At 69.1% G+C, this 56,078-nt stretch carries 57 protein-coding genes, 1 tRNA gene and 1 pseudogene (1 of these 59 running past the window's edge); 31 read left to right on the top strand and 28 right to left on the bottom strand.

The window, feature by feature from the left end:
- From CEP50_RS10745 to CEP50_RS10760, 5 genes and pseudogenes are all read right to left on the bottom strand, one after another.
- A pseudogene (locus tag CEP50_RS10745) lies at positions 1-325 on the bottom strand (DddA-like double-stranded DNA deaminase toxin); the annotation flags it as partial.
- 12 nt (positions 326-337) lie between these two features.
- The gene (locus CEP50_RS10750; protein ID WP_106113812.1) at positions 338-586 is read right to left on the bottom strand and encodes a hypothetical protein; all 249 of its coding nucleotides are present in this window, start codon (positions 584-586) and stop codon (positions 338-340) included.
- Positions 587-814: 228 nt separating this feature from the next.
- The gene (locus tag CEP50_RS19875; protein WP_146134792.1) at positions 815-1,036 is read right to left on the bottom strand and encodes a hypothetical protein; all 222 of its coding nucleotides are present in this window, start codon (positions 1,034-1,036) and stop codon (positions 815-817) included.
- Entirely contained in the window at positions 1,029-1,250 is a 222-nt protein-coding gene (locus CEP50_RS10755) for a hypothetical protein (protein WP_106113813.1), read from the bottom strand. The genes CEP50_RS19875 and CEP50_RS10755 overlap by 8 nt, the downstream gene beginning before the upstream one ends.
- A complete protein-coding gene (locus tag CEP50_RS10760) occupies positions 1,247-1,489 on the bottom strand; it encodes a zinc finger protein (protein ID WP_106113814.1) in 243 nt (80 codons plus the stop codon). The genes CEP50_RS10755 and CEP50_RS10760 overlap by 4 nt, the downstream gene beginning before the upstream one ends.
- Before the next feature lie 99 nt (positions 1,490-1,588).
- On the opposite strand from CEP50_RS10760, the gene CEP50_RS10765 reads away from it, so the two are divergent.
- The 6 genes from CEP50_RS10765 (at position 1,589) to CEP50_RS10790 (ending at position 10,152) form a co-directional block, all read left to right on the top strand.
- Positions 1,589-2,461: a helix-turn-helix domain-containing protein gene (locus tag CEP50_RS10765; RefSeq protein ID WP_258175152.1), complete on the top strand. Its 873-nt coding sequence runs from the start codon at positions 1,589-1,591 to the stop codon at positions 2,459-2,461.
- Positions 2,458-2,652 (top strand): DUF397 domain-containing protein, encoded by a 195-nt coding sequence (locus CEP50_RS10770; RefSeq protein WP_106113815.1) that lies wholly within the window; start codon positions 2,458-2,460, stop codon positions 2,650-2,652. Before CEP50_RS10765 ends, CEP50_RS10770 begins: the two co-directional genes overlap by 4 nt.
- A gap of 405 nt (positions 2,653-3,057) precedes the next feature.
- Entirely contained in the window at positions 3,058-4,857 is a 1,800-nt protein-coding gene (locus CEP50_RS10775; protein WP_106113816.1) for a gamma-glutamyltransferase family protein, read from the top strand.
- A gap of 282 nt (positions 4,858-5,139) precedes the next feature.
- On the top strand, positions 5,140-6,288 hold the full coding sequence (locus tag CEP50_RS10780; protein ID WP_181188336.1) for an RtcB family protein: 1,149 nt from the start codon (positions 5,140-5,142) through the stop codon (positions 6,286-6,288).
- A gap of 166 nt (positions 6,289-6,454) precedes the next feature.
- The gene (locus tag CEP50_RS10785; protein WP_106113818.1) at positions 6,455-6,751 is read left to right on the top strand and encodes a hypothetical protein; all 297 of its coding nucleotides are present in this window, start codon (positions 6,455-6,457) and stop codon (positions 6,749-6,751) included.
- A 182-nt stretch (positions 6,752-6,933) separates the two neighbouring features.
- Entirely contained in the window at positions 6,934-10,152 is a 3,219-nt protein-coding gene (locus tag CEP50_RS10790) for a glycosyltransferase (RefSeq protein ID WP_106113819.1), read from the top strand.
- A 58-nt stretch (positions 10,153-10,210) separates the two neighbouring features.
- Here CEP50_RS10790 and CEP50_RS10795 read toward each other — a convergent pair whose 3' ends face one another.
- The gene (locus CEP50_RS10795) at positions 10,211-11,458 is read right to left on the bottom strand and encodes a DUF1707 domain-containing protein (RefSeq protein ID WP_106113820.1); all 1,248 of its coding nucleotides are present in this window, start codon (positions 11,456-11,458) and stop codon (positions 10,211-10,213) included.
- A 188-nt stretch (positions 11,459-11,646) separates the two neighbouring features.
- Between CEP50_RS10795 and CEP50_RS10800 the strand changes: the two genes are divergently transcribed.
- Positions 11,647-13,017: an acyltransferase family protein gene (locus CEP50_RS10800; protein WP_106113821.1), complete on the top strand. Its 1,371-nt coding sequence runs from the start codon at positions 11,647-11,649 to the stop codon at positions 13,015-13,017.
- Positions 13,018-13,071: 54 nt separating this feature from the next.
- Positions 13,072-13,737, top strand: a complete 666-nt coding sequence (gene msrA, locus CEP50_RS10805) for a peptide-methionine (S)-S-oxide reductase MsrA (protein WP_106113822.1) — start codon at positions 13,072-13,074, stop codon at positions 13,735-13,737.
- A gap of 525 nt (positions 13,738-14,262) precedes the next feature.
- Here msrA and CEP50_RS10815 read toward each other — a convergent pair.
- From CEP50_RS10815 to CEP50_RS10830, 4 genes are all read right to left on the bottom strand, one after another.
- On the bottom strand, positions 14,263-14,907 hold the full coding sequence (locus tag CEP50_RS10815) for a hypothetical protein (protein WP_258175153.1): 645 nt from the start codon (positions 14,905-14,907) through the stop codon (positions 14,263-14,265).
- A 201-nt stretch (positions 14,908-15,108) separates the two neighbouring features.
- Positions 15,109-15,717, bottom strand: coding sequence for a lytic polysaccharide monooxygenase auxiliary activity family 9 protein (locus CEP50_RS10820; protein ID WP_106113825.1), 609 nt, complete (start codon positions 15,715-15,717; stop codon positions 15,109-15,111).
- 356 nt (positions 15,718-16,073) lie between these two features.
- Positions 16,074-16,145: transfer RNA gene (locus CEP50_RS10825), tRNA-Gly, on the bottom strand.
- Positions 16,146-16,242: 97 nt separating this feature from the next.
- Positions 16,243-16,644: a PPOX class F420-dependent oxidoreductase gene (locus CEP50_RS10830; RefSeq protein WP_106113826.1), complete on the bottom strand. Its 402-nt coding sequence runs from the start codon at positions 16,642-16,644 to the stop codon at positions 16,243-16,245.
- 168 nt (positions 16,645-16,812) lie between these two features.
- On the opposite strand from CEP50_RS10830, the gene CEP50_RS10835 reads away from it, so the two are divergent.
- The 10 genes from CEP50_RS10835 to CEP50_RS10880 all read left to right on the top strand — a co-directional run bounded on the left by CEP50_RS10835 (position 16,813) and on the right by CEP50_RS10880 (position 27,868).
- Positions 16,813-17,250, top strand: coding sequence for a DUF983 domain-containing protein (locus tag CEP50_RS10835; protein WP_106113827.1), 438 nt, complete (start codon positions 16,813-16,815; stop codon positions 17,248-17,250).
- Positions 17,251-17,486: 236 nt separating this feature from the next.
- Positions 17,487-18,872 (top strand): sensor histidine kinase, encoded by a 1,386-nt coding sequence (locus CEP50_RS10840; RefSeq protein ID WP_258175154.1) that lies wholly within the window; start codon positions 17,487-17,489, stop codon positions 18,870-18,872.
- Between the two features lie 77 nt (positions 18,873-18,949).
- Positions 18,950-19,858: a S49 family peptidase gene (locus CEP50_RS10845; protein WP_106113828.1), complete on the top strand. Its 909-nt coding sequence runs from the start codon at positions 18,950-18,952 to the stop codon at positions 19,856-19,858.
- A gap of 273 nt (positions 19,859-20,131) precedes the next feature.
- Positions 20,132-21,028 carry a LytR/AlgR family response regulator transcription factor gene (locus tag CEP50_RS10850; protein ID WP_106113829.1) on the top strand — a complete coding sequence of 299 codons (897 nt, stop codon included), beginning with the start codon at positions 20,132-20,134 and terminating at the stop codon, positions 21,026-21,028.
- Between the two features lie 60 nt (positions 21,029-21,088).
- Positions 21,089-21,484 carry a hypothetical protein gene (locus CEP50_RS10855; protein ID WP_258175155.1) on the top strand — a complete coding sequence of 132 codons (396 nt, stop codon included), beginning with the start codon at positions 21,089-21,091 and terminating at the stop codon, positions 21,482-21,484.
- Between the two features lie 38 nt (positions 21,485-21,522).
- Entirely contained in the window at positions 21,523-23,313 is a 1,791-nt protein-coding gene (locus CEP50_RS10860; RefSeq protein ID WP_374957092.1) for a sodium/solute symporter, read from the top strand.
- A 105-nt stretch (positions 23,314-23,418) separates the two neighbouring features.
- On the top strand, positions 23,419-23,760 hold the full coding sequence (locus CEP50_RS10865; RefSeq protein ID WP_019856048.1) for a rhodanese-like domain-containing protein: 342 nt from the start codon (positions 23,419-23,421) through the stop codon (positions 23,758-23,760).
- Positions 23,757-24,677 (top strand): DUF4328 domain-containing protein, encoded by a 921-nt coding sequence (locus CEP50_RS10870; protein WP_258175156.1) that lies wholly within the window; start codon positions 23,757-23,759, stop codon positions 24,675-24,677. Before CEP50_RS10865 ends, CEP50_RS10870 begins: the two co-directional genes overlap by 4 nt.
- A 162-nt stretch (positions 24,678-24,839) precedes the next feature.
- Complete coding sequence (locus CEP50_RS10875; RefSeq protein WP_106113832.1) at positions 24,840-25,802, top strand: DUF5926 family protein; 963 nt, start codon at positions 24,840-24,842, stop codon at positions 25,800-25,802.
- A gap of 209 nt (positions 25,803-26,011) precedes the next feature.
- Positions 26,012-27,868, top strand: coding sequence for a glycoside hydrolase family 3 protein (locus CEP50_RS10880; protein WP_181188331.1), 1,857 nt, complete (start codon positions 26,012-26,014; stop codon positions 27,866-27,868).
- Between the two features lie 110 nt (positions 27,869-27,978).
- Here the strand turns inward: CEP50_RS10880 and CEP50_RS10885 are convergent, their stop codons facing one another.
- The 6 genes from CEP50_RS10885 to CEP50_RS10910 all read right to left on the bottom strand — a co-directional run bounded on the left by CEP50_RS10885 (position 27,979) and on the right by CEP50_RS10910 (position 33,785).
- Positions 27,979-28,527 carry a ferritin gene (locus tag CEP50_RS10885; protein ID WP_106113834.1) on the bottom strand — a complete coding sequence of 183 codons (549 nt, stop codon included), beginning with the start codon at positions 28,525-28,527 and terminating at the stop codon, positions 27,979-27,981.
- A 218-nt stretch (positions 28,528-28,745) separates the two neighbouring features.
- The gene (locus tag CEP50_RS10890; protein WP_106113835.1) at positions 28,746-29,198 is read right to left on the bottom strand and encodes a hypothetical protein; all 453 of its coding nucleotides are present in this window, start codon (positions 29,196-29,198) and stop codon (positions 28,746-28,748) included.
- A 123-nt stretch (positions 29,199-29,321) separates the two neighbouring features.
- Positions 29,322-30,800, bottom strand: a complete 1,479-nt coding sequence (locus CEP50_RS10895; protein WP_106113836.1) for an FGGY-family carbohydrate kinase — start codon at positions 30,798-30,800, stop codon at positions 29,322-29,324.
- On the bottom strand, positions 30,797-31,498 hold the full coding sequence (locus tag CEP50_RS10900) for an HAD family hydrolase (RefSeq protein ID WP_106113837.1): 702 nt from the start codon (positions 31,496-31,498) through the stop codon (positions 30,797-30,799). Before CEP50_RS10900 ends, CEP50_RS10895 begins: the two co-directional genes overlap by 4 nt.
- Positions 31,499-31,597: 99 nt before the next feature.
- The gene (locus CEP50_RS10905) at positions 31,598-32,356 is read right to left on the bottom strand and encodes an SDR family NAD(P)-dependent oxidoreductase (protein ID WP_106113838.1); all 759 of its coding nucleotides are present in this window, start codon (positions 32,354-32,356) and stop codon (positions 31,598-31,600) included.
- 61 nt (positions 32,357-32,417) lie between these two features.
- A complete protein-coding gene (locus CEP50_RS10910) occupies positions 32,418-33,785 on the bottom strand; it encodes an RbtT/DalT/CsbX family MFS transporter (RefSeq protein ID WP_106113839.1) in 1,368 nt (455 codons plus the stop codon).
- 314 nt (positions 33,786-34,099) lie between these two features.
- Here CEP50_RS10910 and CEP50_RS10915 point away from each other — a divergent pair, with 314 nt between their 5' ends.
- From CEP50_RS10915 to CEP50_RS10935, 5 genes are all read left to right on the top strand, one after another.
- A complete protein-coding gene (locus tag CEP50_RS10915; RefSeq protein ID WP_106113840.1) occupies positions 34,100-34,819 on the top strand; it encodes an HAD family hydrolase in 720 nt (239 codons plus the stop codon).
- Complete coding sequence (locus tag CEP50_RS10920) at positions 34,819-36,558, top strand: dihydroxyacetone kinase family protein (protein WP_106113841.1); 1,740 nt, start codon at positions 34,819-34,821, stop codon at positions 36,556-36,558. Before CEP50_RS10915 ends, CEP50_RS10920 begins: the two co-directional genes overlap by 1 nt.
- Positions 36,559-36,563: 5 nt before the next feature.
- Positions 36,564-37,019, top strand: a complete 456-nt coding sequence (locus CEP50_RS10925) for a ribose-5-phosphate isomerase (RefSeq protein ID WP_106113878.1) — start codon at positions 36,564-36,566, stop codon at positions 37,017-37,019.
- A 107-nt stretch (positions 37,020-37,126) separates the two neighbouring features.
- A complete protein-coding gene (locus CEP50_RS10930) occupies positions 37,127-38,164 on the top strand; it encodes a 2-hydroxyacid dehydrogenase (protein WP_106113842.1) in 1,038 nt (345 codons plus the stop codon).
- Positions 38,161-39,618: an FGGY-family carbohydrate kinase gene (locus tag CEP50_RS10935; RefSeq protein ID WP_106113843.1), complete on the top strand. Its 1,458-nt coding sequence runs from the start codon at positions 38,161-38,163 to the stop codon at positions 39,616-39,618. The genes CEP50_RS10930 and CEP50_RS10935 overlap by 4 nt, the downstream gene beginning before the upstream one ends.
- Positions 39,619-39,796: 178 nt before the next feature.
- Here the strand turns inward: CEP50_RS10935 and CEP50_RS10940 are convergent, their stop codons facing one another.
- The gene (locus CEP50_RS10940; protein WP_106113844.1) at positions 39,797-40,231 is read right to left on the bottom strand and encodes a DoxX family protein; all 435 of its coding nucleotides are present in this window, start codon (positions 40,229-40,231) and stop codon (positions 39,797-39,799) included.
- A 172-nt stretch (positions 40,232-40,403) separates the two neighbouring features.
- Here CEP50_RS10940 and CEP50_RS10945 point away from each other — a divergent pair, with 172 nt between their 5' ends.
- Positions 40,404-40,865: a MarR family winged helix-turn-helix transcriptional regulator gene (locus tag CEP50_RS10945; RefSeq protein ID WP_106113845.1), complete on the top strand. Its 462-nt coding sequence runs from the start codon at positions 40,404-40,406 to the stop codon at positions 40,863-40,865.
- A 128-nt stretch (positions 40,866-40,993) separates the two neighbouring features.
- Positions 40,994-42,586, top strand: a complete 1,593-nt coding sequence (locus CEP50_RS10950; RefSeq protein WP_106113846.1) for an N-acyl-D-amino-acid deacylase family protein — start codon at positions 40,994-40,996, stop codon at positions 42,584-42,586.
- Positions 42,587-42,696: 110 nt separating this feature from the next.
- On the opposite strand, the gene CEP50_RS10955 is transcribed toward CEP50_RS10950, so the two are convergent.
- The 5 genes from CEP50_RS10955 to CEP50_RS10975 form a co-directional block, all read right to left on the bottom strand.
- Complete coding sequence (locus tag CEP50_RS10955) at positions 42,697-43,326, bottom strand: hypothetical protein (protein ID WP_106113847.1); 630 nt, start codon at positions 43,324-43,326, stop codon at positions 42,697-42,699.
- 79 nt (positions 43,327-43,405) lie between these two features.
- Positions 43,406-43,933 (bottom strand): DUF3558 family protein, encoded by a 528-nt coding sequence (locus CEP50_RS10960; protein ID WP_106113848.1) that lies wholly within the window; start codon positions 43,931-43,933, stop codon positions 43,406-43,408.
- Between the two features lie 5 nt (positions 43,934-43,938).
- Positions 43,939-44,334: a hypothetical protein gene (locus CEP50_RS10965; protein ID WP_106113849.1), complete on the bottom strand. Its 396-nt coding sequence runs from the start codon at positions 44,332-44,334 to the stop codon at positions 43,939-43,941.
- Positions 44,335-44,519: 185 nt separating this feature from the next.
- Entirely contained in the window at positions 44,520-44,723 is a 204-nt protein-coding gene (locus CEP50_RS10970) for a DUF397 domain-containing protein (protein WP_106113850.1), read from the bottom strand.
- 14 nt (positions 44,724-44,737) lie between these two features.
- Positions 44,738-45,604: a helix-turn-helix domain-containing protein gene (locus CEP50_RS10975; RefSeq protein ID WP_106113851.1), complete on the bottom strand. Its 867-nt coding sequence runs from the start codon at positions 45,602-45,604 to the stop codon at positions 44,738-44,740.
- Positions 45,605-45,723: 119 nt separating this feature from the next.
- On the opposite strand from CEP50_RS10975, the gene CEP50_RS10980 reads away from it, so the two are divergent.
- Both CEP50_RS10980 and CEP50_RS10985 read left to right on the top strand, forming a co-directional pair.
- Positions 45,724-46,023 carry a zinc finger protein gene (locus CEP50_RS10980; RefSeq protein ID WP_106113852.1) on the top strand — a complete coding sequence of 100 codons (300 nt, stop codon included), beginning with the start codon at positions 45,724-45,726 and terminating at the stop codon, positions 46,021-46,023.
- On the top strand, positions 46,023-46,664 hold the full coding sequence (locus CEP50_RS10985; RefSeq protein ID WP_106113853.1) for a hypothetical protein: 642 nt from the start codon (positions 46,023-46,025) through the stop codon (positions 46,662-46,664). The genes CEP50_RS10980 and CEP50_RS10985 overlap by 1 nt, the downstream gene beginning before the upstream one ends.
- A gap of 111 nt (positions 46,665-46,775) precedes the next feature.
- Here the strand turns inward: CEP50_RS10985 and CEP50_RS10990 are convergent, their stop codons facing one another.
- The gene (locus CEP50_RS10990; protein ID WP_146134793.1) at positions 46,776-48,425 is read right to left on the bottom strand and encodes an integrase; all 1,650 of its coding nucleotides are present in this window, start codon (positions 48,423-48,425) and stop codon (positions 46,776-46,778) included.
- A 354-nt stretch (positions 48,426-48,779) separates the two neighbouring features.
- On the opposite strand from CEP50_RS10990, the gene CEP50_RS20110 reads away from it, so the two are divergent.
- The 4 genes from CEP50_RS20110 to CEP50_RS11005 all read left to right on the top strand — a co-directional run bounded on the left by CEP50_RS20110 (position 48,780) and on the right by CEP50_RS11005 (position 51,742).
- Positions 48,780-48,947 carry a hypothetical protein gene (locus CEP50_RS20110; protein WP_181188333.1) on the top strand — a complete coding sequence of 56 codons (168 nt, stop codon included), beginning with the start codon at positions 48,780-48,782 and terminating at the stop codon, positions 48,945-48,947.
- Between the two features lie 143 nt (positions 48,948-49,090).
- Positions 49,091-49,525 (top strand): hypothetical protein, encoded by a 435-nt coding sequence (locus CEP50_RS10995; protein WP_106113855.1) that lies wholly within the window; start codon positions 49,091-49,093, stop codon positions 49,523-49,525.
- A gap of 522 nt (positions 49,526-50,047) precedes the next feature.
- Entirely contained in the window at positions 50,048-50,623 is a 576-nt protein-coding gene (locus CEP50_RS11000; RefSeq protein ID WP_258175157.1) for an RICIN domain-containing protein, read from the top strand.
- Between the two features lie 327 nt (positions 50,624-50,950).
- A complete protein-coding gene (locus tag CEP50_RS11005; protein ID WP_106113857.1) occupies positions 50,951-51,742 on the top strand; it encodes an SDR family NAD(P)-dependent oxidoreductase in 792 nt (263 codons plus the stop codon).
- 232 nt (positions 51,743-51,974) lie between these two features.
- Here CEP50_RS11005 and CEP50_RS11010 read toward each other — a convergent pair whose 3' ends face one another.
- From CEP50_RS11010 to CEP50_RS11030, 5 genes are all read right to left on the bottom strand, one after another.
- The gene (locus tag CEP50_RS11010; protein ID WP_106113858.1) at positions 51,975-52,850 is read right to left on the bottom strand and encodes an arylamine N-acetyltransferase family protein; all 876 of its coding nucleotides are present in this window, start codon (positions 52,848-52,850) and stop codon (positions 51,975-51,977) included.
- Positions 52,851-52,917: 67 nt separating this feature from the next.
- Entirely contained in the window at positions 52,918-53,484 is a 567-nt protein-coding gene (locus CEP50_RS11015) for an NAD(P)H-dependent oxidoreductase (RefSeq protein ID WP_106113859.1), read from the bottom strand.
- A gap of 82 nt (positions 53,485-53,566) precedes the next feature.
- Entirely contained in the window at positions 53,567-54,307 is a 741-nt protein-coding gene (locus CEP50_RS11020) for a maleate cis-trans isomerase family protein (RefSeq protein WP_106113860.1), read from the bottom strand.
- A gap of 73 nt (positions 54,308-54,380) precedes the next feature.
- Positions 54,381-54,614: a tautomerase family protein gene (locus CEP50_RS11025; RefSeq protein ID WP_106113861.1), complete on the bottom strand. Its 234-nt coding sequence runs from the start codon at positions 54,612-54,614 to the stop codon at positions 54,381-54,383.
- A 62-nt stretch (positions 54,615-54,676) separates the two neighbouring features.
- Positions 54,677-56,078, bottom strand: the end of a protein-coding gene (locus CEP50_RS11030) for an amino acid adenylation domain-containing protein (RefSeq protein WP_106113862.1). Its footprint extends 2,456 nt past the window's final position; 1,402 of the gene's 3,858 nt are visible here — the last part of the coding sequence; its start codon lies off the right edge, out of view; it ends in the stop codon at positions 54,677-54,679.

Raw genomic sequence — 56,078 nt, forward strand, 5'->3', positions numbered from 1 at the left:
TGTCGCGGATCGGAGGCTGGTGGGTGGACGGGTGGGGAATGCTGGGCGGGGGCTGGTCGTTGTTCAGGCCGAGGGTGGTGAGGTAGTTCACCAGGTGCTGGTGGGTGGTGGCGGACAGGGCGAGGACCTCGTCGATGAGCTCGCGGGTGTGCTGAAGCAGGGCCACCGCCTCGGCCAGGTCGGGAGAGCTGCTGCCCTGGCCGATTTCGGCCAGGGTGGGCAGGGCGTACTCCTCGACCCAGGCGCGTACCTGGTGCAGCTGCTCGGGCGGTATCTGCCCCAGGAGGGCGGCGATGCCGTTGGCCAGCTCTTCCACGTGGGACATGCCAGGCCCCCTTCACAGCACGGTGGAGAACGAACGCACGTGCTCGGTGGCCAGCATGACCGCCTGCACCGCCTCACCGACCGTGTCGGGGGCGATACCGAACAACCGCAACGCCTGCTGCACGTCGTCGTTCGCGCTGGTCCCGGCGACCTGGTGCAGCTGCCCACGCAGCTCGTCCAACGTGGTCCGCACCGCCTGGAGCTCACCGGCGGGAGCAGTGTCGATAATCTGCTGCAACCGGGCACGAATGTCCTCAAGCATGGTCGGACTCCTAACACCAAGGGCTGACACATCCCCCGCCCGTGGCAGGGGACGACGTGATCGGAGGCGCCTTCCGGGGACGGGGTCAGCGCTGCTCGGGCTGCTCACCCGAGCCTGTCCTTTCCGGGTGGAACCCCGCCCGGCCGGGGCGAGAGTGGGGAGGAATCTCCGGCCGGGCGGGGTGACGGCCCGGGTGCCGGGTGGAGGTCACGGCACCCGAGCCGGGACTCACAGGGCGCGCAGGCCGCGCAGGACACGCTCAAGCAGGGCCTGATCCGGATCCGGGTACAGCCCCGGGATAGGATCGGGCTGCCGACCAGGTAGGTGATGGTTACCTGGTCGGCGCTTGGCCACGGCCGCCAGCGGCAGGGTGCCCGACCAGGACAGCCGACGAGGCCACCACAGCCCGGCTAGGCCCAGCGCGGCGGGTCCGGGAAGGGGCCTAGTCATCGGTGCCGCCCGGATGCGTCCCGCCGGGGGATTCCTCCGGGAGCGTTCGAGCGTATTCCCGCAGCACCTCGGCCAACCGCTCCAACCGAGCCGCCTGACTCCGACACTGCTCGGCGGTACAACTCTGAACAGCCACCGCCGAGACGAACTCCTGCAACCGAAGCCGCTCCCGCCCCAGCCGCAGCCCCACCGTCACGTTCTCCGGACCGGTCATGCCCGCCCCCCAACCTCCGGACGTGGCGGGGCGCCGACGATCTCCCGCGCCCTGTCGTCACACGTCGGGCAGGTCCACCACAGCCAGGCGAGCTCACCCTCGCAGGCCTCCACCGCCCGTCCACACAGGGTGGACACCCGCTGGCCCTCCGGATACTCCCTGCGCCCCCGCTGGGAGACCGGGTCCGTGCTGGCATGACGCGCCCGCTCGGCGGGCACCCACGCAATCGGATGTGGCATAAGTTACTCTCCACTGTGTAACCAGATCTGAATTGCTGGAAACAGCATGGTTTTCTAGAAACAAAGACGCAATCGCCCGTTCGGGTGTTCTCGTGAACGATGATCGTCTCCTATTGTTGTTTCATGGGCGGAAACAGCGATCAGACTCCCAAAGCTCGCGCTCTTGGTGCTGAACTGCGGGAATGCCGAAACGCGAGCGGTATGACACAGCGTGAACTAGCGCGGTATCTCGATGTCAGTTATGTGACGCTGTCCCGCTACGAGAACGGCACTCGCACACCGAAACCCGAGGATGTGGCGCAGATCCTGACTACCCTGGGAGTCCGTGGATCCACGTATCACGAGCTAGTGGAGATGGCCCGAGATGCCGATCAACCGAACTGGGTGGCCGGAGCTTCCGGTACACGACGCGAACTCACCACTCTGATCGAGTTCGAGACCAGCGCCCAGCACATCACCGACGTGTGCACCGACGTGATGCCGGGCCTGCTCCAAACGTCGGCCTACGCCGCCGCCATCCTGGGAGCACATGCCGAGCCCGACACCGCAGCCCGTGTCACCATGCGGGTCGGCCGTCAGAACATTCTCTACGCCGAGAACGCTCCCACACTCGATGTGATCATCACCGAACACACGCTTCGGGAACCTCTTGGCGGCACCAACGTGCTGATCGAACAGCTCCGCCATCTGCTGAAGATGAGCGACCTCGACAACGTCACCATTCAGGTCATCCCCAACGGCATGACCACATGGACACCCGCGCACGCCGGATCGTTCCTACTGTTCGAGTTTCCCAAAGCGGCACCGATCGTCCATCTCGAACACGTGGCCTCATCTACCTCCGTGTACAGCGCCAGGGAGACCGAGGCATATCGCGAAGCGAGTATTAAGCTTCGCCAGGTGGCGATGAGTCCCACCCAGTCCACGGAACTCATCGCCAAAATCGCTGACGATCTGGAAAGGCAGCAATGACAGTACACCACCCAACCGGCTGGACGAAGTCCAGCCGGTCCAAACAACACACCCACTGCGTCGAGGTCGGTCGCGTCGGTGACGGCGCCGCCGTGCGGGACACCAAGAACCGCGATCTCGGCTACGTCACCGCCACCCGCCAGCAGTGGACCGCCTTCCTCGACGCGGTGAAGAACAACCGCTTCGAGTGAACCCCTAGCGACAGCACGGCGCCCCCGGAACCCTTCCGGGGGCGCCGTTTTCATGCCTTGCCCCGCGCCTGCGGACGTGTGCCGATTTTGCCTAAAACTGGCCCACTGCGGCCCAGCCCCGCGCATGTGAGGAATACACGTAGTGCCCTGCGACTTCACGGTCGCGTTGTTCACTTGTGATCTCCGGTGGGAAGTACGCGCATCCCGGCCGGCCCGTCTCGACCACCACAACGACCTTCCCGGTCACCTCGACCTACCGGAAGACGTCCCGCAAGACCTCGTGGGAACTCGGGTGACCAACCCGAGCAGCTGTGCCAACCCCGTGCTTCCGGCCGCACACGTGTCCCCCGGAAATCTGTTCGGATTCTCGTGATCTTCGCTGCCCGCGCTCCTAGGCTGGAGCGGATGGTCACCACGCGCCCCGAGCTGCTCGGTACACACGGGATGGTCGCCTCGACCCACTGGCTGGCCTCCACGGCGGGGATGGCGGTGTTGGAGGAGGGTGGCAACGCCTTCGACGCGGCCGTGGCGGCCGGTTTCGTGTTGCAGGTGGTCGAGCCGCACCTCAACGGCCCGGCCGGGGAGCTGCCCGCGCTGTTCGCCGTGCGGGGAGGGCCTCCCCGGGCCCTGTGCGGGCAGGGACCCGCCCCCGCCGGTGCCACGATCGACCGTTTCGCCGGGGAGTTCGGGCTGGAGCTGATCCCCGGCATCGGGCTGCTGCCCGCCACCGTGCCGGGTGCCTGGGACGGCTGGCTGACGCTGCTGCGTGACCACGGCACGATGGAACTGGAACGGGTGCTGCGTTTCGCGGTCGGCTACGCCGCGGACGGCTTCCCCGTGGTGGAGCGGCTGGCGAGCACCATCGCCACCGTCGGCGGGCTGTTCGCCACCCACTGGCCCTCCTCGGCGCGGCTGTGGATGCCCTCCGGGAACCCTCCGCGAACGGGCGCGGTGCTGCGCAACCCGGATTTGGCGCGTACCTGGCGGCGGCTGGTGCGCGAGGGCAAATCGGCCGGGGGCGGTCGTGAGGCACGGATCGACGCGGCCCGCCGGGCTTGGTCGCAGGGCTTCGTCGCCGAGGCGGTGGACCGCTTCGTGCGCACCCCGGTCTGGGACGGCTCCGGTTCCGCGCACCCCGGGGTGCTCACCGGCGAGGACATGGCGCGGTTCTCGGCGCACTACGAGGATCCGGTGACGCTGGAGCTGCCCGGCGGGTGGAGCCTGGCGAAGTTCGGGCCGTGGTGCCAGGGGCCGGTGCTGCTGCAACAGCTCCGGCTGTTGGAGGGGTTCACCCCCGAGTACCGGGAGGGTGTTGCCGAGGCGGAGACGGTGCACACCGCCGTGGAGGCGGCCAAGCTGGCCTTCGCCGACCGCGAGGCCCACTACGGCGACTCCGCCCCCGCCGGTGTCGCCGAGGCGCTGCTGTCCCCGGAGTACGCGGCCCGCAGGCGCGGGCTGATCGGCGAGACCGCCTCGGCGGAGCTGCGTCCGGGCTCCCCGGGCGGGACGGCTCCCGTGCTGCCGGAGTACGTGGCCCTGGGCAGGGGTGCCGAGTCGCCGCCCGATCCCAGCGGGGTCGGGCTGGGGGAGCCGACCGTCCCGTGGACCGGGCAGGGGCGGGGGGACACGGTGCACGTGGACGTGGTGGACCGCTGGGGCAACATGGTCTCGGCCACGCCGTCCGGGGGCTGGTTGCAGTCCTCCCCGACGATTCCCGAACTGGGATTCTGCCTGAACAGCCGGGCGCAGATGTTCTGGTTGCAGGAGGGGCTGCCGAACTCGTTGGTTCCGGGCAGGCGCCCGCGGAGCACGTTGAGTCCCTCGTTGGCCTCGCGGGACGGGGCCGCGGTGCTGGCGTTCGGTACTCCGGGCGGGGACCAGCAGGACCAGTGGCAGCTGTGTTTCTGGCTGGCCCACGTGCACGCGGGGTTGGATCTGCAGGCGGCGATCGACGCGCCGGCCTGGCACACCACGGCCTTTCCCGCTTCCTTCTACCCGCGTGGCTGGCAGTCGCGGCGGTTGGTGGTGGAGTCCCGGTTGGGGCGGGAACGGTTGGACGAGCTGTCCCGGCGCGGGCACCGCGTGGTCGACGCGGGCGCGTGGGCCTTGGGCAGGCTCTCGGCGGTGGCCCGGGATCCGGACGGCGGGCTGCTGCGTGCGGCGGCCAACGCGCGGGGAGCCCAGGGGTACGCGGTGGGCAGGTAGTCGGGGCGGGTTCCCCGTTCTCCGTTCGGCGCCGGGGACACCGAATAAATGTGAAAATAGTTCGACGGTCTGGGTGTCCGAAACTACGCTTATCCTGGAATTGCCGGAAGTCCTCGTCGGCCTCCGGCGGTTCGGGACGTTCCTGCGCAGGGGGTTCGACAGGTCGGTGAACGATTCCCTCCCACCCGGAGTCGTCCACCGGGGTCTTTCCGAAACGAGTTCCAGGAGTCGATCGTGACGAACTATCCGGTCGCCCTGTCCGGGGCGGCGGCACCCACCCTCATGTGGGCACCCGAACACGAGATCGAGCCCGCCGCCCTGGACCAGCTGCGCAACATCTCCGCCCTGCCCTGGGTGCACGGGGTGCGGGTCATGCCCGACGTGCACCTGGGCAAGGGAGCCACCGTCGGCTCCGTCATCGCCATGCCCGACGCCGTGTCCCCCGCCGCCGTGGGCGTGGACATCGGCTGCGGCATGGCCGGGGTGAAGACCAGCCTGCGCGCCGAGGACCTGCCCGCCGACCTGCGCGGCGTCCGCTCCCGCATCGAACGGGCCGTGCCGGTGGGGTTCGCCGCGCACAAGGAACCCGTGGATCCCGCGCGGGTCGAGGTGCCGACCGAGCGGTGGCGCCGACTGTGGCGGAGTTTCGGTGACCTGGACCGGGGGGTGCAGGACCGCGAGAGCAAGGCCGGCTGCCAGCTCGGCACCCTCGGCGGGGGCAACCACTTCATCGAGGTGTGCCTGGACGAGACGGACGCCGTGTGGATCATGCTCCACAGCGGTTCCCGCAACATCGGCAAGGAACTGGCCGAGCGCCACATCGCCCGGGCCCGCGAACTCCCGCACAACCGGGACCTGCCGGACCGGGACCTGGCCGTGTTCGTGTCCGGAACCCCGGAGATGGAGGCCTACCGGCACGACCTGTTCTGGGCCCAGGAGTACGCGCGGCTGAACCGCCAGGTCATGCTGGCGCTGGTCAAGCAGGCGCTGCGGGAGTCCTTCGGCGACCGCGAGGTGGGCTTCGAGGAGCCGATCTCCTGCCACCACAACTACGTCGCCGAGGAGACCATCGACGGCAGGACCATGCTGGTCACCCGCAAGGGCGCCATCCGCGCGGGAAGTGGGGACCCCGGCCTGATCCCCGGTTCGATGGGCACCGGTTCCTACGTGGTGCGGGGTCTCGGTTCCGAACGGTCCTTCTACTCGGCGGCTCATGGCGCCGGGCGGCGGATGAGCCGCAACAGGGCCAAGAAGACCTTCGACTCGGACGACCTGCGCGCCCAGACCTCCGGTGTGGAGTGCCGCAAGGACACCGGGGTGCTCGACGAGATCCCCGGTGCCTACAAGGACATCGACTCGGTCATCGGGGCGCAGTCCGCGCTCGTGGAGGTGGTGGCGCGCCTGCGCCAGGTGGTCTGCGTCAAGGGCTGAGAGGCGGTCCGTTCTCCCGAACGCTGCCGTGTTCGCCCGTCGGTGCGGCAGAATCCCCCGAGGGGGTCGGTGTTCGGCGGGTGGAGTCCACGACGTCCGCCCCGCTCACCGCACACGAGAGAGGACCGTGCGCCGCCCCGCGAGAGGGCGGGACCAGGAGGTCGGGATGAACGACTCCGCGACGACAACGACGGTTTCGACGGGCACCGCCGGTGCGTCCCCATGGAAGGCCGGGTTCTTCACCACGCCCCGGGCGGGGGCGCGGCGGCACGCCGTCGGCGCCGTCTCGGGGCTGCTGGCCGCGCTGTTCCTCCTGCTGTCGGGCCTGTTGGTCCGCGAGGGATTCCTCTTCTGGTGGAACGTCTGCGGTTCCGCGGCGATAGCGCTCTCGGTGGTCGCGGAGCACGTGCTCTGGCGCCGGAGAAGGCGGGTGGAGTCCCGGAACTCGGCCCCGGAGGACTGAGATCGCGCCACGCGCCGTCGCTCGCCGGGGTACCCCGCGTCCCCGGCGGGCGTCCTTCCCGGGAACAGCCCCCTGGTCGGGAAGAACTTTCGCCATTTTGGGCAGAATTGACGGTACGGGCACCCGTGCGGCCGTCGCGGTGGAGCAGAATCGTCGGTGCTCGGTGACGACAAGGGGGCACGATGGGCGAGGACGGCGACCGGGACGCGCGGCGTCCGGACAGGCTGATCGAGTGGACCGGCGAGCGGTGTGTGCCGTGGGCCGACGACGCGCAGGTGATCTACGAGCACTACCACCGCTACGCGCTCGCCACGCGTCTGGTCGGGGGCAGGCGCGTGCTCGACCTGGCCAGCGGTGAGGGGTTCGGGGCGGCCATGCTCGCCGAACGGGCCGCCGAGGTGGTCGGGGTGGACATCGACGAGGACGCGGTGCGCCACGCCACCGAGAACCACGCCGGGCGCAACCTCCGCTTCCGCACCGGCTCCATGACCGACCCGGAGGCGGTCAGCGACGAGGCGCCGTTCGACGTGGTGGTGTGCTTCGAGGCGATCGAACACGTCGCCGATCACGACGCGGTGCTGCGGCTGATCCGCTCCGCCCTGGCCCCGGGCGGGCTCCTGCTGATGAGCACCCCGGACACGGCCGTCTACCACGACCAGCACGGCAACGAGAACCCCTTCCACGTCAAGGAACTGGCGGCGCCGCAGTTCGAGGCGCTGCTCAAGGACTCCTTCCGGCACGCCGCGCTGCTCAAGCAGAACGTCGCGGTCGGTTCGCTGGTCACGCCCTGCGAGCCGGGTGAGCCGGACATCGCCGCGGACGGGGTGCGGTTGCAGACGCTGCGGCAGCAGGACTCCGGGCACTGGCGGGTGGAACAGGGGGTGGGGCACACCTACCTGCTGGGCATGGCCTCGGACCGCCAGCTCCCCCAGGTTCCGGCTGCGGCGGTGCTGCTGGACGCCGACGCCAAACTGGCCGCCGGGGCGGCGGGGGCCGAGCTCGACGAGGTGGTGCGGCAGCGCGACGAGGCGGTGGCCGACGTGGCCCGGTTGAACGAGCTCTGCCGCAGGAACCGCGCCGAGGCCGCCGAGTTCAAGAACCGGATCAGCGAGCTGGAGTCGGCGCGGCTGTCCGCCGAGAGCCGGGCGGACGAGGCCGAGCGGGAACGCGACCGGCTGCACCAGCGGCTGCACGAACTGGGGCTGGAGCAGCAGCGGGAGGCGGCCCGCATCGAGTGGCTGCGTGAGACCGTCTCCGGCCTGGAGTCCGAACTGGACACGGCACGGCGTCGGGCGGCCGAGCTGGAGGAGCAGAACTCGGCGCTGGTGCAGCGCGCCGTCACCAGGTACCGGCGCGTGGTGGAACGGGTGGCCCCGCGCGGCACCGCGCGCCGGGACGTCTACGAGTTCGCCATGGGCCGTGGTCCGGCGGGAGCGCGCCAGGCCGAACCGGGCGCTCCGGTGGACGTTCCCCACAGCACCGAGCCGGACGTCAGCGTCGTGATCCCCGTGCACGGCGAGTGGGAGTACACCCGCAGGTGCCTGCTCAGCCTCTCCGGGCACCGGTCCTCGGTGCCGTTCGAGGTGATCGTCGTCGACGACGCCTCCCCCGACGACAGCGCGTGGTACCTGGAGCGGTGCGGCGGGGTCCGGCTGGTGCGCGCCGAGAGCAACCTCGGTTTCGTGGGGGCCTGCAACCTGGGTGCCGAACACGCGCGGGGCAGACTGCTGTTCTTCCTGAACAACGACGCCGAGGTCACCGAGTCCTGGTTGGACGAGCTGGTCGCGGCCATGGACTCCGACGAGCGGATCGGGCTGGTCGGGGCCAAGCTGGTCTACCCGGACGGCCGGTTGCAGGAGTGCGGCGGGATCGTCTGGTCGGACGGCAGCGGGTGGAACCTGGGACGTGGCGGCGATCCCGGGGCGGCCGAGCACAACGTGCTGCGCGACGTGGATTACTGCTCCGGGGCGGCGCTGCTCGTGCGCGCCGGGGTGTTCTCCGAGCTGGGAGGTTTCGACACCCGCTACAGCCCGGCCTACTACGAGGACACCGACCTGGCGTTCGCAGTGCGGCGGGCCGGCTACCGCACCGTGGTGCAGCCCGCGGCCTCCGTGGTGCACCACGAGGGGGTCTCCAACGGCACGGACGTGGGATCCGGGCTGAAGCGCTACCAGGAGTCCAACCGCCGGGTCTTCGTGGAGAAGTGGTCGCAGACCCTGCGTTCCCAGCATCTTCCCGAGGCCGGCCCCCGCAACCTGTGGCTGGCGCGCCAGCGCGGCACCTACGGACACTTCGGGCCGCTGGTGCTGGTGAAGGACCACCAGGTTCCGCGTCCCGACTTCGACTCCGGCTCGGTGCGGATGTGGCGGCTGTTGGAACAGCTCGTCTCCCTGGGCGCGCGGGTGGTGTTCTTCCCGAACAACCACGCCGAGTTGCAGCCCTACACCGCCCGGCTGCGGCGGCTGGGGGTGACGGTGCTGGGCGAGTCGCGCCTGCAACAGGCCTTCCTGGACGAGGCGGGCTCGGAGATCAGCACGGTGCTGCTGTCCCGCCCGCAGGTGGCGTGGAGTCTGCTGGAGCAGCTCCGGTTGAACGCGCCGCAGGCCCTGGTGGTCTACGACACGGTGGACCTGCACTTCGTGCGTCTGCAACGTCAGGCCGAGGTGGCCGAGTCCGAGTCCGACTTCGAGCTGGGGCGGGCGCTGCGCCGGAAGGCCCACGCCTCGCGGGAGCTGGAGCTGGGGCTGGTGCGCAGCTGTGACGTCACGTTGGTGGTCTCGGAGACCGAGCGCAGGCTGTTGAACGAGCTGGTCGACGACGCCGACGTGCGCGTGCTGTCCAATGTGCACGAGGTGCGGCAGGACGCGGACGGCCCGGAGAACCGCCGGGACGTGCTGTTCGTCGGTGGTTTCGACCATCCGCCCAACGTGGACGCGGCCCGGTGGGCGGTCGAGGAGATCATGCCGCTGGTGCGGCGCGGCTGCCCGGAGGCGCGGCTGCACATCGTGGGCAGCAACCCGCCGGAGGAGGTCCGCGCCCTGCGGGGCGAGGGGGTCGAGGTCCACGGCTGGGTGGACGACCTGGCCGCCTTCTACGACCGCACGCGGGTGAGCCTGGCGCCGTTGCGTTTCGGCGCGGGAGTCAAGGGCAAGGTCGGCGAGAGCCTGGCCTGCGGGGTTCCGGTGGTGGCCACGGAAGTGGCGATGGAGGGCATCCGCCTCACCCCGGAACGCGACGTGCTGGTCGCCGACGAGCCCGCCGGACTGGCCGAGCACGTGGTGCGGCTGCTCACCGACGACGCGGAGTGGAACCGCCTCTCCGAGGCGGGACGTGCCGGGGTGGCCGCCCAGTTCGGCCCCGACGTCTCCCTGGCCGAGCTGAAACGTCTGGTGAGCGGCTGAATCCGGCGGTGCGGACACGGCTTCCGCACCGCCGGTGCTTCGGGGGCGACCGTGCGGGTCACTCCCGCACGGTCGGCGGGTTCTTCGCGAGCTGCTTCTTCAGCAGGCCCGTGAACAGGTTCTGGGCCTCGCCCTGCGGGGCCTGCTGGGTCCGGACCTCGATGATCACCATCCAGCTGTGGGTGGTGTAGGCGGTGCGCAGGGTCTCCCCGGAGGAGTAGACGGGAACGCCCTGGTAGGACAGGTCGTCGAGCTGGACCAGTTTCCGCTGCTGCTCCCGGTACTTCGCGGTGAGCTGCTCGGCCGTGGCCTCGTCGGGCATCTTCACCGCGATCAGGCTCGTGCCGATCGGGTTCTTCGTCGGGTCGGTTCCCCGGAACCAGCCGTTGCGCACGCCGTTGGCCAGGGCGAAGTCCCGCACCGGAGGGGGCAGCACCTCGGAACGCGTTCCCTCCAGGGAGGCCGGTTCCATCACCCCGTTGTAGGGGTGTTGCTCGCCCTCGGGGGACTGGATCAGCACCTGGTCGGGGCTCGGCGGAGGACCCTTGGCCTCCGGGGGCTCCGGCAACGGGGGTTCGGTGGAGGTGGGTGTGGACGAGGTGGTGGTCTGCTGCTGTCCCTCGGCCACCGGCGGTGTCTCGGACTCCCGCCCGGAGAGCACGAAGAACACCGCCGCGACGATGACACCGGCCAGCAGCACGCCACCGACGACGAGACCGACGACCTTGCCCGTGCCGGACTTGCCCGCCGTCTCGAAGACCTCGGGACCCTGGCGCATCCAGCTGGTGTCCCCGTGCTCCGGGGGCAGGTCCGCGTTGCCCCACGGTGTCCCCGGTGCCTCGCCGCCCCACGGCTGCTGACCCCACGCGCCCTGCTCGGCGCCCGCGGCCGGGAACTGCCCGGAGCTCGGCCAGCCCCGGGGAGGACTCGCCGGACCCTGCGGCGGCATGCTCTGCTGCGGAGGCTGGTTGACGTTGACGACCTGGGTGCTGTCCCCGGTGGGAGGTTGGGGCGGCGGCTGTGTCCCGGGTTGTGGCTGCTCGCCGTACTGTTGCCAGCTGAAGGCCGGTGGGAACGGGCTCTGGTGCGGCCCGCTTTCGCCCGCCCCCTGGCCGGGGAAACCGGTCTGTTGGGGCCAGGCGGGCTGTTGCGCCGGGAACCCGCCCGAGGAGCTCTCCGGCTGTTCCGACTGCTCGGCGTGGGCGCGTCCGAGCACGGTGTCGCGCCGCTGCCGGTATTCGTCGGCGGATATCCGTCCCGCCGCGAGTTCCGCGTCCAGTTGTTGCAGCTCGTCTTGCCAGGTCACCGCTTGAGCCCTTTCCGGATTCACGGCCGCGTCCCCCCGCGACCGCCAGTCATTTTCGCACCTTTCCCGTCCGCACGGGGGCAGTGGCCGGATAACGATCCGTCGAACCGCGCACGCTGAGCCCAGCGAAGCCGTCGTCGACGTTAGGCTACTCCGAGCTGTTACCACGTGTTCGGAGGTCACCGGGGATGGGCGAGCGCGTTCCACGCGTCGATCACGCGCATCCCGAGTATTTCGCGGAACCGAACCACGGTTTCGCCTGGATTCGCATGATCGGCGCGCTGATCGTGATCTACGGGCACAGTTATCCACTGGTCAGCGGTAACGACATGTTCCCGCCGGAATGGCCGGTGCAGCCCGACCACGGGGTGCTCATGGGTTTCTTCGCCATGAGCGGTTTCCAGATCACCGAGAGCTGGATGCGCGATCCGCATCCGCTGCGGTTCGCCGTCAAACGGGTGCTGCGGCTGTGGCCGCCCATGCTGACCGTCTCGCTGGCCTGCGCGCTGGTGATCGGTCCGCTGGTCACCACCCTCGCGGTGGGGGAGTACTTCACCGCGCACGGAACCTGGGCGTACGTGGTGAACAACGCCGGGATGCTCACCCTGGAGCACCACCTTCCCGGGGTGTTCACCGCCAACCCCTGGCACGGCACGATCAATGGGTCACTGTGGACACTGCCGATGGAGCTGCTCGCCTACGCCGGGCTGTTCGTGCTGCTGCTGATGGGCGCGGGACGGGTGCGCACCCGCTGGTTGGCCGTGGCCGCGCTGGTGGTGCTCGCGGTCGTCGACCGCTGGCTGGAGCACGACCCCGGAGCAAACAGCGCCGGTTCGCTGCTGAGTGTGCCGCTGGAGCCGCTGATCGCCTTCCTGGTGGCCTTCGCGATCGGGGTGGTGCTGAACCTCTACCGGATCCCACTGTCCCCGCTGGCCGCCGGGGCCGCGCTGGTGGCGCTGTTCGCGATGCCCATGAGCACGGCCACCTCGTTCTGGATGACCCTCTCGGTCAGCTACGCGGTCGTGGTGACCGGCCACTTCTGGCCCGCGCGGCTGCGGGTGCCCGCCGTGTGGGTCAACGGCAGCTACGGCGTCTACGTGTGGGGGTTTCCCATCCAACAGCTGCTGGTGATGGCCGGGGTGCGCAACCAGTGGCTGATGCTGGCCTGCGCGGCTCCGCTGGCCTATGTGGTGGGCACACTGTCGTGGAAGTTCGTCGAGGAACCCACCATGGGACTGCGGCACTACGTCCCCGGCGGGCGTTCGACACGGGAGCGCGGAGCCGAGCGGGTTCCCGGGGCGGGGGCCGCGCGGCCGGAAGCCCCCACCGGGGCGGTTTCCGACGGTCGGGAGGGGGCCGCCCCCGAGGTCGTCGAGCCGGAGCCGTCGGGGCGAGGGAAGGAGCCGGTGTCGTCCGCTCGGGCGGGGGACTCGGAGCCCGCCCTGGACGACCGGCCGACCGAGCCGCTGGGCACCACCCCCATCGTCCCGGTCGAGGTGGCCCCGGACGAGACCGCTCCGGTGCTGCCCCGGGTGCCGCCGCGCCGGCAGGAGGAGTGAGTTCCCGTGCTCGTTCCTTCCGCTCGGGGGAGGGGGTCGGCGTAGGCTGGAGGCATGGCGTTGTTCGGTGACAGGACCCGCATGATCGAGCCCTCCGAGGCCCTGCCGGGGCGTTCCACTCCCCTGGAGGTCCCCCGGTGGCACGCCGTGTACCCGGACCGCAGCATCCTCGGTCCCTTCCCGGAGGGCACCGAGTCCGCCGTGCTGGGGATGGGGTGCTTCTGGGGTGCCGAGCGGACGTTCTGGCGCACCGAGGGGGTGTGGGTCACCGCTGTCGGCTACGCGGGCGGTTACACGCCGAACCCCACCTACGAGGAGGTGTGCAGCGGGCTGACCGGGCACGCCGAGGTGGTGCTGGTGGTCTTCGACCCCCGGGTCGTCGACTACGCGGGGGTGCTGCGGGTGTTCTGGGAGAACCACGACCCCACCCAGGGGATGCGCCAGGGCAACGACGTGGGCTCGCAGTACCGTTCGGTGATCCTGACCGGGGACCAGCGGCAGCGCGAGGTGGCCGAGGCGAGCCGGGAGCACTACCAGCGGGCGCTGACCTCGGCCGGGCACGGCACGATCACCACCGAGATCGCCGAGCTCGGGCGGTTCTACTACGCCGAGGGCTACCACCAGCAGTATCTTTCCGAGGGTAAGAATCCGAACGGTTACTGTGGCATCGCCGGCACCGGGGTGTCCTGCCCGGTGGGGCTGGACCTGCAACACGGCTGATCACCCGAGGGCGTTTCCTGGGCGGCGGTGACGGGCCGGTGATCTCCCCGGCGGGCCAATTTTAGGCAAAATCGGGCCCACATACGGGAGGGGACGACCTCGCCCCGTACGAGCGGCGCTTACTTGGTTCGTCCCGGAACTCCCGTTTCGTGGACCTCCGAGGCGGCGCACCGAACCCGCTGCCGTGTCCGGCCGGTTTCTCGAACGGGCCGGATTCGTGCCGCTGCGTTCGACGACGAACAGTCCACAGTATCCTTTGATCGCGTGGTGGCGGCGGTGGCCACGGCGGCGGAGACCTGCCGTGGGGTGAGCGTGTCGGAGGAGATCGACGTTCCCGCGATATCGTTGTTCACCGCGCTGATCGCTGCCCGGAGCCGACTCGTGCGCGCCTCCGAGAACGGACGGATTACTTGGCGGCGGGTGCACCTCGTCCCCGGTTCGTGGGTACGTGCCGAGCCGGACGAGCGGTGCCTGCGCCGCTCGGCCGGACCGGGCACGCCGATTTTCGGCAAAATCGGCACCACCTCAGTGGCGGACGCAGGTGTCGTAGACGAGCTCCTCGGGAGCGGGTGAGCTCTCCGACTCGGGGACGGCGCAGCCGGTGCGCACGAACTCGCCTTCGAACTCCAGGTAGGTCTCCCAGTACTGGGGTGCCTCGGCGTAGTTCGGATCGTAGGTGCTCTGGCGCAGTGCCAGGTCGGCCCGCCCGTTGCCGTCGTAGTGGCGCAGCTCCACACCCGGGGTCGCCGCGCGCACCTCGTCGGTGCGGACGATCCCCCGGTCGGCGAGCAGCGTCACGGACAGCGCCCCCGCACCGTGCACCCCGGTGTCGTAGGTGACCGCACAGCGCTGGGCGTCGCCCTCCCAGCCGCAGTCCGCGTCCAGCACACGCCTGCCGGGCAGGTCGAGGGTGTCGTGTTCCTTTCCGCCGAGACGGTAGGTGAGCACACTGTCCCCGCCGGGGACCGTGCCGTCCCGCCAGCCGACGAGACGCGCGTCGTAGGGCAGTTCCAGGTCGAAGACCCGTTCACAGTCGGCGGAGCACTCCGGCGGTGGGGACGTGGTCTTCTCGGCCGCCCCGGCGACGGGTGTGGCCGTTCCGGAGAGCGCGGCGGCCAGGGCCGTGGCGCCCAGCCCCGCGAGCGCGGAGTGCAGCCGTGGAAAGCGCATCTTCATATCCTTCGTTTCCGTGTTCGGGATTCCCCTCAGGGACGCACTCGTGGAGCCACGGGGTTGGCCGACACCGACGGGTTTCATTCGTTCGTGTTGGAGATCACCTCGGAGGGGGGTGGGCCGTGCGGGTACCGGCGCGTGAGGTGGTGTCCGGGAAGTGGCACGGTCGTCACCACCTCGCAGGAGGGCGGCTTCGGGTCAGCCGAAGTTCACGTCCGAGCAGGTGTAGAAGGCGTTGCTCGTGTCCGCGATCTCCCAGACGCCGAAGATCAGGTGCTTGCCGCTCTTGTCGCTGGGCAGCTGCCCGGTGTGCGTGACGGTGAAGCCCGGCTGCTCACCGTGGTAGTCCACGGTGTGGAACGGTTGCAGGTCGAGCTGGTCCCTGGTCAGCGGCTGGCTCGGGTCGTAGCTGTCCTTCGTGATGAAGTAACGGAACGACTCGGTGGAGTGGGCCGCGGTGAGCTTCCAGCGGAACTGCAGGTCCTGCCCCGGGGAGACGTCCTTGGCGGGCCAGTTGCCGCCGCGCGGGTCGTCGAGCTCGGAGAAGCGACTGTTTCCGCCGCTGCAGAGCGTCCCGTCGGCCGGCCCTCCGGAGGGGAAGTTGCCGGGGCCTTCGACGCTCTGCGGTTCCCACTGGATGGAGCCGCAGTTGCTGACCGTGCCGTCGGCGCACAGGGCCTGCCTGCTCGGTGGGTTCTGGGTGTAGCCGTGTCCGGAGGCGGCGCCCGCGGTGAGCATGGGCAGTGCCAGCGGGACGACGCCGAACGCGGCTATTCCCATGGCCCGTTTGATGCGTTGGGTAAGCATCGGTTCTCCTTCCGGTCGCTTCGTGGTAACCGGAGAAGCTACGGACGTTCTCCCGGGTGCGGACAGCTCCGTTTCGCGTAACTCTGTGCCGTTGATCACCATCACTTTGGTCCAGACCTTATGAGAAGTTCTGGTCTAGACCTATGCTCCTTCTGGAGCAGTGCGGCGCCGCTGACGGAGGGTTGTCCGGTACGTCTCCTGCCGGCCATCACGGCTACGCCGATCATGCGGAGACGATTGGTTCCGCGTAGCGGCTCACGGAACCGGTCGGTAGCGCCACGAACGGTGTGGAAAGACTTCCGGGGCGTGAACACGAGAACGCCCCGCCGATGCCGCACATCGACGGGGCGTGAACGAGCGGATGACGGGATTCGAACCCGCGACCCTCAGCTTGGCAAGCTGATGCGCTACCGCTGCGCTACATCCGCACTCTCGAAGTCGGCCCGACCGCCGCTTCGGCTCATACTCTACCGCAGGCGGAAGAATCCCCTCACAGGGGGGTGGGCGATCGGATCGCGCTCGGTCTCAGGACGGCCCGGCACGGGTGAGCTCGATGCGCAGCAGCACCCTGTTCTCGGCGCGCATGGCGGCGCGGTACTGCTCCCAGTCCGGGTGTTCGCCCGCCACGGAACGGTAGTACTCCTCCAGCAGCGGCATGGCCTCGGGCAGCGGGACGATCTCGGTGGTGCCCTCCACCTGGATCCACCGTCCGAAGAACTCGTCCGGCAGCACGCACAGCCAGGACCGGGGATCACGCCGGAGATTGGCGACCTTGGCCGTGTTCGCCGTGGTGCTCACCACGGCCCGTCCCGTGGCATCCACTGTGGCCAGCACGGGACTCATCTGGGGCGCACCGTCACCGCGCAGGGTGGCGAGTACCGCGTGGTGCTGTTCCCGCAGGATCGAACGGGCCCGCTCCAGTTCCATATCCGCTCTCCTCGCGCGGACGTGTGGCGACCGGGGCCGCCTGCTTCCTCCGGAAGAGTAATCCGTGTGAGAAAGGGGCGCATTCGCGTCCGGTGCGCGGTACGGTGTGCGCGAGGACTGATCGACCGAGGTGGGACCCGTGACGTGTCCCGGTGCGGGGAGGCGGCTATGAACCGCGCGGTGCGTGGATCCGACGGTCGGCGGTGGACCCTGCGGACCAGCATCGAATGGAGCAACCCACTGGAGATCGACGACTGGGAGCACGACGTCAGCGGCGGTCGTTCGCAGGGGATCGTCATGGGGGCGATCGTGTTGGTCATGGTCGTGGCGTTTCTGGTGTGGACTCCCGCCACGGTGGTGGTTCCCGGCTGGCTGATCCTGGCGCTGCTGTTGCTGGCGCTGTTCTTCCCGGTGCGTTGGTTGGTGCGCAGACCCTGGTCGATCATCGCCGAGACCCCGGGGGACACCGACGAGCATCCCCCGGAGCGCTGGGTCGGTGTGGTGCGGGGAGCGCTGACCGCCCACCAGGAGGGGGCACGGGTGGCCCGCAACATCGAGCTCTACGCCGAGCCGGACATGAACGGCCCGCTGCAACCGGTGGAGTGAGCACGCAACGCTGTCGGAGTCCCCTCGGACCCCGGTGGCGCGGAAGGAGGAATGCGGCTTCGTCCGATCCGGACCGAGTGTTCCGGCACGGGCGGCCACTGTTCGTCGCCGAGGCGTGCCTGTTCCCCCGATCGTGGTTACGAATTCCGCACGGCGGAAGTTCCCGGAACCGCTCACCGACTCCCAGCGTGCACTGGTCGTGGTCTCCTTGATTCCACGGGTGATGTCCGGCGAACATGTGGAGCGTGCTCGAACTGTTGACGGAGCGGACAGTGCTGACACTGGTCGCGGCGCTGGCCGTGCTCGCCATGTTCGTGATGTTGTGTCGTTCGCGCCGGGTCAGCACCTCCCGGGAGGACGCGACACTGGAGGCGTTGCACCGGGTCACGAGCGCCGCCCCGTACCTGCGTCGTGGTCTCGACCAGGAGGCCGCCGACCGGACGGCCCCGCACCTGCGGGCACTGCTGTCCTGTGTGGCCGTCGGCATCGTCGACGCGGAGGGGACGCTGCTGAGCTGGGACGGTGGTGTCAACGAGCACTACCGCGACCTCACGGACACGATCGACCGTGCCCTGCGGACCGGTAAGAGCGAGTACGTCGACCACGCCGATCTCCCCTGCGACGAACGTCCCTGCCTCATGCGGCACGCCGTGGTCGTCCCCCTGGAGGTGGACAACAGCAACCGTGGCGCGCTGGTGCTGATCACCGCCGGGGACCGCAGGCGGCTGATCCGGGCGGCCAAGGAGGTCGCCGACCACGTCTCGGCCCAGCTGGAGCTGGCCGAGTTGCAGGTGTCCCGGGAGAAACTGGCCGAGGCCGAGGTGCGCGCGCTGCGCGCCCAGATCTCGCCGCACTTCGTCTACAACGCGTTGAACACGATCTCGACGTTGATCCGCACGGACCCGGACCAGGCCACGGAGCTGATCACCGAGTTCGCGGACTTCACCAGGTACTCGTTCCGGTCCAACGAGATGTACACGACCCTGGCCGAGGAGATCCGCAACATCGACCGCTACCTGATGCTGGAAAGCGCCCGTTTCGGTCCCGAGCGACTGAAGGTGCAGCTCAAGATCGCCCCCGAGGTGCTGCCGGTGGTGCTGCCGTTCCTGGCGCTGCAACCCCTGGTGGAGAACGCGGTGCGTCACGGCCTGGCGAAGAAACCCGGAGGCGGCACGGTCTCGGTGGTCGCCGAGGACAACGGCAGCGAGGCCCTGATCAGTGTGGACGACGACGGTGTCGGCATGGACCCGCGCCAGCTGGAGGAGGAACTGGAGGGCACCCACACCGAGGGCTCGCACGTGGGACTGGGCAACGTCAACGACAGGATGCGCGCCACCTTCGGCAACGACTACGGCCTCGTGGTGGAGACCGAACAGGGGGCGGGCATGAAGGTGAGCATGCGGGTGCCCAAGTTCGCGCCGGGAGTGCGGCCGGTGACGGGGGAGTACTCCGAGTGGGGCGAGTGCCCCGATCCGCCCGCGCCGGAACCGTCGGAGGCGGACACCGCCGAGCGGGCTCCGGAGACACCGGAGCCCGCCGAACAACTGTCGGAGGACGTCGAAGCGTCGGAGGACGTCGAGGAGAACGCCCGGGACGTGCCGGTCCGCGCCTCCGGTCGGTGACGCCGGAAGGGGTGGGCTCCGCCCGGTCGGCCCGATCGTGTCACCGACAGTCCCCCCGTTGCCAGTAACGTGGGGGCATGAGTGACAAACCAGCCCAGAAACTGGCCGGGACGCTGTCGGACAAGGTCTCCAGGAAGCTGCCGGGCAAGCTCGCCGAACGCGCCGAGCGCGGCCCGGTGGTCCCCGTGATCAAGCTGCACGGCCCGATCACACCGATGCCGTCCCCGGTCAACCGCCCCTCGATCTCGTTGCAGACGGTCGAGTCGGCGCTGAACCGGGCGTTCTCCTTCGACAGGCTTTCCGCCGTGGCCCTGTCCGTCAACTCGCCGGGCGGTGCGGCCACCCAGTCGGCGCTGGTGGCCGAACGCGTCCGTGAGCTCGCCGAGGACAAGGACGTGCCGGTGCTGGCCTTCTGCGAGGACGTGGCCGCCTCAGGCGGGTACTGGCTCGCCTGCGCCGGGGACGAGATCTACGCGCACGCCAGCTCCATGGTGGGTTCCGTGGGGGTGCTCAGCGCCGGTTTCGGGCTGGACGAGCTGCTGCGGCGCGCCGGGATCGAACGGCGGGTGCACACCGCCGGAGAGCACAAGTCCAGACTGGACCCGTTCCGCCCGGAGGATCCCGAGGACGTGCAGTGGTTGCAGGGGATGCAGCGGGAGCTGCACGCGCAGTTCGCCGACTGGGTGCGCGGGCGGCGCGGTGAGGCCGTCTCCGGGGCGGACGAGGACCTCTTCTCCGGTGAGGTCTGGACCGGGCGTCGGGCCGCGGAACTGGGCCTGGTGGACGGCCTGGGAACGCTGCGCGGGGTGGTCTCCCGGCGTTTTCCCGAGGCGCACGTGGTCTCGGTGGAACCGCGCAAGCCGCTGTTGGCCCGGCTGGGGGTGGCCGGTCCGACCGGTGGGGCGAGCGGGCTGTTCGCCGGAGCGGTGGACGCCGTGCTCGACCGCGTGGAACACCGCGCCATGTGGTCCCGTTTCGGGCTGTGAGCCGGATCCGTGCGAGAGGCCGCTCACCGACACCGCGCTTTCCCGTGTGGACTCGACGTCGTCCTCCGCGTAGTGCGGCCCGATTGCGCCGATCGTGCGAATGCATGTGCACCCACCGCGCGAAACATGAATGCGGGGGCTTAGGTTGAATGTGGTGAGTCACACGACTCGCTCGTGGCCGGGTTCGTCCGGCGGCGCCGCACGGCGTCGTGGCGGTCCGCTCGCCCGGCCGTGGACGTGAGTTCGGTGAGCGCGGGAGGATTGGGCGTTGCCGTGAATACACCACAGCGCACCGGCGGCCCGTACGGGGGACGTGACGGTAACGGCGGCTCCGGTCGGGACGGTCTCGTCGTCCTGATCGTCGACGACGAGATGCCCGGGGTCGAGTCGACGCGGGAGATGCTGGACAGGAACCCTCGGGTCGGGAAGGTGCTCACGGCGTTCGACGCCGCCGAGGCACTGCGGATGCTGCGCAGGGACAACCCCGAACTGCGTGGTCGCCCCGAGAACGCGCCGCTGGTGGACGCGGTGTTCATCGACGTGGCCATGCCGGGACTGACCGGTATGGACCTGGCCCGGGTGCTGTACTCCTTCGAGAACGCTCCCGCCCTGGTGTTCATCACCGCCCACGGGGAGAACGCGTTGGAGGCCTTCGACCTGGGGGCGCTCGACTACGTGATGAAACCGTTCGGTCCGGAACGGATGGAACGCGCGCTGCGCAAGGTGCAGCGCATCTCCGCGCCACAGCTGGAACGGGGCGGGGACGGCGCGCGTGCGTTGGCCTCGGGACAGGACGAGACCGACCGCGACGACCACTCGGTGATCCCGGTGGAACTGGGCGGCACCACCCGCCTGGTGCAGCGTTCGCAGGTGCGCTGGGTGGAGGCCCAGGGTGACTACGCGCGGCTGCACACCGACGAGGGCTCGCACCTGGTGCGCATCCCGCTGGCCCAGTTGGAGGAGAAGTGGGCGGACGCCGGGTTCGTGCGCATCCACCGGTCCTATCTGGTCGCGTTGAACCTCATCAACGAGCTGCGTATGTCCTCCTCGGGGTATTCGGTGCTCATCGCGGGCGGCTCACAGCGGGAGACGCGGGAGCTTCCGGTCAGTCGCAGGCACACCCGCGAACTCAAGGACCGACTGGTGCGTTCTCCCCGTCCACCCCGATGAGCACCGCCGGGCGGGCGAACGTCGAGACCACTGTGGAACTCCGGAGAGGGGGTGGCGGTTGTGACCACGAACAGCACACCGGAGCGGCCTCATCCACGCGCCCCGCGCCGTAAACGGGTGGTGCTGGCCAACAGGAGCGGCGCCCGCGAGGTGCAGCGCACGGTCATCGACCTCGAGGACCAGAACAGCATGAGCGAGGCCCTGGTGCACTCCCTGGTCCGTGCCCAGTTACGTGCGGCGCTGGTGCTGGCCGCGGTGGCGGGGCTGGTACTGGGAGCGCTGCCGGTGCTGTTGCGCTTCGTGCCCGCGCTGTCCGAGGTGCGCCCGTTCGGGGTGCCGTTGCCCTGGCTGGTGCTGGGGGTGTTTCCGTTTCCGTTCATCCTGATGATCGGATATCTCGGAACCCGGTGGGCCGAACGCAACGAGCGTGAGTTCACGGAGCTGGTGCAGCGGTGAACCCGTGGGCGCTCGGCGGTGTGGCGCTGACGGCGGTGATGACCTTCACCCTCGCCGTGTGGGGCTCGCGCGGCGCGCACACCACATCGGACTTCCTGCTCGCCCGCCGCATGGTCGGGGTGGAGCGCAACGCGGCGGCCATCGCGGGGGAGTACCTGTCGGCTGCCTCCTTCCTCGGGGTGGCGGGGCTGATGCTCAAGGACGGCATCGAGGCCCTGTGGTACCCCATCGGTTACACGGCGGGCTATCTGGCGCTGATTCTGTTCGTGGCGGCGCCGCTGCGCCGTTCCGGGGCGTACACGCTGCCCGACTTCGCCCAGGTGCGGTTGGACTCGGCCCGGCTGCGGGCGGTGTCGACCGTGCTGGTGGTGCTGATCGGATGGCTGTACCTGGTTCCCCAGTTGCAGGCGGCCGGGGTGACGCTGTCCACCATCACCGGCATCCCCTACTCGACGGGGATCCTGCTGGTGGCGCTGGTGGTGCTCACCGGCGTGCTCAGCGGGGGAATGCGCGCGGTCACCCTGGTGCAGGCCGTGCAGTACGGGGTGAAGCTGTTCGCCATCAGCGTCCCGGTGTTCGTGCTCTTCTTCGTCTTCCTGGGCGATGACGACCGGCACCGTCGGAGTCTGGACGAACCGCTGCCGCCGGTCTTCGAACGCGCCACCACGGTGCGGATCGAGACCGACGTGCGGTTGCGGGTCACCGAGCCCGTCTGGGTGGACGTGCTGGCCGGTCCCGGCCCGGAGGAGCTGCACGACACCGTGGGCCGGGGGGAGGACTCCCGGGAGAGCGTGTACCTGACCACCGGCATCCACCGGGTCGCCTCCGGCTCCGAACTGCGTTTTCCCGAGGGCAGCGCCGTTCCCGTGGTCGCCGACGCCGAGCCCAGCAACCGTTCCTGGCTGCTGCCGCAGGACGGCGACTCCTACGAGCTGTTCGAGACCTACTCCCTGATGCTGTCCACCTTCCTGGGCACCATGGGGCTGCCGCACGTGCTGATGCGGTTCTACACCAATCCCACGGGACAGGGGGCGCGGCGCACCACGCTCGTGGTGCTGGGGCTGCTCGGCGTGTTCTACCTGTTCCCGACGATCTTCGGGGTGCTGTCCCGGTTCTACGTGCCGCAGCTGCTGGTCACGGGCAACACCGACGCCGCGGTGCTGTTGCTTCCCACGGCCGTGCTCCAGGGGTGGCCGGGGGAGCTGATCGGTGCGATCACCGCGGCGGGGGCGTTCGCGGCGTTCCTGTCCACCTCCTCCGGGCTGGTGATGAGCGTGTCCAGTGTGCTGTTCACCGACCTGCTTCCCGGCAAGCTCGGTAACTTCCGGTGGATCGCTCTCGGTTCGTGCATCCTTCCGGTGGCGTTGGCGCTGATCGCCATCGGACGGGACATCTCGCAGAGCGTCGGTCTGGCCTTCGCGATGGCCGCATCCACGTTCTTCCCGCTGCTGGTGCTCGGGATCTGGTGGCGCCGGTTGACTGCGGCCGGGGCCATGGGCGGGCTGATCGTGGGCGGAGGACTGGTGCTGCTCGCCGTGCTCACCGGGGCCTTCCTCGGGGACGGCTACGGCTGGTGGTCGGCGGTGCTGTTGCAGCCGGCCGCGTTCACCGTCCCGGCTGCGTTCGTGGTGACGGTGGTGGTCAGCAAGATCACCAGCGGTCGTGTCCCCGCTGACACGGGTCGGGTGATGATGCGGATGCACACCCCCGACCGGCTGGGTTTCCTGCGCGACCGCTCTCTGGAGGAGTCCGCCGGGCAGGACGGGGACTCCGCCGAGCGCGGCCGTCGCGGCAGGCACCGGCTGGTGCGCAGCAGACGCGCCCGCTGAACGGACCCGGCCCGCGCGGCGGCCCGTGGGGAGCTGTCGGGACGCGGCGACTGCGATGGGCGGTCGCGCCGCCCGGCATGGCAGCATCGGGGTGTGACTACACCGATGCATGGTCGAGTTCCGGCGGTCTCCCCCGAGGAGCTGCCGGAGCAGCTTCCCGAGGGCAGCCTGCTCGACGTTCGCGAGCAGGAGGAGTGGGACGCGGGACACGCTCCCGGTGCGGTCCACATCCCGATGAGCGAGATCCCGCAGCGACTGGACGAGATCCCCGAGGTGGACCAGCTCTACGTGATCTGCCGTTCCGGCGGACGCTCCTCCAAGGTCACCGCGTACCTCAACGCCAGCGGTTGGGACGCGGTCAACGTGGAGCGCGGGATGAACGGCTGGTCGTCCATCGGTCGTCCCGTGGTGGCGGACGATCCCGAGGCGGAGCCCTACGTGCTGTGAACACTGCCCATCCGAGGTCCGGCCCCCGGACGGAGTGGACGGCCACTCCGCCGGGCGGGCCGGAACGTCCCCGGCCCCCTGCGGCGCCGCGGGCCCCCTACCAGGGCCCTCCGGCCTATGTCGCCCCGCCGCGCTGGGGTTTCCCCCCGCTGGGCTGGCGGTGGCCGCTGGCGTTGCCGACCGCGAGGCGTTCCGATCCGGCTGAGCGGTTGGCGGCGCTGTCCGGGACGGTCGTTTCCACGCTGTGGATCACCGCCGTGCTCGGGGTGCTGGCGGCCGGGGCCGAGACGTGGCGCTACGTGCTGCTGCTGTGGAGCCGTTCGGGCGCCCTCGGCGGTGTCACGGTGGCGGTCTCGGACGCGCTGGTGTCCACTCTCGGCATCGTGACCTGGTTGTTCGGCCTGCTGGCCGTGGTGCTGGGGGTGCTGTGGGTGCTGCGGGCGCGGACCTGCGCCCACGAGCGCGCCGACCTGCTGCCCGCACGGGAGGACTGGCAGGTGGTGCTGGGCACGGCTGTTCCGGGGGTGAACCTGTTCGTGCCGGGCTCGGTGCTGGCCGAGCTGGAGGACGTCACCCTGCGCGGGGCGGGGGAGCGTTCCGGCGCGGGCAGGCCCGCGCCCTCCCGGCTGGTGCGGCTGTGGTGGCTGTGCTGGGCGGGGTGTCTGCTGCTGGGCTGGACGACGATGCTGTGGGGCCTGCGGGACGGCGTTCAGGCGATGGCCGACGGCGTGGTGCTGCACGCCTGCTCCGATCTGGCGTTGAGCGTGACCGCGCTGGTCTCGGTGCGGGTGGTCGGTTGGACCGTCCGGATGCTCGTCCCGCCCGACCCCACCTCCTGGGGGAGGGGGCGGGTGCTGCGGGTGCGGGGTGCTCCGCCTCCGCCCCGTGCGGGCCGCCCGCCGCACGCGGTCCGCTGAGCCCCCGGTGGGTGGTCGGTCCCGTGGGGACCGGCACGATCGGGATCCCCCGCACACCTGTGCTCGGCGGGTGGTTTTCTCGGGGGACGGAGTCGAGCGGCACGGGGCTCCCCCGAGGTGCCGAGGTCTTTCGACGCAGCAGACACACCAAGGAGAACGAGCGTGAGCAAGGGAACAGCGCAGCAGAACCAGTCCGGCGGGGAGATTCCCGTGGTGGGGCGCAGACAGCCGTGCCCCTGCGGTTCGGGCAAGCGGTACAAGGCCTGCCACGGGGCCGAGGGCGGTGCGGCCAAGGTGCGGGTGAATCGCCCGTTCGAGGGGCTGGCGGCCGAGTGCGAGCTGGTGGCCATGCGGGAGTTCGTCCCCTCGGCCACGGCGCGCCTGCCGTTGGCCTCCGGGGACGAGGAGATCGAACTGGCCACGGTGCTGCCGATGGCGGCGGCCGCGTTGGTGCGCACCGACGGCACGTCCTTCGTGGGGTTGCAGGTGCAGACCAAGTCCGGGGACGTGAGCCGGGACCTGGCCCGCGCCGTGGAGTGGGTGCGCCAGGCCGAGCCGGGACAGTCCCTGCCGGTGGTCGGCCCCGAGGACGCCCCGGCGGGCACGGTTCCCACGCGGTTGCAGGACCTGGTGGACCCGGAGGCCGCCCTGGACGTGCGGGTGCACGAGGACTTCTCCTGGTGGATGCCGGAGGGCGTCGAGCCCACCGGTGAGGTCGCCATGTCGCTGGAGCGGGCGAACGCGGCGATCATGCCCACGCAGCGGTTGGAGGCCGAGGGGCTGCACGCGGCCTACTGGGTGGATGCCACCGACCGCGCGCACCTGCGGTGGGTGCGTCCCGAGCCGGAGGAGAAGCTGGTTTCCGCCCTGGCGCGGCTGTCGGCGCGCGGGGAGCTGGCGTTGGACTCCGACAGCCGTTACGCGGGTTCCTTCCGGGCGCACGGGCTGCTGGTTCCGGTGTGGGACCTGGACCGGGAGAAGCACCCGACCGAGTGGGTCGAGCCGGCCGTGGCCCTGGGCCGGAGGTTGGACGAGGCGTTGGCCTCGCTGGACGAGCAGCCGCTCGACGCCGCCGAGCGCCGGGCCCGGGACGGGCTGCGGGGCAGGCAGGTCACCGTCCGGTGAGACCCGGCTAGGCAGCCTCCCGGAGTTCCGGGAGCGGTTCGTCGCCCGGGCGCCTCGGGGTGCCCGGGCTCGTTCGGGGCGCGGCCCCTCGGTTGTCACCCGAGTGGTGGAACGGGGAAGCGGCTGTTCGGACGCTTGGGTTTGGGAGCGCTCACAGTCATGCTGCTGACGTGTCGTCAGTCATACTCCGCAAGCTGTGAGGAGCTCACATGTCTGCTGGATCGAAACAGCGCCGATTACGCGGGACCGTGCCCGCCCTGGTGGGACTCGCGGTGGTCTCCCTGCTGGCCGGCGGCCTGACCCCTGCCTCGGCCGAGAACTCGCGGGCCCTCTACCGGGACGCCTCGGCGCCCGTGCCGCAGCGGGTGGACGACCTGATGTCGCGCATGTCGGTGGAGGACAAGCTCGGCCAGATGGTCCAGATCGAACGGGACGCCGCCGGGCCGGCCGACGTGGCCGACCACCGCATCGGCTCGGTGCTCAGCGGCGGCGGTTCCACCCCCACGCCGAACACACCGGAGGCGTGGGCCGACATGTACGACCGCTACCAGCGGGCCGCGCTGGACACCCCGCTGGGAATCCCCGTCCTGTACGGCGTGGACGCGGTGCACGGGCACAACAACGTGCGGACGGCCACGATCTTCCCGCACAACATCGGGCTCGGCGCCACGCGCAACCCCTGGCTGGTGCGGCGCGTCGGTGCCGCCACGGCCGAGGAGGTGGCGGCCACCGGCATCGACTGGACGTTCTCCCCGTGCCTGTGCGTGGCCCGCAACGACCGGTGGGGCCGGACCTACGAGTCCTTCGGTGAGGCCCCGTGGCTGGCCTCCACGATGAGCGAGGAGATTACCGGCTACCAGGGCCACCGGCTCGGCGACGACCCGACCTCGATCATGGCCACGGCCAAGCACTACGTCGGTGACGGCGGCACCACCGGCGGGGTGGACCAAGGGGACACGCGACTCAGCGAGCGCGAGCTGCGCAGGATCCACCTCGAGCCGTTCCGCGCGGCGATCGAGCGCGACGTCGCCTCGGTGATGGTCTCCTACAGCAGCTGGAACGGCACCCCGTTGCACGCCCACCGGTACCTGATCCGGGACGTGCTCAAACGGGAGCTGGGTTTCGACGGTGTGGTGCTGTCCGACTACGACGCCATCCACCAGCTGGACGGGGACGACTCGACGCTGACCGCCTCCGAGGTACGCAGGTCGATCAACTCGGGGCTGGACATGATCATGCTCTCGACCGACCACGAGAGGTTCCTGCACCTGCTGCGCCAGGAGGTCTCGGCCGGCACCATCCCGATGAGCCGCATCGACGACGCCGTGCGTCGCGTGCTGACCAAGAAGTTCGAGATGGGCCTGTTCGAACGCCCCTTCGCCCAGCGCGACCTGCTGTCCACCGTGGGCAGTGACGAGCACCGCGCGTTGGCACGGCAGGCGGTGCGGGAGTCGCAGACGCTGCTGGAGAACGACGGCGTGCTCCCGCTGTCCCCGGAGGAGGACAAGGTGTTCGTGGCTGGCTCGAACGCCGACGACATCGGGAACCAGAGCGGTGGCTGGACGATCTCCTGGCAGGGCTCCAGCGGCGCTATCACCGAGGGAACGACGATCCTGGAAGGGATCCGTCAGGTCTCGGACGCGCCGGTGACCTACGACCGCGAGGGTGACGGTATCGACAGCAGCTACGACGCGGCGATCGCGGTTGTCGGGGAGAAGCCCTACGCCGAGTACCGGGGTGACAGCCCCGAGGGGGTGCGGCTGAGCCGGCAGGACCTGGACACGATCGCCAAGCTGCGCGAGTCCGGGGTGCCGGTGGCCGTGGTGCTGGTCTCCGGACGCCCGGTGGAGGTCACCGAGCACGTGGACGACTGGAACGCGCTGCTGGCCTCCTGGCTGCCCGGTACCCAGGGCGGCGGGGTGGCCGACGTGCTGTTCGGCGAGTACGACCCCACGGGCAAGCTGCCGGTGACCTGGATGCGCTCCTACGAGCAGCAGCCGATCAACGTGGGTGACCGCAAGGATCCGCTCTACCCGTTCGGTTACGGGCTGAGCTATCGGAACTGATCACCGCCGTCGGGTTCCGGCCGCGCCGGAGCCCGCGGGGAGGGGTGGAGCCGGTCCGCCTCTCCCCGCCCCTCCGGCGCGGGGCTCGGTACGCGGTTCGCGGCGGGTGGTCAGAGCGCACCACCGGCCGCCGGAGGAGCGGAGGGATCGTTGCCCTCGTCGCCGACCTGTTCGCGGGCCAGGAAGTTCTCCACCTCGAACAGGTTGCCACCGGCGCGGTCCACCACGTTCAGCAGGGTGGACATCTGGGCGACCTCCTCGACCTGCTCCTTGAGGAACCACTGCATGAACTGCTCGCCGATGTAGTCGTCCTCGGCGCGGGCGGTCTTGGCCAGGTTCTCGATCTCGGCGGTGACCTCGCGTTCCTGGGCCAACGCCAGCGCCACGAGTTCACGGGCCTCGTCGAACTCGTTGCGCACCTCGTCGGTCGACGGAATGCTCACGGGAATGTCGTTGTCCATCAGGAACTGGACGATCATCATCCCGTGGTTGCGTTCCTCGATCGCCTGCCGGTAGAAATGCGCGGCCAGTCGTGGAAGGTCGTGGCTGTCGAACCACACGGCCAGTGCGATGTACTGCTGTGACGCGTTGAACTCGCTGCGCACCTGCTGTTGCAGCAGCATGTGGAACTTGGATTCCTGTTTCTCCGTGGTGGTCATGCCACGAATATACCCTCCTTTTCGGAGGGGTTTTCAAATCAGGTTCGCCTCAAGAAGTTTTGGCTGACCTCAAAAAGGTGAGGCTCGTTTAAGGAAGGCAAGCTTTACTTTTCCCGGATTCGGGGGAGAAATTGCGTTCCACGGCCACGATCGTGACACGGGTTACTTTTCTCCGCCGAACGGTGCGGAAGTCCCGTTCCGGTTCCGGACGCCTCCGCTCACCCGTTCCGGTTCCGGACCAGGAGGTTGCCGGTTGCCAGACCCACGGGAAGGTGGCGGCGCAGGTGGCGGATGGCGGCGTAGTGCCCGTGCTGGTCGTGGACCCGCTCGGTCTCGGCGACGAGTTCCGGGCGTCGGGAGCGGAGCAGCTCCCAGGACTCGGAGTGGTCGGCGGGCGGAACGACACCCTCCGCCATGCTCGCGGCCATGGTGCGTGCCTGGGACAGGGAGACACCGGTGGCGCGCCTGAGCTCGGACACCGCCCGCGCGTGTTCGCCCCGCCGGAGCCGTTCGGTGACGGTCTCGCGGGTTGTGGGCTCCACGGGGACCAGCCGCACCGCCAGCTCGTGCTCCGCGGAACTCCACGAGTCGCGTGGGACCGTTGCCGCCGCCGCCCACAGGACAACACCGAGCAACATCAGCGCGGTCGCCACGGACGAGAGGATCTCCATTCCGAACCTTCCGAACTCCCGACGTCGGTTTCCGGGGCGCTCCTCCGTCGTTCGTGGACGGGGACACCCCCGCACAGCCTCTCATCGCTCCGGCCGGGCGTGGGGCGGTTCGGCGGAGTCCGCTCACCGCTCGGCCAGCCACCCGCGCCGGACCAGCTCGGCGCGGAAACCGTGGTAGTTCGCGGCCAGCGCCTCCCGCTCGGCGGGGACCGGCTCCACCGGCTCGCCGGAAGGAACCATCGCCGCGACCGCGTCCTGCAGATCGGGGTGAACCGTTCCGCAGGCGGCCAGCAGTGCCGCGCCCACCGAGGTCTCCGCGCCCTCGACCCGCAGCACCGGTTCGCCCAGAACCGAGGCGCGCACGCGGCACCACACCGCACTGCGCGCTCCTCCTCCCACGGTGCGCACCGGCCCGGACACCGGCACCCCCAGTTCGGACAGCCGCTCCAGCGCGAGCCGCTCGCAGAAGGCCACTCCTTCGAGCCGCGCCCGGTGCAGCTCCCCCTCGTCGACCGGCTCTCCCGTCAGGAAACCCCGCGCCTGCTCGGAACGGAACGGGAACCGCTCCCCTTCCCGGCGCAGGGGGTAGCAGACCACCCCGGCGGGACCGCGTGCGCGGGCCAGCCCGTCCAGCTCGCCCAGTCGACGGGAGGGCACCTCGGACAGCGCCTCGCCGCCGGTGTTGGAGGCGCCTCCCGGCAGCCAGCCGCCCTCCGGGTGCCGGTGGCTGTAGACCACCCCGGTGGGGTCGTGCACCAGCTCCTCCGAGACGGCCTTGAGTACCAGCGTGGTACCGAGCACCGTGACCACCTGTCCCGCACGCACCGCGCCGGCGGCCAGCTGACCCGCACAGCCGTCGGTCATGCCGGAACGCACCTCGCAGGAGGTCGGCAGCCCGGTCTCCCGCGCGGCCTCCGGGGACACCCACCCCAGGGAGCGCGCGGGTTCCACCACCTCGGCCAGCCGCTCCGGTTCGATCCGCAGCGCCTCCAACGCCTCGTGCGCCCACTCCGCACGCAGCGGGTCGTAGCCGCTCTTCAACGCGTGACTGGCGTCGGTGGCCACCGGCCGCCCCGTGAGCCGTTCGCCGACCAGCTCCGGGGTGTGCAGCAGCCGCGCGGTGGAGCGGCCCGTTCGTTCGGCGAGCACGCCCAGGTGGGCCAGGCCGGAGGTGGCCGAGGGGACGATCCCGGTGCTCGCCCAGCGCGCGGCCCCGGCCCGCCGCGCCGTCTCGGCCTGCCGCGCTCCGCGCCGGTCGTCGTACATCACCGCCGTGGTGACCGGCTCGGCGTGCTCGTCGACGGCCACCACGGTGCCCGAGGTGGCACTGACCGCCAACGCCCGGATCTCGCGGGCGGCGGCACCGAGCTCGACGGTGCACCGGGCCAGGCAGTCCCGCACCGCCGGCCACCAGGCACGCGCGTCCTGTTCGGAGCCTCCCGCCCCGTCTCGGCGGGGTGGGGGCAACGGTTCCACGGCACCGGCCCACCGCCGTCCGTGGGCGTCCAGCACCCGCACCCGCACCTCGGCCGTGGCCACGTCCACCCCGACGACCAGGGGATCGACGGGCCGGGAACCCCGGTGTGACTCCGGCGCGTTCACGAGGACGGCCCCTGGAGTCTCCGCAGCGCGGCGGGAAGTTCCGCCAACGTGGCGATCACCGCGTCCGGTTCGGCGAGCTGCTCGGCGGTGGGCTCCGGAGGGGCCTCACCCCGGGTGATCCACACGCTGCGGATCCCCACGGCGGCCGCTCCGCGCACGTCGGTGTCCAGGCGGTTGCCCACGTGCACCGCGTGGTCGGCCGTCACGGCGGCCTCGCGCAGGGCGTGCCGGAATATCTCCGGGTCCGGTTTCTCCACGCCCACCACCTCCGAGAGCGCCCAGACGTCCACGTGCTCCCCGATCCCGTCGCGGTCCAGCGCCTCGGTGACCAGCGACCGCTGGTTGGCCACGATCGCGATCCGGTAGTGCGCGGAGAGCTCCCGCAGCGCGGGCAGCACGTCCGGATACAGCGCGCTCGGGGGGTACTCCCAGTAGTGTGCGGCCAGGTCGGACAGTCGTTCCCGGTCCTCGACGGTGAGGAAGCGCTCGGCCACGGCGGTGCGCAGCGAACCGCGCTGGAGTCGTCGCTGTTCGTCGTAGACGCGCAGGAACTCGGACTCGTCCACACGGGAGGGACACAGTTCGCGGGTGGCCCGCAACAGCGCGTCCCGGTAGACCGCGTCGTCGTAGATCGGCCCGCCCACGTCGAGCAGGACCAGTTCGACGGGGGCGGGTGGGGTGTCGGTGTCGGCGTTCATGGCTCTCGTTCGTCATCTCGGACGGGAGCACGCCGGCGGCGGGGGAACCCGTCGCGCGCGCGTGCCGGTCGCGGGCGGAAGCGGTGGACCGCGGGAGTCTCACCAGGCGGTGAACCCCCCGTCGATGACCACGTTGCTGCCGGTCATGAAGCTGCTGGCGTTCGAGGCGAGATACACCGCCAGCGGCCCCAGCTCGGCAGGGTCGGCGACCCTGCCCATGGGCGTCTGCTCCAGCCACGCCGAGTACCACTCCGGTCGGGTCTCGCGCACTCCCCTCAGCAGGTCCGTTCCGACGTAGCCGGGCGAGATCGCGTTGACCCGCACCCCCCGGTCGGCCCACTCCCCGGCCAGCGACCTGGTCATGGTGATGACTCCGGCCTTGGAGGTGTTGTAGGCGACCTGGGCCTGTGGGTGGTTGGAGACCATCCCGGACATGGAGGCGATGTTGATGATCGAGCCCCTTCCCCGTTCGAGCATGGCCCGCCCGACCTCGCGGCAGCAGTAGAACACCCCGTCGAGGTTGAGCCGCAGCACCTCCCGCCAGGACTCGTCGCTGGTGTCCTCGGCGTTCTCGTTGCGCACCATGCCCGCGTTGTGCACCGAGACGTCCAGTGAGCCGTGGGTGGCGACGATCTCGCCCACCACCTCGGCCACCCGCGCGGAGTCGGTCACGTCGAGCGGGACGAACTCGCCGCCGACCCGTTCGGCGGCGGACTCGCCGGTGTCGCGGTCGATCTCGCCGATCACCACGTGGGCGCCGTGCTCGGACAGGGCGCGTGCCAGGCTCAGCCCGATTCCCCGTCCACCGCCGGTGACCAGGGCGGTGTTGCCGTGCAGTGCGAAGTCCTCGTTGCTCATCGCGTTCTCCCGTGGAAACCCCGCCGTGTGGCGGACGTGTGGATTCTCCTCGGACGTCGGCTCAGGCACCCGCCGTTTCCGCCGGTGCGTCGGCGCTCGCGGTCCGACTCGCCCCGGCCTCGCCCGGGTCGCTGGGGTCCCGGACGTAAGTGGACAGCACCGCCACCACCACGTACATCAGCGCGAAGGTGACGGCGACCCCGCCGCCTCCGAGCACGGGGTGCACGAGGTAGACCGTGACGGGGCCGAGGAAGGCGGCACCGCCGGCTCCGAAGTTGAGCACGGCCAGGGAGGCTCCCTTGTCCTTGGTGGACACCATCGAGGGCATCAGCGCCGAGAGTGGGACGAACCCGGCGAGCAGCACACCGTAGACGGCGCCGAGCGTGGCGGCCACGGCGAAGCTCTGCGAGGCCACCGAGGCGAAGTACCACAACGGGGTGGCCACGGCACAGCCGACGCAGCCGAACCAGGTGACGGTGCGCCGCCAGCCGAGGTGGTCACCGAGCACCCCGAACCCGAGGTTCGCCGCGATGTTGGCGGCGTAGGCGATGCTGCTGAGCGCGGCGACCTCGGAGGTGCTGAGGAAACCGCCGCCGGGGGTGGCCGGTCCGAAGACGAAGGGGAACATCGCGAAGAAGCCGAACTCGGGGGCGGTGTTGACGATCCTGGTCAGCCCACCGGCGAGGGTGCGTTTGTCCCTCCAGAGGATGTCCACGCCCTCCAGCAGCCGTCTGGGGCTGCGCGGGTTGGGCACGCTCTCGTCGGCGATCGGCGCGGTGCCGTGTGGCTCGTTGACGCCGAAGCAGCCGATGACGCTGCCGAGCGCGACCAGCACCAGCGACAGCACCAGCGTGGCGTGCAGGCTCATGCCCAGTGGTCCGATGGCGAGCGCCGCCACGGCCGCGCCGAGAGTGGGCAGTCCGCCGGTGAACACGAACCAGAACCATCCCGCCACGGAGCCGCGCATGGGGACGGGGCTGGCGACCTGGGCCCACACCAGGAAGGCGTAGGAGAACAGCGGGTAGGCGAATCCGCGGATGCCGTAGACGGTCACGATCAGCGCGTAGCTCTGGCTGGGGACCGCCACGAACAGGAAGAGGACCTCGAACACGATCCACCAGGCCGCGCCGAGCCACATCACGTAGCGGGGTCCCCAGATGGAGGAGAGCGTGCCGGAGAACCACGAGGCGATCATCACGGCGAGGCCGTAGACGGTGACCGTGGCGAAGGTGGCCTGGGACCCCTCCAGTCCGCCTCCCTCGGGTTGTTGCAGGTAGTCGGTCAGGTAGGTGATCTCGACACCGTCGCCGATCATGAAGACCAGCACGCCGACGAATCCCCAGAACAGTGGTCTGGGGATGCCGATTCTCTCCAACCAGGTCCGGTCGGGCGCGGCCGTGTCCGCCGCGCCTGGTGGCTGCTGTGCCAATGTTCCCGCCTCCGAAGCGACTGGGGGTGCCACTGAGGGTGCCGGGGTTCCCGGAGGGGATCCCGTGGACGCGGCGGACGGGGGTTCGGCTCGTGACCTCCGGCACCGCCGGTGTTAAGCGAGCATCATGCATCCAGTTACTTTCACATGCAATATGTTAATCCAAACTCGTCGACGTGCGGGGGTTTTCGGGCTGTTCGAGCACGGTTCGCCGATCCTGTGAAGGATGGGCGCGGTGGCGTTCTGGGCGACGGGGGCTGGACATATAAAGTTCTTGTCGTTAATTTAACCTCAATCTTGTGAAAGGACGGCGCATGACGGGCAGTCAGGTAACCGAGCCGCGCTCGACGAACCGGCCGCGCGCGGTCGTGTTCGACATGGACGGCGTGCTGGTGGAGAGCGAACACCTCTGGGAACGCATGTGGACCCGCTACGCGGCCCGCCACGGACACGAGTGGAGCGCCCGGGACACCGCCACGGTGCAGGGCATGAGTTCCCCCGAATGGTCGGCCTACCTCGGCCGGGTGTGCGGCTCTTCCGAACCCGCCTCCGAGATCGAACGCGCGGTCGTCGACGACATGATCGCCGCGCTCGACGACGGCGAGATCCGACTGCTCGACGGGGCGCGCGAGATGGTCACCGAGGTCAGTGCCACGGCACCCATCGCGCTGGCCTCCTCCGCGGCACGACGGCTGATCGACGCGGTGCTGGACCGCAACGGACTCACCGGGCACTTCTCGGCCACCGTCTCCAGCGCCGAGGTCCCCCGCGGCAAACCCAGCCCCGACGTCTACACCGAGGCCGCCCACCGGCTCGGGCTCACCGGACCGGACTGCGCGGCCGTGGAGGACTCCGGTAACGGGATCCGGGCGGCCCACGCGGCCGGGATGAGCGTGGTGGCCGTGCCCAACGCCGCGTATCCACCCAAACCGGAGGCCCTCGAAGCGGCCACCGTCGTGGCCGAGTCGCCGCACCAGGTCCGTCGCGTCCTGCTGTCCCTGCTGTCCCCGGTGGTCGAAGGCGAGGGTGCGTGATGACCGCGCTGACGGAGGCCGAGTCCTTCAAGGAAAACTGGCTGAACGGGTTCGTCACCGCCTACGGGCGCTCCGTGGCCCGCGTGCCCGGTGCCTACGGCGTCGTGGGCCGACACGCGCCCCGCCCGGGTAGGGTCTCGGTGGTCATCGGCGGAGGCTGCGGGCACTACCCCGCCTTCGCCGGACTGGTCGGGCCAGGCCTGGCCGACGCGGCCGTGGTGGGCGACGTGTTCACCAGCCCCAGCGCCGAACAGGTCTACCGCACCGCCCGCGCGGTCGACGGCGGGGCGGGAGTGCTGTTCTCCTACGGCAACTACTCCGGGGACGTGATGCACTTCGGACTGGCCGCGCGGCGGCTGGCTGCCGAGGGGATCGACACCAGGACGGTGCTGGTCACCGACGACGTCGCCAGCGGCGACGCCGCCCACCCCGAGCGAAGGCGCGGAGTGGCCGGCGACCTCTTCGTGTTCAAGGCCGCCGGGGCGGCCGCCGCGCGGGGCGAGGACCTGGACACGGTGGCCGAGCTGGCCCGCAGGACCAACGAACGCACCCGCACCTACGGGGCGGCCTTCGGCGGGTGCACCCTGCCCGGCGGGTCCGAACCGCTGTTCACCGTCGCCCCGGGAAGAACGGAACTGGGCCTGGGCATCCACGGGGAGCCGGGCGCGCGCAGCGCCGAGGGCCTGGACGCCGAGGCACTGGCCGCCGAACTGGTGCGGGCCCTGCTGGCCGAGCTGCCCCCGGACACCGACCGGGTGGCGGTGCTGCTCAACGGCCTGGGCCGCACCAAGTACGAGGAGATGTTCGCCTGCTACCCGGCGATCGACCGGCGGCTGCGGGCGGTCGGGCTGCGTCCGCACCGGCCCGAGGTGGGAGAGTTCGTCACCTCCCTGGACATGGCCGGTCTCTCGCTGTCCCTGCTGGCCCTGGACGACGAACTGGCCGAGCTCTACGACGCCGACTGCGACACTCCCGGCTTCCGGTCGCTGACCCCGCTGGTCACCGAGGAGCCCGCCGTCGCGGAACGGGGCGTTGAGCCCCCGGAGAGCGGCGGCGGTCGGGGCGGACTCGTGCACGAGCTGCTCGACCGCGCCCTGGGTGAGGTGGCCGGGGCCGAGGAGGAACTGGGACGCCTCGACGCGGTGGCCGGTGACGGCGACCACGGCCGGGGCATCGTGCGCGGACTCCGGGCCGCCGTGCGGGCGGCCGACGAGACCGGCAGCGACCCGGACGATCCCGCCTCGGTGGGAGACGCCCTGCTGGCGGCGGGAACCGCGTTGGCCGACGCGGCGGGCGGAGCCTCGGGAGCGCTCTACGGCACGCTGCTCAGCCAGACCGGCGCGGGACTGCGGCACCGCCGATCCCTGGACACCCCCGCGCTGGCCGAGGCGGTCGGCGAGGCCGGCCGGGCGGTCGCCGAACTCGGCGGCGCCGCACCGGGGGACAAGACCCTGCTCGACGCACTGGAACCGTTCTCCGCCGAACTCACCGAACAGGCCAGAGCCGGGTCCCGACCGGCGACCGCGCTCTCCCGCGCGGCCGAGGTGGCCACCGAGGCCGCCCGGGACACCGCCCTGCTGGTCTCCGCACGCGGTCGCGCCTCCCGCCTGGGCGGCGACGACCGGGGCACCGCCGACCCTGGTGCCACCTCACTGGCCCTGTTGCTCGGCGCCGTGGCGGCCGGAGTCTCCGACGGCGCCCCCGACCGGAACCGTCGAAAGGGGAACCCGGAATCATGAGCCCGATCACCGTGGCCGTGGCGGCCGACAACGCCGGTGTGGACCTCAAGAACCTGCTCGCCCGGCAGCTGGACGGCGACCCTCGGGTCGGCGAGGTGCTGGACCACGGGGTGCACGACGCCTCCGACGACCGCGCCTACCCGCGCCTCGGACTGGCCGCCGCCGAGACCGTGGCCCGGGGTGAGGCCGACCGTGCTGTGCTGGTCTGCGGGACCGGCATCGGCATGTGCGTGGCGGCCAACAAGGTCGAGGGCGTGCGCGCCACCGTCGCGCACGACTCCTACTCGGTGGAACGCTCCGTGCTCTCGAACAACTGCCAGGTGCTGACCATGGGAGCCAGGGTCATCGGGCCGGAGCTGGCCAAACGCCTGGTCGACGAGTGGCTGGGCCACTCCTTCGACCCGTCCTCGGCGAGTGCGGGCAAGGTCGCCCACATCACCGACTACGAACGCCGACACTGAGCGGACCCCGGGCGTGTCGCCCTCGGCGTCCGCGCCGAAACGCCGCCCGGTACGGACGACCGGGCGAACAACCTGACCGAAGCATCATCAGAGACGGGGAATCGATCGTGCGCGTTGTGGCCGCGGGGGACAACTTCGTCCGCCCTGACCTGCTCGAATCGGCACTGCGGTCCGAACTGGCCGCACCGGAGATCAGCACCCTCACCCTGCCCTGGCCGGTCGAGCCGTTCGGCCCCGTCGGCGGGGTCGAGGAGGCCAGCGGGACCGAAGACCAGGTCATCGAGGCCGTGGCGGGGGCGGAGGTGTGCGTGACGCAGATGGCGCCGTTCACCGAGCGCGTGTTCGCCGCCGCCCCCTCGCTGCGGCTGGTGGCGGTAGCGCGGGGCGGACCGGTCAACGTGGACCTGGCGGCGGCCACCGAGGCCGGGGTGACCGTCACCTACGCGCCGGGGCGCAACGCCGCCGCTGCCGCCGAGTACGCGGTGGGCATGATCCTGGCGGCGATGCGGCGCATCCCCGACTCCGACGCCGAGCTCAAACGGGGTCGCTGGCGCGGCGACTTCTACGCCTACTCCGAGGCGGGCGTCGAGCTGGAGGGCACCACGGTCGGCCTGGTCGGCTACGGCGCGATCGGCAGCAGGGTCGCCAGGGTGCTGCGGGCCTTCGGCGCGCGGGTGCTGGCGTCCGACCCCCACACCGACGAGGAGAAGCTGCGCGCCGACGGGGTGGAGCCGCTGCCGCTGGAGGAGATGCTGCCGCGCTGCTCGGTGGTCAGCCTGCACGCCAGGCTGACCCCGGAGACCAGACATCTGCTCGACGCCGACCGGCTGGCGCTGCTGCCCGAGGGGGCGGTGCTGGTCAACACCGCCCGGGGCGGGCTGCTGGACCACCGGCCGCTTCCCGAGCTGCTGCGCAGCGGAAGGCTGGGTGCGCTCGCGCTGGACGTCTACGATGAGGAACCTCCCCCGCCCGGGTGGTCGCTGCACGGTGCGCCCAACCTCGTCACCACGCCGCACCTGGCGGGAGCCACCCGGCAGACCGCGCACCGGGCCGCCGAGATCGTCGCCGCCGAGGTTGGCCGTTACGCCCGGGGCGAGCGGGTCGCCCATCCGGCCAACCCCGAGGTACTGGAGAGCACGGCATGATCACCGCTGTCGACATCGGAACCTCGCTCACCAAGGCAGCGGCCTTCGACGACGAGGGCAGGGTGCTCGCCGAGGCGAGCAGGCAGTCGCATCTGGAGCACTATCCCGACGGCCGGGTCGAACAGGACCTCGACGACGTGGTCTCCACGGTGGCCGCCGTGGTGCGCGAGGTGGGGGAGCGCACCGGGCGGCGACCCCGCGCGGTGGCACTCACCGGCCAGGGGGACGGGCTGTGGCTGCGGGACGCGCGGGGCGGGCAGGTGCGCCCGCCGATCTCGTGGATGGACGGTCGTGCGGCCCCGTTGGTGCGGCGGTGGCAGCGCGACGGGGTCAGCCGGCGGGTGTACGAGCGCACCGGCAACGGCCTCTTCCCCGGATCGCAGGGGCCGCTGCTGGCCCACCTGCGCGAGCACGAACCGGAGTCCCTGCGGGCCGCCGAGGTCGCGGGCTACTGCGTGGACGCCGTGCTCCAGGTGCTCACCGGCGAGATCAGTGTGGACGCCTCGGACGCCTCGGTGCCCTTCCTGGACGCCGGGACACGCTGCTACGACGACGAGGCGCTGCGTGCCTGCGGACTGGAGGAGTACCGGCACCTGCTGCCGAAACCGGCCCGTCCCCGGCAGCTCTTCCGGCTCGACGCGCACGGGGCCGAGCTGCTCGGCCTGCCCGAGGGGCTGCCGGTGACCGCGGGGCCGTTCGACCTGCCCGCCTGCGCGGTGGGTGGGGGGTTGAACCGGTTCGGCGACGGGCTGCTGATCGTCGGGACGACCCTGGCCTGCCAGGTGCTGACCGAGACGGGGACCCGGAGATGGCAGGACGAGCCCTCGGGCATGTGGCTGTGCACCCCGGAGGAGAACGAGCTGCTGCACGGGATGCCCGCCATGGTCGGTACGGCCGGTCTGGACTGGGCACTGGACCTGCTGGGGCTGGGTATCGCGGACCTCGGGGCGCAGCTGGAGGCGAGCCCTCCCGGGGCCAACGGTGTCTCCGCGTTGCCGTTCCTGGCTCCCGGCGGGGAACGCTCCCCGTTCGTGGATCCGGGGGCCAGCGGGCAGTTGAGCGGAGTGCGGCTGGGCACCACCCGGGCCGACGTGGTGCGGGCGGTCTGCGAGAGCGTGGCCTACGCGGCGCGGCACTGCTTCGAGGCGGCCGGGCTGGACGGCCGGGTGGTGGCCTGTGGGGGCGGGACCCGCTCGCAGCCGTGGGCACAGGTGTTCGCCGACGTGCTCGGCCGTTCGCTGCACCTGCCGGACGACCCGGGGATGGGGGCGCGTGGGGCCGCGGTCACCGCCGCCCGCGCGCTGGGCGACACGGTGGACTCGGGGGAGTGGACGCTGCCCACCCGGGAGGTCACTCCGAACCCCGAGGTGCGGCAGCGCTACGAGGACGGCTACCGGCGCTACCTCCGGACCCTGGCGAGCATGCGCGAGTTGTGGCGGGAGCGAGCCGACTGACCAGCTCGTGTCCCGTTCCCATGGGTGGGGCGGGTCGTGCGTGACGAACCCGCCCGGTCGGGCTCGCGGCCGGAACTGTCGGCATCCCTCGTCCGGGCAGGCCGCGAGCCCGACCTCCCGTGTGGACACCGACTGCTCCGGGCCTCGGCTCTCGAACCGGCGTCCCCACCGGAGACCGTCAGGTGTCGGCCGTCGTCGTGGACCGTGTCGGGCTCAGCAGTCGGTCGAGCGAGTAGGTTCCGCCGTTGAAACCGAGGGCCAGGGCCACCGCGGCGAGCACCAGCACGTACTCGTAGCCGCCGCCGGAGTTGAAGAATCCCTGTTCCAGGTGGACGATGAACAGCGCGCCGAGCATGTTCAGCGCCAGCAGTACTCCGGCCACCGGCAGGGCGAGGCCGAGCAGCAGCGCGGCTCCGCCGAGGGTTTCCACGAGCGCGGCGAACCAGGCCGACAGGCCGGGAGCCGGCACGCCCATCTGGTCGAAGGACTCGGCCGTGCCGCCGATGCCCCACTGGAGGAACTTCTGCAGGCCGTGGGCGAGGAACACGATTCCGACGACCACTCTGGCGAGCAGCAGGACCAGGTCGCGTACCTGTGCGGGTGGTTGAGGCACGGTGTTCTCCTTTCGGTTGTGCGGGGAGTCGGGGCCCGCTCGGTGGTGGGCTGGGCGCTCCGGCCTTCCCGGTGGGACGGCAGGAGCGTCGAGGAGTCCGGTTGGTCCGAATTCGGACGGGGTCCACGTTACCTTACTTGTTTAAATTTGAACAAACTACTAGAATGATTGCATGGCACAACCACGATGGCTGGATTCCGGGGAGATGGCGGCGTGGAACGCGTTCCTGGAGGCCAGCCATCGGGTCGGTCGACGGGTGGAACGCCAGCTCCGGGACCAACAGGGGCTGTCCCACCCCCAGTACGAGATCCTGGTGCGCCTGGCCGAGGCCCCGGACCGTGAGATCCGGATGACCGAGCTGGCCGAGCTGCTGGTGACCTCCAAGAGCGGGATCACCTACCAGGTCGGCAAACTGGAGAGCGCCGGTCTGGTGCGGCGCAGAAGCTGTTCCGGCGACGAGCGCGGAGTCTTCGCCGTGCTCACCGACGAGGGGATGGACAAGCTGCGCAGCGCCGCGCCGGGGCACGTGGAGATCGTGCGTTCCTCGTTGATCGACCTGCTCACTCCCGACCAGCTCGACGCGCTCGGCGACGCCCTCGGCACGGTCGCCCGACGGCTGGATCCGCGGGACTGAGCCCGCCCGGGCCGCTCCCGCCAACCGTTGACCCTCCCCCGTGCCGGTGGTAGACACCACATGATCGCATTGCGCACTCTCCGTTGCAGAAAGCGCAATACCACTGAGCGGGTGGAGAGGTGCCCGGAATGGACATCGCGTTACGCGCCGCCCGGGTCGTGGACGGCACCGGAGCCGCCGAGTACCGTGCCGACGTCGGCGTCGCCGAGGGCCGCGTCGTGGCCGTGACCGATCCGGCGACGCTGTCCGCGCGCCGCACCGTCGACGCCGCCGACCTGGTGCTGGCCCCCGGCTTCGTCGACATGCACGCCCACTCCGACCTGCGGCTGCTCACCGAACCCGACCACCTGGCCAAGGTCTCGCAGGGCGTGACTTTGGAGGTGCTGGGCCAGGACGGGCTGTCCTACGCGCCGGTGGACGAGCGCACCCTCGCCGAGTTGCGCACCAGGATCGCGGGCTGGAACGACGACCCGCCCGACTTCGACTGGACCTGGCGCGACGTGGCCGGCTACCTGGACCGGCTCGACGAGGGCGTCGCGGTCAACGCGGCCTACCTGGTGCCGCACGGCACCCTGCGCATGTTGTGCATGGGCGACGAGAACCGGCCGCCGAGCCGGGACGAGCTGGACGGGATGCGTCGGACCCTGGACCGCTGCCTGCGCGAGGGCGCCTTCGGCATGTCCTCGGGACTGACCTACACCCCCGGCATGTTCGCCGACCGGGACGAGCTCGCCGCGCTGTGCACGGTGGTCGCCGCCCACGGCGGCTTCCACAGCCCGCACCACCGCAGCTACGGGGCGGGGGCGCTGGAGGCCTACGCCGAGATGGTCGAGATCTCCCGCCGGACGGGCTGCCCGCTGCACCTGGCGCACGCGACGATGAACTTCGGGGTCAACGCGGGACGGGCGGGCGAGCTGCTGTCCCTGTTGGACGAAGCATTGGACTCCGGGGTCGACGTCACCCTGGACTCCTACCCCTACCTGCCCGGCTGCACCGCTCTGCACGCGCTGCTGCCGAGCTGGGCCGGGGAAGGTGGGGTGGAGGCCACACTGGAGCGGCTGCGCGACCCGGAGCAGCGTGCCCGGATCCGCCGGGTCATGGAGGTGGAGGGTTCCGACGGGTGCCACGGGGTGCCGGTGGACTGGGACCTCATCGAGATCAACGGGGTGCGCGACGGCGAGCGCAACGGTCACCTGCTGGGCCGCACCGTGGCCGAGGCGGCCCGACGGACCGGGCGGCAGCCCACCGAACTGTACTTCGACGTGCTGCTGTCCGAACGCCTCGGCAGTTCCTGCCTGATGCACGTGGGTCACGAGGACAACGTCCGGACGATCATGCGACACCGCGCACACACCGCGGGCAGCGACGGGCTGCTGGTCGGCGACCGGCCGCATCCCCGGGCGTGGGGGACGTTCCCGCGTTACCTGGCGCGCTACGTCCGTGAGCTCGGCGTGCTCGGTCTGGAGGAGTGCGTGCACCACATGACCGCCCGCGCCGCCGACCGGCTCGGACTGGACGACCGGGGCAGGATCCGCGAGGGAGCCGTGGCCGATCTGGTGCTGTTCGACCCGGAGGAGGTCGCGGACACGGCCACCTTCGACGAGCCGCGACGACAGGCGGCGGGGATCCCGTACGTGCTGGTCAACGGGGTTCCCGTGATCGACGAGGGGGAGCGCACCGACGCGCTTCCCGGCCACGCGCTGCGCCACCGGGCACGCTGAGGAGTCGGTTCGCGGCCGTGGCCGTTCGGCTCCGGTCGTGGTGGCCGGTGGAGTTCGTGCGCGCCCACGCCCGGCTCGGTCAGCCTCCCGCGTCAGTGGGATCCGGGCAGTTACCCGAACCGCTGAACGGCTTTCCGCAGCTGGTGGGTGATCCGTTCCGCGACGTCCGCGCGGTTGTCGGGTTGGTCCTCGTACTCGACGCGCAGGGTGCGCATCGTGTCGAGCAGTTCCCGTTCCTCGGCCGGTTCGTGGTAGCCCAGACCGGTGATGAGGAGGCAGGAGCGATAGGGGGACAAGACACCGTCCAGGCAGGAACCGGCGGCGTTGAAGCAGGCCATGGGAAAGTGGGCGTCGGGGGTGTCCCGGCCCGTCAGCGCCCTCGGCGGGATCCGCAGCAGAACCGGTTCGGCGATGTCGTCGTCCCGGCCCGCTTTACGATGTGGATCGGCGGCGACGGCGGTGAAGGTGTCGCAGTTCCCCAGTTGTTCGATGCAGTCCAGGCTCGCCCGTTCCAGCGTGCTGTGCGTGCGCTGTTGACCAGGAGCGTCCAGCAGCGCGCACACTTCTCGATAGGTCTCCACCAGGGCGGTGCCGGGAGTGTCCCAGTAGGCCAGTGCCGCGCACCCGTGGATGAACCGGGTCAGGCCACGGCGCAACGCCAGATGTGGATGGGCCCGGTCCTGTTGCTCGGCGTGCTCACGCAGCCGCTGAATCCGCTGCCGTACTCCCCGCGGTCTCACACGGGGCAGGATAGGGCGTTCGCCGCGGCGTCGTCGGGACGTCCTTCTCCGCCGAGGCGCGGCGGAAACCGCCGAGGTGTCACTGTTCGGAGAGGTTCTCCCACACCATCGGGGCGGCCTTCTTCGCCAGTTCGCAGGATGATTTGATGCTGCGCATGTTGCCGTCGATGTTAACAGTAGAAGAATCAGTGTAAGGTAGTGAGATAGTGCAGATTTTTCCTGTATTTCCGCGAACTATCTTTCCTGTGGATTTCTGTATTGAGTAAAGTTTCTGTTCTCCTTCTGAAAAATTAATTTCTTCAATTCCTTTGTCGGGGTGAAACCCTACTGTAAGTTGTCCTGGATCAATCTTCCAGCTACAAGTTTTGGCTCCGAGTATGTCTTCGAATTTTCCTGTTGAATCTGTGTTGAGCTTTTCCTTGTCCGTTGTGGTGAGTTGGTTGCAGGGGTTGATCTGGGCGAGTGGTGGTTTGGTGTCGGTGTTCGTTGTGGTGTTGCTTGGTTGGTTGTCGTCGGTGTTGTTTCCGCCGCAGGCGGAGAGCAGTAGGAGGCTGGCGGTGGCGAGTGCTGCCGGCAGGGGAGTGCGGGTGGTGGGATGCGCGGGCATGGTGGTCAGGCCTGCTTTCCGAGGTTGGTGGCGTTGCCGTCGTCGGTTTCCTGGTACAGCCGGATGCCTTCGCGGATGGCTTGGACGACCTGCGGGGTGTTCTCCCGGATGCGGAGGATCATGTCCTCGAAGGACTCCTGGTCCCCGGCGGCGACTTCCTGGTTGAACCTCGCGATGGCCTCACCGGCGGGACTGGGGCCCAGCGGAGTGCGCTGTTTCATGTAGTCGATCTTTCTCAGTACGTCTTGAGTCCAGTCCTCGATCTCCTGGAAGATCTGGATGAGTTCGTCGCCCGCGTCGGGGGTGATGGTGAACTCACCCTTGTGGGCGGCGGTGATGATGCCGCGCATCGCGTCGTTGGTGTCGGCGAGGCTCTTGGTGACCTGCTGTGGGTCGTTCATCGGCGCGGGCTCCCCAGTACACGCTGTCGTGTGACCTCTGACGACGTTACTGATCACGCGTTGACGCGGTCAACGATGCTGCGTGGGTGCCCGCGTGTGACCGAGACGTCGTTCCGGACCGGGGCAGCCGTGGAGCTCGTGCGGGGTCGGTGCCCCGGTCACGGTGTGGCCGTGTTCGACCGACGTCAACCCTGGTCGTAGTGGCCGTGTTTGAGTCGGTGCACGAACCCGGCCCAGGCCGCGGGAGTGACGGTGAGGGTGCCGCCCTGCCGGTCCTTGGTGTCGCGGACGCCGACTGCTTCGCCGGTTAAGGCGACCTCGACGCAGTGGGCGTTGTTGGCACTGCGACTGGACTTGCGCCATGCGGGCGGTGCGAGGTTTCCGGCCATGTGTGGGACTGTAGTTAACCTCGCAAGCTCCGGGAAGCCGAAGCGATCTTGTCCAACGAGTCCTTGCGGTTCAGGGCGGCCTTGCTGGCTTCGGTGTGCGCGAGACTGTGTTCGCGGATGGTCAGCGAATCGGTGATCAACTGGGTGGATGTCACTGTTTCGTGCCACAGCAGTGTCGGTAGTTTCCCGGTGGGAAACGTCATGAGCAGGAACGGAGATCCTCCGATCGCGTCGTGCCCGGTTGATTCGAAGGGGACGACGCGAATGTCGAGGGTGTCCGGATGAGCGTTGACGAGGGCGACGAGATGTTCGAGCTGTTCGGCCAGTACGTCAGTTCCCCCGATCCGTTGGTGCAGAACCGCCTCGCTCATCACCGAGCTGAGGTGGAGTGGTTCGGATCCGGTGACGCGGTGTTGTCTCCGCATACGGCATTCGAGTCTGCGTTCCACCTCGGCCAGTCGAATGTTGGGCGCACCCGCCTCGATGACGGCCCGTGCGTAGTTCTCGGTTTGTAGCAGTCCGTTGACGATGGCGCTGTCGTAGGAGCGCACGCTCTCAGCGCCGTGTTCGTAGCCGAAAAAGCGCAGCAGCTCGTCACTGAACAGCGCCGAGTACTCGCTCCACCAGCCACGGTTCCCCGCTTCGTTCCGAAGCCTGAACAGTTCGGCGGCTTCCTGCTCGTCGAGCTCGTACGCCTCGACCAGCGTCGCGAGGCGTTCTTCCCCGACGTTCTTCTTGCCGTTCTCGAACTCAGACAGGTAGGCAGCGGTAATCCCGAACTTCCTGGCAGCCGCTGTGGCACTCAGACCTGCTTCGTCGCGCTTCTCACGAAGACGACGTCCCAGCTCCCATGCGGCTACGGTCGGCGAACTCGGGGCCATCGCACCCTCCTCTGACTCGCCACTCTTTCAGGTGAGTTAGCTATCTAATTAGATAGAAGTCGTCTACTCTCGATAGCGCAAGTGATCATACGCACACGATCAGTGTTGGAGTGACTCTCATGCTTGAGGTTCCGTTGCTGGGATGGGGTTGGTCCGGCCCGGTGGTGTGGTGGAATCCGGTGGCGGGGTTCCGGCACGCGTTCTCGCGGGAGCTGCGCCTTCTGCCGGGGCAGGAACGCGAGACCCTGTGCGGGCAGCACGTCACCCTGATCGATCCGTCCGAGCTGGACTGGCTGTTGCCGAGCTGCGACATCTGCATGAGCGTGGCCGTCGAGCACGGTCGGGACCACGAGCGGCGGGAACGCGAGATCCGCCGTCGACTGCGGGAACGCTTCGGCCACGAGGGGCGGGGACACTGATGCCTCCGCTCGCCCTGCTGAACCAGCCTTTCGGCCTCCCGGGGATCCTCGGCACCGTGCTGGCTCTGGCCCTGGCCGGTGCCCTGACCCCGCTGCGCGGCGGACACGGCGAACACGCCGACGCCGGTCCCGGCGCGCTCACGGTCGCCGCCCTGCTCGCCCGTTCCGGGGACGCCGCGCGCGAGGAGGAAGACCCCGCCGGGGGACACCTTCCGTCAGGCCTTCCCCGGCTCCCGGAGGCGTTGTCGGGCGCGGCCACGGTCGTTCTCCACGGTCCCGACCGCTCACCGGACTCGGACTGGTGGGACGCCCTGGGCTACTGGCCCAGCCCCAACCCCACTCCGGCGCAACGGTGTGCCGTGCTCGAACATCCCGAGTACCGGCCCCCGAACGCCGCCCGGCAGCGTCCACGACACCCCGTCAGCCTCGCCGAAGAGGACCTCGCCGCCCTGCTGGGGCTGCCCGAACGACCCCACGGCCACCCACCCGAACCCGGCTATGTGGGCAGACACCGGCTCGTGACGAACCGCCCCAGCCCGACAGCGCGGGATCCGGAGTGGTCCGCCGCGCAGGAGGACGGAACCGGCCTGCTGGACCACACCGATCCGAGACCGCACCGACAACCGGCCACAGCGGTCTGATCCCGGCCTCCGACCAGGGAAGACCCCATGGGCCCGTCCCGTTCGGACAACCACGGTGAGGAAGGCGAACGACGCGGAAACCACCCGGGCGGCGTCTGCTCACCGGCCCGGTCAGGTACGCCGAGCCGGACCGTTCCCGTGGACGGGCGGCTCCAGCAGCTCCGTCACGTCCGGCCCGTCCGGATCCCCCACCAGCGTCAGCGCGTTCTCCGCCCGCGCGGCCAGCTCCAACGGGCCCGTGCCGTTGCCCAACCAGGCGTGCACGATCCGATCCAGTCCCGCACCCACCAACGGCGGGGAGCTCCGTAGTGTGGCGGACAGCGCTATCGCGGTGGTGTCCCCGCCGTGCAACACGATGTTGCGCTGCCGATACAACCTGCGAAACACTCCGCTCAACAGCTCCCACACTCCGGACAATCGTTTGAACGGATCCTCCAGCAACTCGCGCATCCGCTGCTCAGCCGCCTGATCGGCCGGACTGTGCAGATTCAGCCGCCCACCACGACGCAGCTCCTCGGCCACCACCCTGCTGCGTTCCAGGTTGCTCCCGCACTCGGCCAACCGCGCCGTCACCGCGCCTGCGTCGCCACGATGCCGAACAGCCAACGCGGTCAACTCGGCCCGGGGCCAGGAACACGCCACGATCCGGGCCAACCGGTCCGCTGCCACCACCCTGCCTTCCTCGTCGCCGGTGTCGCCGGGCTGGAACAGCAACGACTCCAAAGCAGCCCACGCACCCGACACCGCCGTCGTGGGACGTCCGTCGTCCAACGGGGCGGCCAACTCCAAGGCGTCGTCCAACTTCCCGCTGCCGTCCACCGCGTACATCGTCCGTTCCCGCTCCAGCGACGGGATGCTCACGCCCCGGGCGGGGGGACTCAACGGCAGGGGCTCCGCGAAACCGCGCACCCAGACCCGTCCCACCGGCTCCAGCGACCTCTTCGCCCCACGTGCGTAGCTGCGCCTGCCCTGCAACCTGCGTACCTTGTCCCCGGCGGCGCGGGCCGCGGCCACCGGGTCCTTCGCCCGGATCGTGTACCGGAAAGCCCCGTTGTGTCGGGGAGGGGACTTGACCCCGTTGTCCGTGAGCCACTGTGCGGCGTACCGCGGGGGCAGCCACTCGTCGAGCTGACCGGCCAGTTTCTGGTGCTGGGGAACCGAACGGAACGGCACCAGCACCTCGAAGTCCCGGTCGTCCTGTTCGGAGAGCGTGCAGGCCTCCTCCAGTAGTTCCGCCGTCGTGGCGCCCTCCCGCGCATCCAGTCGCCGAACCCAACGGTGCAGTGCCCCCGAGCTGTGTCCGGTGTCCAGCAGATGCCCGGCCACCGCGCGAGCCAGCACCTCGGGGTCGGGCGGTGAGTCCGAGAACACCGCCTCCTTCCATCGCCGCAGATAGCCCTCGGTGACCCTCGGAAGCAGTTCCGCCAACCTGCGACGCGTGTTACTGGCCGCCGCCAGATCCGACTTGAGCAGTCCGGTCAGCTCCCGACGCAGCTTGCCGCCACCCAAACCGCGATCCGGCCCCAGCCTGCTCAGCAGGGAATGCCGGAACCAGGAGACCGCGCCCTGACTGAGTACCTTGTCGTGCTGCCAGTCCCCGCACTCCCACGCCTCGCGCAGCGCGAGCACGCTGCCCACCTCCCACAACCGCCGGGGCCAGGGGGTGGTGTCGGCGAAGAACTCCAACAACCTCGCCGTCACCCGCCGCAGGTAGACATCCTCGTGCGAACGAACCGTGGAATCGGGAGCACACTCGGTCACGGTGTGCTATAGTGCCAGTAGCGCCCCTGCGGGCGCGATCGCTCAAGGCTGGGAGCCGCTGCGGCCGCTCCCAGCCTTTCTTCGTCGAACGGGAACTCAGCGCGAAACAGAAGCCGCCGACCGGATCAAGGGGAGCGGCACGAGCCCTTCCCATGACATGACGGGAACATTCCGTACCGAGCGGTACTGCCGTCACGCCCCGGAGATCGCTCCTCACGAGCAGGATTGCCGCAGTACACACCACGGAAACGCCCGGGAGGCCACCGCCGTTCCACCGGCGCGTGAGCGTTGGTCGACCACGATCAGCCCCAGGGGCGTCACAGGCAGTCACGGTTGGCACGAGGAGGAAAAGGCGTGGACGCCGATTCGCAGCGCTGGCACCCGATCACCCCCTCGGAGTACGCCCACGAACGGGCCGCGTTGGAACACGTCCGCGAGCTGTTGCTGGACACCCCCGCCGTGCTGCACATGATCGAGATCAAGAGTCTCCGGGGCAGGATGTACAACCGCAACGGCACCTGAATCCGACACAAACCCGACGGCAAGAGTCAGCGCACCATGGATCGCCCGGTGTATCTGACCAACGCCAAAGCCAAGGAACTCCGGGAACTGCTGGAACGCGAAGTCTCGGGTAAGAACAAACAACAACTTCGCATTCCCTGGATATGCGCCGAGGTCTTCCCTCCGACAGCTCGCTGCGGTGCGAGCTGGACGAGACACAACGCCACCACGTCTACGGCAACGGGATCACCGGGCTGCCCGAGATCAGTGAACTGATCAACGCCCCCGCGCGGAACAACGTCGATACGTGGGTCCTGTTGGCGATGCACAGATTGGACGAAGTTCGCTACGGCACCAGGGAAACCCCCCTCCGTACGCTGATCCTGCTCTCTCCCGGACACGAACCCACCGCTGTTCCGAAAGGAGTAACCCTGCTCAGCGCCGACGAGCAGATCGTTGTACCCCGGGACTGGAAACCTCTCACTGCGGGGAGGCGGAGTGTCGACACAACCTCCGAAGCCGTCTCCCGACCACGCTCTCCGTTCCCGGAGGAACCGTCGCAGAAACTGGGCGGAGCGGAACAGGACCGGCACACTTGATCGCGGAGGTGGACGACGCGACGGGAAGCCGTGATGACCCGTGTATTCACTCCGGGCAGCGGGCACTCGAACTCGTGTGCTCATGCTCGTGATCCTGCCGCTGGTCTCGACAGCGCTCTTGACGGGAAACTTCCTGCTGCCCGCGCCGGCCGCTTGAGGCCGCGTGGTACTCGCCCTCGGCCCGTTCACGGTCGGTGCGTTCGGGCCGATGCGGCGTGGTTTCCGGCGTCCGTGCCCGCGGCGGCGGTCGGTGAGACAGCCTGCCGCCCAGGGGGGAGCTCCGCGAGGGGGCTCCGGTTGAGCCGGACGGTCCACTGCGGACGCACCTCGTCGCCCGGCACTCCTGGAAAGGGAAATCTCGGAGAGAATCTCACTCTTTCGAGGGTTTCGAGAGCGGGGTTCCGTGTTCCGTGCGTGATTCGGAGTGGTTCTCGGGATTCAGCCGAAAGATATGTTGATTTTGTCCTGCGGGGTACTGATGATCCTTTCGGAAGTGTCCAGTGACGGAAGGACCGTATTCCGGTGACATTGCGCAAGCGGATCGCCCTGATGCTCGCGGCCACGCTCTCCCTGGCGGCGGCCTTCGGAACCGGGGCCGGCGCCACCGAACAGCACACCCGGCACCAGGAGGAGAGCCGGGCGCAGAGCTCGGTCATCCTGCGCGAGCCCTACCACCTCTACAACAGGAGCGCCAACCTGTTCATGCTCGCCAAGGGGTGGAACTCCGTGGAGAACGGCCTCGTGGACCTGTGGTACCAGCACAACACCGGTGAACCGGCACTGCGGGAACAGTGGAAGTTCCTGCCCACAGGGGTGAGCGGTGTGGCCCGCATCAAGAACGTCGGATCGGGGCTGTGCCTGCAACCCAATCCCGACAGGCTCGACCCCTTCCGGCACGTGGTGCAGAAGCGCTGCGACAAGGGAGAACGCGAGCAGTGGTGGAACCTGCAGGAGGACAACGGCCTGCGCATCTCCAGCTTCACCAATGACAACCGGGTGCTGACCCCCTACAACGGGGCCCAGGCCTCGCACGACATCGTGCTGGACCAGGACACCGGCAGCTCCGCCCAGCGGTGGCGCCCCGTGCTCGTGGACTGAGCCCGCACACCGGCGGCCCGGTCCCTTCGGAACGAGCGGGCCGGGCCGCCGGAGGCGATTCTTCGGATCTTCCCGCGGAATCGTTCGTGAAACACCCGGAGGAATTCCTCGGCAGCCGGTCGAAAAACGTCAGAACCGAGCGTGTTCGTAACAGTCCTTTCCGCGTGTTCGTGTTCGGGGTGAGTGGCACCACCCGTCGAATCGGCAGTAGGCTGCGCCCGACCGTTTTGGTCGGGAAAGCGCGCCGTGCCGAAAACGACTCCCTAGTTGCGCGCGTCGTTTTCGACACCCCGCTCCCACATTCGATCAGCGGAACCGGAGTGAATCATGAACCGTTTCGAACAACGCAGGGCACTGGTGACCGGCGCGGCCTCGGGAATCGGGCGGGCAACCGCGCTGCGGCTGCTCGACGAGGGAGCCCGGCTGGTGGCCGCCGACATCTCCGAGGACGGCCTGGCCGAGACCGCGAGACTGGCCGAGCGGGCCGGCACCGCCGAACGGTTGAGCACGCTGCGGCTGGACACCGGGGACGAGGACTCGGTCGTCTCCGTGGTGGACGAGACCGTGAACCGGCTCGGCGGGCTCGACGTGCTGGTCAACTCGGCGGGCATCCTGCGCGCCGCCCACACCCACGAAGCCTCGCTGGAGATGTGGAACCGGATCATCACGGTCAACCTGACCGGCACGTTCCTGGTGACCCGGCAGGCGCTTCCCGCCCTGCTGGACAGCCCGAACGGGGTGGTGGTCAACTTCAGCTCCACCTCGGCCTCGTTCGCCCACCCCTACATGGCCGCCTACGCTGCCAGCAAGGGCGGGATCCAGTCGTTCACCCACACCCTGGCCAGCGAGTACTCCGAACAGGGACTGCGGGCGGTCTGCGTGGCCCCGGGCAGCATCAAGAGCGGCATCACCGACGCCACCCCCGGCTACCTGCCCTCCGACGCGGACATGTCCCTGTTCGCCAAGCTCTCCCCGATGCTGGCCACCGAGCAGCGGGCCGGAGGGGCCACGATGGCCGGTCCGGAAACCGTGGCCGGGGTGGTGGCCATGCTCGCCTCCGAGGACGGGGCCTTCGTCACCGGCACCGAGATCCGCATCGACGGCGGCACCCACGCTTAGGACGTCCGGCAGCACGGCTTGCTCGGATGCCCCGATCGAGCAAGCCGGGCAGGCCGTTCTGAAAGCCCCCTGAGCGACTGGTTCCTCTCGACATCGCCGTAAGGGGGCGGTTTCACGACGTGTTCTTCGCAAACGGAGACCCGGCTTCATCGTTCATCCCCGTTCCGGGGCAAGGCCGGAACCCGGTGCGGTCCCGGCCTTGCTGTGACGTTCCTTCGGTGGAAGAAGGTGGTCAGCGCTCGATGTTGAGATACTCACGTACTGACGCCGTCTCCTCCTCGGAGAGCGTGATCAGGAATCGCTCACGAAGTTGTTCGAGTACCTGTTCCGTGGTGAGCAACTCCTCTTCCTTCCTTCCGTCGGGGTGCAGGGTTCGCAGTGTGTGGTCACGGAGCACGTGTCGAACATTGTCCTCACCGCGCTGGGCCGTGATATGACCGGTGAACACTGATCGCGGGTTAGTGGCGGTGTAATAGAAAGATACTTCCATGTCCACGGGTGCCACTGTCTCCGTTCCGAAGGCGTACACATCGAACCATCCGTCAGGGTGCAGCGACTGGAGTAGCCAGACGTCTCTGTCCTCGTCCTCATGCACGAGCCGCCAGGTCCACTCTCCGACAGTGATCCTGCCGTCGTGGGCGAAGGGTACGGGAAACAGCGGTCCTTCGTCGCCGAAGCCGACATCGGCCAGGAAATGTCGTCCTTCGGCTTCGACCACCAGCGTGGCGTGTGAACGAAAACGGACAGTGGTGCTGTCGCCGCGGCGAACACGACCCAGGTAACGTCGGACGTTGAATCCTAGCGCCTCGAGAACAGCCGCGAACAACAGATTATGCTCGACACAGCACCCACCGCGACCGCGTTTCACGAATTTTTCCTGCAGGAAACTCACCGTGATCGGTGTGTATATCTCCAGGCCGATGTCAACGGTCTCGAAGCTGATAGCTGCGAGATGTAACCTGTGCAAACGTCTGAGGGTGTCCACACTGGTATCCCTTGGTCCCTCGTAGCCGATTCGGGCGAAGTAAGCGTCCACATCGACGTCCTCGATTCCCCAGGGCGAGCGCTGTGATATATTCTGTGTCTCACCATTTTCGGTGATTGACATCGTTGAACTCTCCTTATTTCGGTACCTTCAGGTTTGCCCGGAAGGAAGGGGGTGAGATGCTCGTCGTTCAGTGGGCGCCTTCGAGGCTCGCGGAACTCTTGAGAGTGGACAGCATCAACGTCAGCAGTGCGTCGCGGATCTCGGCGTCCTCGACGGGGGGACACTGGGCGAAACGGATCATGGATCTGCCTACCGCGAGACCTACCTCGTCGCTGACCACGGCCCCGGCGACACCCAGAGCTTTGCGGACCTCTTCCTGCGCCCAGATACCCCCGTGCTCACCGAAGGTGGCGCTGACGACCGCGGCCGGTTTTCCGCTCAGCGCGCTCGCCCCGAACGGGCGGGACAACCAGTCGATGGCGTTTTTCAGCGTTGCCGGCATGGTGCCGTTGTATTCCGGTGTGAAGAACATGATCGCGTCGGATCTGGTGGCCGCTGCTCTGAGCGCGTGGGCATTCTCAGGAATGAGATCTTGTTCGTCGATCGCTTCGTTGTAGTAGGGGATGTCGGCGAGATTTTCGTATGATTCAGTCAGGATGTCTTCGGGAGCCAGTTCGGTGGCGGCTTCTGCGAGCTGTTGGTTGTACGAACCGGGTCGGAGGCTGCCTGTTAGAGTGAGAAGGCGTACGGACATGGGACAACGACTCCCCTCCGGTGCAGGACGGTGAGAGGTTTCGACCGGGCCCCTTCGAGGTGGGGCCCGGATCGGTGAGTTTTCAGTGATCAGCGAGAAGTGAACCGAGTCCGTGCACGCGGTCCTCGACTCCGCTCCGTCGCAGGGCGTGCCAGTACAGTGCCGCGTTGTTGGAAATCACGGGTTTGTCGATCCACTGTTCGGCGACGGCAGCCAAGCGGGTCATCGCCGCGTTGGTGCCGATTTGGACTATCGCGTCCACGTCCCGGACGTCGATCTCCTTGATGGTGTCGCGGAGCTGTGCCTCGGACACGTGGGCGATCAACGCGGGATTGCTGCATCCGAGCCCCCTAACCGTGGCCACGTCATAGCCGGTGTCGATGAAAAACCGACTCGCCGTGTCGTCGCCGACCGGAACGTAGGGGGTGATGAGGGCGATGCGACGCGCGCCGTAGGCGTCCAGGGCCGCACTGATGGCATCGGGGCTCATGATCGCGGGAATACCTCCCGTCGCCGATTGCATCGAGGCGATCACCTGTGCGTGATGCTCGGCTCCGTCCCAGTAGATCTCGGGAGAGAATCCGAGGACGACGCAGTCCGGATAGCACGGCGTGAGGCTCTCGATAGCCTGGTAGGTGGCCTCTCGGTAGCTGTTGACCAGCGATCCGATTTCGTCGGATATGGAGAGGTCCGCGGTGAGCATACGGCCGGTGTGGTTCGTTACTCCCCTGGGCCGCATCGCTTCCATCTCCGGTTGCACAGAGGTGTTGGTCGCCGGGACGACCACACCGACCTTCAGTCTTGGTCCGAGCGAATCGGTCACTCTTTCCTCCTCGGCGAAAAATTTCCCTCTTCGGGGTGGGTGGTTAGCACGAGGGATTCGGATCGAAATTATTCTAGGATTTCCGGTAGTTCGGTTCCTTGATGGTCAGGTGTTGACGTTCCGACAATTCTGGTTCCACTACCAGGTCTTCCCAGTCCTGTTGGTCGATCGGTTCCAGTGCGATCGATACCACTCCGTCGGGAACGTCGAAGTGTTCCACGATCGTGTGTGTGAGGGAGCGGACCAAAGACTCTTTTTGTTCCGGTGTCATCGTTTTCGGGAAGTGTTTGATATTGACGTGTGGCACGTTTCTGACTCCGATCTCGGGTTCGGTTCGGGTTGGAACGGGGTGAGACTGTTACCGTTGTTTCACTCGTGCGGGCGTTCCGGTGCCTGATCCTGGTCGGAGAGTCGGTCACGGATCGCCGCGCCCAGCTCGGCGACGCCGTGTTCCTTCAGCACGCTGTAGTGATCGCCGTCGAGCTTGACCACTGTGGGCTCCGTGGCGAACTCTCCCGAGTGGTTCTCGATGAACGAGTAGTCGTCCCCGGAAGCCTTGAAGATGGTCACCCGGGAGTTGATCCTCCTTTCGACGAGCTCCCGGAGGCTGTACTCGAACTCGTAGGTTTCACCCACGATCCGTATGATCCTGCGGATCAGTCGTTCGTCCATGTCCGGGAATAATCCGTGCACGAACTCGACGAAATCCTCCTCGTCCCGAACCTTTTCGAGGCATTCTTCCAAGTCCGGTCCCTCGACGGTTCCCGCGAAAACGGAGAACAAAATGGAGACATAGGTCGGGTTGTCGTAGGAGGCGCTGCGTCCGTACCTTTCGGCGTATCCTTCACGGAGCTTCGGGTTGCCGGGGCAGATCAGCAGCAGGTTCTCCACCTCTTCGCCCAGCTGCTCCAGTTGCCAACACGTTTCGAACGCCACTCTGGCTCCGAAGGAGTACCCACACAGGATGTACGGCCCCTCGGGCTGGACACGGCGGATCTCGGCGACGTCGGCGGCGGCCATCTCGTGAATGGTCCGGTAAGGCACCTCACCGGTGTTGATGCCGTGGGCCTGCACACCGTAGAACGTCCCGTCCGTGGTGATCTCCCGTGCCAGCGGTCGGAGGTTCATCGGGTAGCCACCCAGTCCGGGCCAGCAGAACACATTGCCGGACCCTCCTCCGTCGGCCAGCGGAACCAGCCGTGATGACTCAACGGGGGAATCGTTGTCGATCCGAGCCGCCAGATCGGCCATTTTCGGGTGTTCGAAAACGGTCTGCATCGGTAATTGGACACCGAATTCCTCGTTGATCCTGTTGATGAGCTTCACGGCGATCAGTGAATTCCCGCCCGAATCGAAGAAATCGTCCTCGACCGAGACGTTCTCGTATTTCAGGGCGGTCCCCCATGCCTCGGCCAGCCAACGTTCGGAGCGGGTGGCGGGAGCCACATACGGAGTGGCGGTACCCACCGCGTTGACCTCCTCGGAAGCCGCTAGGGCCTGCCGATCGATCTTGCCGTTCGCGGTCAACGGCAGTTCGTCGAGCACCAGAATCCGGTTCGGGAGCATGTACTCGGGCAGCAGCTGGGACAGATCGTCCTCGACGATCTCGGCAGGACCTCGCATGTGGACGGTGTCCTCGTACATGTCCTCGCCGCGGATCTGTTCCTGACTGATCGGTCCGCCGAGGAAGAAGTAAGAGGCCCCGGTGGGAATCCCCAGTGATGACAGAATGTCGTCGATACGGCGGGCAGCGGGAAGCGGATGACCGGAT

It is taken from the genome of Actinopolyspora mortivallis, assembly GCF_003001495.1.
Taxonomy (GTDB): Bacteria; Actinomycetota; Actinomycetes; order Mycobacteriales; family Pseudonocardiaceae; genus Actinopolyspora; species Actinopolyspora mortivallis_A.

Coding starts and splice junctions, on each gene's coding strand:
- CEP50_RS11005 (WP_106113857.1), top strand. CDS start 50,951: ATGAACCGTTTCGAACAACGCAGGGCACTGGTGACCGGCGCGGCCTCG.
- CEP50_RS10750 (WP_106113812.1), bottom strand. CDS start 586: ATGCTTGAGGACATTCGTGCCCGGTTGCAGCAGATTATCGACACTGCT.
- CEP50_RS10970 (WP_106113850.1), bottom strand. CDS start 44,723: ATGGCCGGAAACCTCGCACCGCCCGCATGGCGCAAGTCCAGTCGCAGT.
- CEP50_RS10755 (WP_106113813.1), bottom strand. CDS start 1,250: ATGACCGGTCCGGAGAACGTGACGGTGGGGCTGCGGCTGGGGCGGGAG.
- CEP50_RS10760 (WP_106113814.1), bottom strand. CDS start 1,489: ATGCCACATCCGATTGCGTGGGTGCCCGCCGAGCGGGCGCGTCATGCC.
- CEP50_RS10950 (WP_106113846.1), top strand. CDS start 40,994: ATGGACATCGCGTTACGCGCCGCCCGGGTCGTGGACGGCACCGGAGCC.
- CEP50_RS10790 (WP_106113819.1), top strand. CDS start 6,934: ATGGGCGAGGACGGCGACCGGGACGCGCGGCGTCCGGACAGGCTGATC.
- CEP50_RS10780 (WP_181188336.1), top strand. CDS start 5,140: ATGTGGGCACCCGAACACGAGATCGAGCCCGCCGCCCTGGACCAGCTG.
- CEP50_RS10890 (WP_106113835.1), bottom strand. CDS start 29,198: ATGGAGATCCTCTCGTCCGTGGCGACCGCGCTGATGTTGCTCGGTGTT.
- CEP50_RS10885 (WP_106113834.1), bottom strand. CDS start 28,527: ATGACCACCACGGAGAAACAGGAATCCAAGTTCCACATGCTGCTGCAA.
- CEP50_RS10845 (WP_106113828.1), top strand. CDS start 18,950: ATGAGTGACAAACCAGCCCAGAAACTGGCCGGGACGCTGTCGGACAAG.
- CEP50_RS10835 (WP_106113827.1), top strand. CDS start 16,813: ATGAACCGCGCGGTGCGTGGATCCGACGGTCGGCGGTGGACCCTGCGG.
- CEP50_RS11015 (WP_106113859.1), bottom strand. CDS start 53,484: ATGTCCGTACGCCTTCTCACTCTAACAGGCAGCCTCCGACCCGGTTCG.
- CEP50_RS10775 (WP_106113816.1), top strand. CDS start 3,058: ATGGTCACCACGCGCCCCGAGCTGCTCGGTACACACGGGATGGTCGCC.
- CEP50_RS10840 (WP_258175154.1), top strand. CDS start 17,487: ATGTGGAGCGTGCTCGAACTGTTGACGGAGCGGACAGTGCTGACACTG.
- CEP50_RS11010 (WP_106113858.1), bottom strand. CDS start 52,850: ATGTCAATCACCGAAAATGGTGAGACACAGAATATATCACAGCGCTCG.
- CEP50_RS10960 (WP_106113848.1), bottom strand. CDS start 43,933: ATGCCCGCGCATCCCACCACCCGCACTCCCCTGCCGGCAGCACTCGCC.
- CEP50_RS10935 (WP_106113843.1), top strand. CDS start 38,161: ATGATCACCGCTGTCGACATCGGAACCTCGCTCACCAAGGCAGCGGCC.
- CEP50_RS10800 (WP_106113821.1), top strand. CDS start 11,647: ATGGGCGAGCGCGTTCCACGCGTCGATCACGCGCATCCCGAGTATTTC.
- CEP50_RS10945 (WP_106113845.1), top strand. CDS start 40,404: ATGGCACAACCACGATGGCTGGATTCCGGGGAGATGGCGGCGTGGAAC.
- CEP50_RS10900 (WP_106113837.1), bottom strand. CDS start 31,498: ATGAACGCCGACACCGACACCCCACCCGCCCCCGTCGAACTGGTCCTG.
- CEP50_RS10880 (WP_181188331.1), top strand. CDS start 26,012: ATGTCTGCTGGATCGAAACAGCGCCGATTACGCGGGACCGTGCCCGCC.
- CEP50_RS10995 (WP_106113855.1), top strand. CDS start 49,091: ATGCGCCGAGGTCTTCCCTCCGACAGCTCGCTGCGGTGCGAGCTGGAC.
- CEP50_RS10830 (WP_106113826.1), bottom strand. CDS start 16,644: ATGGAACTGGAGCGGGCCCGTTCGATCCTGCGGGAACAGCACCACGCG.
- CEP50_RS10865 (WP_019856048.1), top strand. CDS start 23,419: ATGCATGGTCGAGTTCCGGCGGTCTCCCCCGAGGAGCTGCCGGAGCAG.
- CEP50_RS10965 (WP_106113849.1), bottom strand. CDS start 44,334: ATGAACGACCCACAGCAGGTCACCAAGAGCCTCGCCGACACCAACGAC.
- CEP50_RS10980 (WP_106113852.1), top strand. CDS start 45,724: ATGCTTGAGGTTCCGTTGCTGGGATGGGGTTGGTCCGGCCCGGTGGTG.
- CEP50_RS10770 (WP_106113815.1), top strand. CDS start 2,458: ATGACAGTACACCACCCAACCGGCTGGACGAAGTCCAGCCGGTCCAAA.
- CEP50_RS10765 (WP_258175152.1), top strand. CDS start 1,589: ATGATCGTCTCCTATTGTTGTTTCATGGGCGGAAACAGCGATCAGACT.
- CEP50_RS10860 (WP_374957092.1), top strand. CDS start 21,523: ATGACCTTCACCCTCGCCGTGTGGGGCTCGCGCGGCGCGCACACCACA.
- CEP50_RS19875 (WP_146134792.1), bottom strand. CDS start 1,036: ATGACTAGGCCCCTTCCCGGACCCGCCGCGCTGGGCCTAGCCGGGCTG.
- CEP50_RS10785 (WP_106113818.1), top strand. CDS start 6,455: ATGAACGACTCCGCGACGACAACGACGGTTTCGACGGGCACCGCCGGT.
- CEP50_RS10975 (WP_106113851.1), bottom strand. CDS start 45,604: ATGGCCCCGAGTTCGCCGACCGTAGCCGCATGGGAGCTGGGACGTCGT.
- CEP50_RS10820 (WP_106113825.1), bottom strand. CDS start 15,717: ATGCTTACCCAACGCATCAAACGGGCCATGGGAATAGCCGCGTTCGGC.
- CEP50_RS10815 (WP_258175153.1), bottom strand. CDS start 14,907: ATGCGCTTTCCACGGCTGCACTCCGCGCTCGCGGGGCTGGGCGCCACG.
- CEP50_RS10920 (WP_106113841.1), top strand. CDS start 34,819: ATGACCGCGCTGACGGAGGCCGAGTCCTTCAAGGAAAACTGGCTGAAC.
- msrA (WP_106113822.1), top strand. CDS start 13,072: ATGGCGTTGTTCGGTGACAGGACCCGCATGATCGAGCCCTCCGAGGCC.
- CEP50_RS10905 (WP_106113838.1), bottom strand. CDS start 32,356: ATGAGCAACGAGGACTTCGCACTGCACGGCAACACCGCCCTGGTCACC.
- CEP50_RS10985 (WP_106113853.1), top strand. CDS start 46,023: ATGCCTCCGCTCGCCCTGCTGAACCAGCCTTTCGGCCTCCCGGGGATC.
- CEP50_RS10915 (WP_106113840.1), top strand. CDS start 34,100: ATGACGGGCAGTCAGGTAACCGAGCCGCGCTCGACGAACCGGCCGCGC.